Origin of the sequence: Streptomonospora mangrovi (genome assembly GCF_027604915.1) — a bacterium.
In the GTDB taxonomy this organism is placed as follows: Bacteria; Actinomycetota; Actinomycetes; order Streptosporangiales; family Streptosporangiaceae; genus Streptomonospora; species Streptomonospora mangrovi.
Genome location: NZ_JAJAQC010000012.1, coordinates 1 through 57301, shown reverse-complemented (window position 1 = coordinate 57301; position 57301 = coordinate 1). Strand labels below are relative to the sequence as shown.

Here is a 57301-nt window from a genome sequence, read left to right as displayed (position 1 = left end):
CGGCTGGCCACGCTGCCGCTGACGCTGTTCAGCGACCCCCACCTGCCGGGGCTGGAGTGCTCCCCGTTCGTCTCGGCGACGGCGCCGGGGCGCCGCGTCACGGCGTTCGACAACGGGCTGCCGCTGCGGCGCACGGAGTGGATCTCCAGCGGTGAACTGGCGGCGCTGACGCAGACCCGCCGCACCGCCGAGACCACCGGGCTGCCGCTGACGGCGTTCATCGGCAACCTGGTGCTGTGGCAGGCCGACGGCGCGGCCACGGTGGACGAGATGGTGGCCCAGACCGAACGCGGCCTGCTGCTGACGTGCCTGTGGTACATGCGTACCGTGGACCCGCAGTCGCTGCTGCTGACCGGGCTGACCCGCGACGGCGTCTACCTGGTGGAGAACGGCCGGGTCACCGGCGCGGTGAACAACTTCCGCTTCAACGAGTCGCCGGTGAGCCTGCTGGAGCGGGCGGTGCAGGCGGGGGCCACCGTTCCGGCGCTGGGCCGGGAGTTCGGCGACGGGTTCACCCGCACGGCGATGCCGCCGCTGCGCGTGCCCGACTTCAACATGTCCACGGTGAGCCAGGCGTCCTAGGCGCGCCGCCGGCGCGCCGGAGGAGGCCGCCGGGACGCGCGGGAGGGGCCGCCGACCCTGGGGTCGGCGGCCCTCGCGGCGTTTTTGGGGGGCGGGCCGGGGCGGAGGTCGGGGATGGCCCCCAGGGGCGGGTGCGGGGAAGGCCGGGGCCGGGCCAGGGGCGCTCCCTGACCCGGACGGCCCGGTGCCGCTGGGAGGGTGGCACCCGATCGCCGGGCGCGGGCGGCCGGGAGCGGCCCCCGCGCCCTGCCTCCCCCACTCTCCACCCTCAACGACGAAAGCCTCCCCATGCGTGTGCCGGCCGCTGTCCTGTCCCTCCTCCTGGCCGTGTCGGCGGCCCTGGCCCCGGCGGGGCCGGCCGCCGCCGACCCGGGCGGGCCGGGTGGACCGGGCGGGTTGGATACGGCCGAGGTGGACGCCTTCGTGACCGCCTACCTGGACCGCCACGGGCTGCCGGGGGCCGCCGTCGCCGTGGTCCGCGACGGCGAGACCGTCCACGAGGCCGGCTACGGCGCGGACGGCAACGGCGGCCGGCTCACCGAGCACAGCCGGCTGCGCATCGGCTCGGTGTCCAAGTCCTTCACCGCGTTCGCCGTCCTGCGGCTGGTGGACGAGGGCCAGGTCGAACTGGACGCGCCGGTGGACCGCTACCTGCCCGGCTTCCGGCCCGGCGCCGGCATCACGCTGCGCCACCTGCTGGCGCACACCTCGGGGCTGCCCAACCCCACCGTCGTGGCCCCTGCGGAGTCGCTGGAGGAGGGCGTCGCCCGGATCGACGGCTGGGACCTGTCCGCCGAACCCGGCGCGGCCTACGCCTACAGCAACGCCAACTACTGGGTGGCGGCGCGGGTGGTGGAGGTGGTCGCCGGGCAGCCGTTCGACGCCTTCCTGGCCGATCAGGTCTTCGCGCCGCTGGGCATGGCGGACACGGTCGGCACCGCGACCACGCGCGAGCCGGTCGAGGGTCTGGCCCAGGGGCACGTCACCGCCTACGGCGGCGCGCTGCCCCTCACCGGGCCGCAGGAGATGAACAGCGGGGCGGGCGGCGTGGTCAGCACGGCCCACGACATGGCCGCCTGGCTGGCGATGCAGCAGCGCGGCGGGACCGCGCCGGACGGCCGGCGGCTGCTGTCCGCCGAACTGGTCGAGGAGTCCCGCACCCGCCAGCCCGGCGCGGGCCGCGCGGGGCTGGGCTGGCGGCACAGCGGGCCGGGCGTCGCGCCCGCGCGCGTCTCGCACAGCGGGGTGGTGCCGGGGTTCAACGCCCAGCAGGACCTGGTGACCGGCAGCGGCTACGGCGTGGTGGTGCTGCTGAACAGCTACACCCCCTCGCGCGAGCAGGCCTACGAACTCAGTTCGGGGATCATCGAGTTGACCGAGGGGCGCGCCGCCGACCCCGGCGCGCCGACCGCCACCGTGGTCGACCTGGTCCTGGGCGGGCTCACCGCGGCGGGGCTGGGGCTGGGCGTCCTGGGGGTGCGGCGCTCGGGCCGGTGGGCCGCGCGGCGCGCCGCCTGGCCCGGGTGGCGGTTCTGCCTGCGCCTGCTCCCCCAGTCGGCCGCGCCGGCGCTGGCGGTGCTGCTGTTCGGGGTCGCGCCCGCGCTGGAGGGCAACAGCTACACCCCGGCGGACGTGTTCGGGCTGTGGCCGGCGCTGACGGTGCTGGTGGCGGTGCTTGCGGCGGTGGGAGCGGGGGTCGCGGCCGCCCGGGTCGCTGCCCGGGTGCGGCATGCTGCGCCCGGCGCAGGGGAGGCGCGGCGGTAGCCGCGAAGGGCGCGGCCACCGCCCCCGCCGGGCGCAGGGTCGCGGTGCGCCGTCCGCGCGGCGGCCGGTGCCGGCCGCCGGGCGGCGGGCGCCGGCGCGCTATTCGTCCAGCCGGAACCCGACCTTCAGGCCCACCTGGAAATGCCCGACCTGGCCGTTCTCCAGGTGGCCGCGAATCTCGGTGACCTCGAACCAGTCGAGTTCGCGCAGGGTGGCGGCGGCCCGCTCGATGCCGTTGCGGATCGCCTGGTCCACGCTCTCGGTCGAGGTACCCACGATCTCGGTGACGCGGTAGGTGTGGTGCGACATGCGGCTCCCTTCCGTAGGTGCTCGGTTGCACACTGCCCGCCGCGCGTGGCGGCAATCACCGGTTCGGCACGCATGCGGCGTCGGCGCGGGTGGTGCGGCGGATTGCGGACGGACCGTCGGCGGGGGCGCGGGTGACCGCTTCGTCGCCCTGTGACTCCTGTGGGTAATGCACCTTTCCTGCCTGTTCAGGACCATTGATGTACTGACCTGCTGGACTTTCCCGAGACCACGTCGTAACTAAGTCTTGACGTACACAGGGGGTTGTCGGTGTAGATTGGGCCTCAGCGCTTCGGTCCCCCGTCGAAGCGCTGGGCCGGTGTTCCGAGCCCCCGTCGGAACACCGTTGCGACGTCGGGTGGTTTGCCCCCGTAGCCACCCGACGTCGCTTTTTTGTGCGCCAAAGACCGTGCCGTGGCATGCTCGTGACCGGCACCTGACCGACGAGCGGAGGCACCCGCCCCGCTACGACTGGGGAGCGGCGTGGACACCAGCGCACCGGCACCGGGGGACGGCGGCGAACACCGCCCCGAGCACACCGAGCCCGCACCGGGCGGCGGCCCCGCCGGGGCGCCCGAGCCCGAGATCCTGTGCTCGCGGCGCGGCTGCCGCGCACCGGCGGCCTGGGTGCTGGTGTGGAACAACCCCCGCATCCACACCGTGGACCGCCGCAAGACCTGGACGGCCTGCGACGACCACCGCGACTACCTCGCCGACTTCCTGAGTGTGCGCGGGTTCCTGCTGGAGACGGTCCCCTTCGCCGACTTCACCGGCTGACGGCCGCACCCGTCCCTCTTACCCGCCGCCTCCGTCAGGCGTCCACCGCCGCGCGCGCCCGAGGCGCTCCCCCTCACGCCGAGGGGCCGCCGGGCGCCTCGGGCGGATCGGCCGGTACCGCCGTTTGGGCCGCGGCCAGGTCCTCGGGGGTGTCGCAGTCGAACGCGGCGCGGGCGCCGTCGGCCAGGGCGGCGGCCGGGACCGGCGCGGGGCCGAGCGACCCGAGCAGGCCGCGCAGGGAGCCGCCGGTGTAGCCGGCCAGGGCGGCGCGGACGCGCTCGGTGCGCCAGGCGCCCAGCAGCCACTGCTCCCGGCCGTCCGCGTCCAGCAGCACCGCGCCCGTGCCGTGGCGCCGGGCCGCCGCCAGCAGCGCGGCCAGGTCCTCGGGCCGCACGAACGGCAGGTCGCCGGCCAGCAGCGCGAACCACGGCCGCCGCACGCAGGCGAGCCCGGCGCGCAGCGCGGGCACCGGACCGGCGCCGGGCGGGTCCTCGCGGACGTAGCGCGCGGCGGGGCGGTCGCGCGGCGGACCCACGACGACCAGTTCCTCGGCCGCACGCGCCGCGGCGGCCACCCGCTCCACCAGCGGCGTGCCACCGACCCGGAGGCCGGGCTTGTCGCCGCCGCCCATGCGCCGGGCGGCTCCCCCGGCCAGGACCACGGCGTCGAACGGCTCCGCTGCGGGCATCGCACCCTCCTCAACGCTGGGCCACCCGCCCCCAGCATGCCACCGGCGGGGGCGGCCGTGCCGGGGCGCCCGCGCGCGGGCGCCCCGGCCCCTCAGGTCGCGAGTTCGGCCCGCGCGCGCATCAGGGCGAACCCGAGCAGGTTGGGGCCGCGCCACCGCGCGGGGTCGGCGGCGCGGTCGTCGTCGGCGGCCAGGCCGATCCCCCAGACCCGGTCCACGGGGCTGGCCTCGACCAGCACCCGGCCGGAGGTTGCCTGGAGGAACGCCCCGAGGTCGGGGTTCTGGGCGAACTTGTGCACCGAGCCGCGGACGACGATGTCGAAGGCGTGGGCGTCCCAGACGTCCTGGTCGAAGCCGCGGACCTCGCGGCCCACGGCCTTGGCCGCGCCGGGGTGGGGCGCGGCCAGGACCCGCCGCAGGGCGTCGTCGTCGCCGAACAGCCGGGCCTTCTGGGCCATCATCCAGTGCTCGGCGGTGGGGTAGGCCACCCCCTCGACGGTGAACCCGGCCGGCCACCACTGGCTGAGGCAGCCCGGCCCCACCGATCCGTCGCGGGCGGGCCGGTGGCCCCAGAAGAACAGGAACCGGTGCCGCTCGCCGCGCGCCACCCGCGCGCGCAAGTCCTCGGCCGACAGCGGTTCGGCCGCCTCCGGCGGGGTCGTGCCCTCCACCGCTCACTCACTCCTTCCCATCGGCCGGCGCCCGCCCAGCAGCGGGGTCAGCCCTTGACGCACACCACCTGGCGCAGGTGGGCGACGACCTCGACCAGGTCGGTCTGGGCCTCGATCACGGCGCTGATGTCCTTGTAGGCGGCCGGGATCTCGTCGAGGACCCCGACGTCCTTGCGGCACTCCACGCCCCGGGTCTGCTCCACGAGGTCGGCCTCGGTGAAGCGCCGCTTGGCCTTGTTGCGGCTCATGCGGCGGCCGGCCCCGTGGGAGGCGGAGTCGAACGCGGCGGGGTTGCCCAGCCCGCGCACGATGTAGGTGCCGGTCGCCATGGAGCCCGGGATGATCCCGAGGTCGCCCGTGCCCGCGCGGATCGCGCCCTTGCGGGTCACCAGCACCCGGACGCCGTCGTACTCCTCCTCGGCGACGTAGTTGTGGTGGCAGGAGATCCACTGGTCGAACCGCACGCCCGGCACCGTGGCGCGCAGGACGTCGCAGGCCAGGCCCATCATGATGTCGCGGTTGCGGCGGGCGTAGTCCTGCGCCCAGAACAGGTCGCGCCGGTAGTCGTCCATCTCGGGCGTGCCGGCGACGAACACCGCGAGGTCGCGGTCGGGGAGGTCCTGGTTGTGCGGCAGGCGCCGCGCGCGCTCGATGTGGTGCTCGGCCAACTCCTTGCCGATGTTGCGCGAGCCCGAGTGCAGCACCAGCCACACCGCGCCGCCGTCGTCCAGGCAGACCTCCAGGAAGTGGTTGCCCCCGCCCAGGGTGCCCAACTGGCGGGCGGCGCGCTCGCGGCGGTGGTGCACGGGCCGCGCCAGGGAGTCGAACCCCGACCAGAAGTCGTCCCAGCCGGCCGTGCGCAGGCCGTGCACGCGGCGGGGGTCGACCGGGCGGTCGTGGGCGTGGGGGCCGACCGGGATGGCGGCCTCCAGCCGCGAGCGCAGCCGCCCGAGGTCGTCGGGCAGGTCGGCGGCGGTCAGCGTGGAGCGCACGGCGGTCATGCCGCAGCCGATGTCCACGCCCACGGCGGCGGGCGAGACGGCGTCGCGCATGGCGATCACCGAGCCCACGGTCGCGCCCTTGCCGTAGTGGACGTCGGGCATCACGGCCAGGCCGTGCACCCACGGCAGCCGGGTGACGTTGCGGAGCTGGTCCATGGCGGCGGACTCGACGGTGTCAGGGTCGGCCCACATGCGGATGGGAACCCGCGCTCCGGGGACCTCGGTGTAGGGCATGGGGCCACCTCCTCGATGGATGCCGGTGCGGTGCGCGACTACCCCATGATCGCGCCCACCTATGACGCCAGAGGCGGCCCCGGCGGGGCAACCGGTTTTCCGCACCGGACCTGGCCACCGGGTCGGACGCCCGCCGCCACTTCCCCGGCCGGGCCGAGCCCCCTGTGACGAGGGCCGACGCGCACACGCCCCGTCACACGCGGTCGCACCGGGTTACCGTGCTCGCGGCGGCGCCGAGGGCCGGGGCCGCCGGCCCGGGAGGCGGACATGGGAGAACGCGAGGACACCGGCGACCGCGGCGGCCGCGCGACCGGCGCGGCCGCCGGCCCGCCCCCGGCCGGGCCGGGGGCGGCGTAGTGGCCGACGACCTCGTCGCCCGGCTGCGCGCCGCCGGCGCGATCGGACCCGACTGGACCGAGGCGTTCGCGCACGCCCCCCGCGCCCGGTTCATCCCCGACACCGTGTGGGACCTGGGGCGCAACCGCGTCGACCGGGCCGCCGCCCCCGAGCGGTGGCGGGAACTGGTCGAGACCGACGCCGCGATCGTCACCCAGTTCGACGACGGCGACGGCAGCGGTCGCGGCTACGTCACCTCCAGCGCCTCCATGCCCTCCCTCGTCGCGCTGATGCTGCGGGAGCTGGCGGTCGAGGCGGGCATGCGCGTGCTGGAGATCGGCACCGGCACCGGGTGGACCGCCGCCCTGCTGAGCGCCCGCCTCGGCGACGAGCGGGTGACCACCGTCGAGGTCGACCCGGCGCTGGCCGGGCGCGCCCGCGCCGCCCTGGCCGCCGCCGGGTTCCACCCGTGCGCGGTGGTGGGCGACGGCACGGCCGGGTGGCCGGAGCGGGCGCCGTTCGACCGGGTGATCGCCACGGCGGCGGTGCGGTGGGTGCCCCACGCCTGGGTGGCCCAGACCCGGCCCGGCGGCAGGATCCTCACGCCGTGGGGCACGGCCTTCCACAACGGCACGCTGCTGCGCCTGGAGGTGGCCGGCGACGGCACCGCGCACGGGCACTTCGACGGCGACGCGGGCTTCATGTGGGTGCGCGGCCAGCGCACCCCGCACGGCGCCGTGGAGGACCGCGTCCTGCCCGGCCACGACTACGCCGAGACCGCCACGGCGCTGCACCCCTACGAGGCGGTGGGCGACTTCGACGCGTCGTTCGCGGTGGGGCTGCGCGTCCCCGACACCGCGTGCACGGTGGTCTGCGACGGCGACGACCCCGCATCGGAGTGCTTCACGGTGTACCTGGCGGCGCCGGAGGCGGACTCGTGGGCGTCGTGGCGCGTCACCCCCGACACGGTGGGGGCCTACCGGGTGCGCCAGCACGGGCGCCGGCGCCTGTTCGACGAGGTCGCCGCGGCCTATGCCTGGTGGGTGGGTGCCGGGCGCCCCGCGCACTCGCGCTTCGGGGTGACGGTGGGGCCGGCGGGCCAGCGCGTGTGGATGGCGACCGGGCGCGGCGAGCGCGGCCGGCGCGTCCCCGTGGCGGACCGCGGCCGCTGAGCGCGGCGGGCGCCGGGGGCAGGGGCGGTCCGGACCGAGCCTGAGCGCCGGGGGCGGCGGGCGGCGTCCGGCGCCCGAGATGCGGCGGGGCGGGGTGCGGCGGGCGGGCCGTGGTGCGGTGCGCCCCCGGGGCGCGCTTCCCCCTTCGGGGAGACCGGGGACGGACGCGGGGCGGGGTCAGCCGCCGATGGCCGACATCGGGCGGGCGGGTTGCAGGAAGCTGGGGTCGTTGATCCCGTGTCCGGGCAGCTTGGCGGCCACGGCGGCGCGCCAGCGGTCGGCGATCTCCTCGTCGGTGCCGCCGCCGCGCAGCAGGGGCCGCAGGTCGGACTCCTCGCGGGCGAACAGGCAGTTGCGGATCTGGCCGTCGGCCGTCAGCCGCACGCGGTCGCAGGCCCCGCAGAAGGGCCGGGTGACCGAGCCGATGATGCCGACGGTGGCCGGGCCGCCGTCGACGTGGAACAGTTCGGCCGGGGCGCTGCCGCGCGTGTCGGCGTCGGCGGGCTCCAGGTCGAAGTGGACGCCGAGGCGGTCCAGGATCTCGTCGGCGGTGACCATGGTGTCGCGGCGCCAGCCGTGCTGGGCGTCCAGCGGCATCTGCTCGATGAAGCGCAGTTCGTAGCCGTGGTCCAGGCAGTAGCGCAGCAGGTCGGGGGCGTCGTCGTCGTTGACGCCGCGCATCAGCACGCTGTTGACCTTGACCGGGGTGAGCCCGGCCGCGGCGGCGGCCGCCATGCCGTCGAGGACGTCGGTGAGCCGTCGGCGGCGGGCGAGCTTCTCGAAGACGTCGGGGCGCAGGGTGTCGAGGGAGACGTTGACGCGGTCGAGGCCGGCCTCGGCGAGCGCGGGCGCCGTGCGGGCCAGGCCGATGCCGTTGGTGGTCAGGGCGGTGTGGGGGCGGGGCCGCAGGGCGGTGGTGGCGGCGACGATGCCGACCAGGCCGCGGCGCAGCAGGGGTTCGCCGCCGGTGAAGCGGACCTCCTCGATGCCCAGGCGGGTCACGCCGATGCCGATGAGGCGGACGAGTTCGTCGTCGGTCAGGAGGTCGTCCTTGGGCAGCCACTCCAGGCCCTCGGGGGGCATGCAGTAGGTGCAGCGGAGGTTGCAGCGGTCGGTGAGCGAGACGCGTAGGTCGGTGGCGACTCTGCCGTAGGAATCGGCCAGCATGGGGCGTCACCTCTCTGATTCGTTGGCTGCCGGGCGTCGACAGGTGCGGATGCGTCGGTGGTGACGTCACCTGACTCATGCCCGCAGCGCTTCCAGCCTAAAAGATGCCTTCTTCGCCCTGTCTGGGGAATCCTGAGCGATAGCGGACGATTGTCGCGTTCGTCGATTTCGCGAATTCCGTCCGGCCGGTGGGACGGCCCGCTTCCCCTCCGGCGGCCCGCCAACCCGTCCCGCTCTGACCGGAACCGGCCCGCCACCTCAGCGGGGGCGTACGCGTCGGCCGCGCGGCGGCGCCACGCACGGTGCCCGCGCCGTCTCCCCGGGTGCGCGGGCGCGGGTACGCCGCCCCGCCGCCGGGAATAGGTGCGCCATGGAGGTCACCGAGGTCCTGCTGCCCGGCGTGGGCATCCGCTACGAGTTCACCACCGCGCGCGGCGCGCGCATCGGGGTGGTGGCGCGCCGCAACGGCGACACCGAACTGCTCAGCTACAGCGGCGGCGACCCCGACACCCCCCGCCACCTGCTCCACCTGACCCGCGAGGAGGCCGAGACCGTCGCCGAGATCCTGGGCGCGCCGCGCATCGCCGAGCGCTTCGCCGACCTCACCCGCGAGGTCCCCGGCCTGGTCTCGGGCCAGGTCGAGGTCGGCCCCGGCTCGCCCTACCGCGACCGCGCGCTGGGCGAGACCCGCGCGCGCACCCGCACCGGCGCCTCCATCGTGGCCGTCGTGCGCGGCGACCACGTGATCGCCTCCCCCACACCCGCCGAGACCCTGCGCGCGGGCGACGTGCTGGTGGTGGTCGGCACGGCCGAGGGCATCGCCGGCGTCGAGCACATCGTCGGCGCATAGCGCGGCGCCATGGAGATCTCCGTCGCCCTGTTCGTGGAACTGGGGGCCGTGCTGCTGATCGTCAGCGTCGCCTCGGCCGCCGCCCGCCGCGTGGGGCTGTCGCCGGTGCCGCTGTACCTGCTGGCGGGCCTGGCGCTGGGCGAGGGCGGGGTGGCGCCGGTGCCGGCCGCCGGCGACTTCATCGGCACCGGCGCCGCCATCGGCATGGTGCTGCTGCTGTTGCTCCTCGGACTGGAGTTCTCCCCCGAGGAGTTCACCCAGAGCCTGCGGCTGCACCTGCCCTCCTCGGTGCTGGACGCCGTGCTCAACGCCGCCCCGGGCGCGCTGGCCGGGTGGCTGCTGGGCCTGGACTGGCGCGGGTGCCTGGCGCTGGCCGGCATCACCTGGATCTCCTCCTCGGGGATCGTCGCGCGGCTGCTCACCGACCTGGGCCGGCTGGGCAACCGCGAGACCCCCTCGGTGCTGTCGGTGCTGGTCCTGGAGGACATCGCCATGGCGGTGTACCTGCCGCTGCTGGGCGCGGCGCTGGTCGGCAGCTCACCGGGGCGCACCGCGCTGGCGCTGGCCACGGCCCTGGGCGCGGTGGCGGTGGCGCTGTTCGCCTCCCACCGGCTGCGCGACCCGCTCAACCGGCTGCTGGACACCGCCGACTCCGAGCAGTTCCTGCTGCGGATCCTGGGCCTGGCGCTGCTGGTGGCCGGGGCCGCCGAGGCCGCCCACGCCTCGGCGGCGGTGGGCGCGTTCCTGGTGGGCCTGGCGCTGAGCGGCCAGCTCGCCCAGCGCGTCCGGTCGGCCGTCGAACCGCTGCGCGACCTGTTCTCCCTGGTGTTCTTCCTGGCCATCGGCCTGACGATCGATCCGCGCGACCTGCTGCCCGTGCTGCCGGCCGCCGCCGCGCTGGCCGCCGCCACCGCGCTGACCAAGGTCGCGGTGGGCTACTACGCGGCCGGGCGCGACGGGGTCGGCCGGCGCGGCCGGCTGCGCGCCGGGGCGGTGCTGATCCCCCGGGGGGAGTTCTCCGTGGTCATCGCGGGCCTGGCGGCGGGGGTGGCACCGCAACTGGTGCCCTTCGCCGCCGCCTACGTGGTCATCCTGGCCACCGCCGGCCCGGTGGCGGCCTTCCTGGTGGACCGCCCCCGCCCCGAACCGGCCGCCGACGCCGCCCCGGGCTGAGTGCGCGCGGGGCCGCCGGTCCGGCCCGGGCTGGGGGCCGACAAGCGCGACCCCGTAGGCTGCCGGTCACGTGTCGTCGGCGGGTACGGGAGGAGTCGCAGGTGGTCAGCACGCGGGAATGGGAACTGGCGGGAGGGCCCGGGGGCGCCGGGCGGCTGGCCGCGCGGGCGTGGGCGCCCGAGCGCGGGGAGCCGGACTGGCTGGCGGTGCTGGTGCACGGCTACGGCGAGCACATCGGGCGCTACACCCACGTCGCCGAGGCGCTGTGCGCCGGCGGCGCGGCCGTCTACGGCCTGGACCACCGCGGGCACGGCCGGTCCTCCGGCGAGCGCGTGCTGATCGAGGACTTCGCCGGCGTGGTCGAGGACGTGCACCGGCTGGTGACCCAGGCGCGCACCGCCTACCGCACGCTGCCGCTGGTGCTCGTCGGCCACTCCATGGGCGGGCTGATTGCCGCCCGCTACGCCCAGCTACACGGGGCCGACCTCGCCGGCCTGGTGCTGTCGGGGCCGGTGCTGGGCCGCTGGACCTCCGCGCAGCGCCTGCTGGCGGCCGCGGAGATCCCCGACACCCCCATCGACACCGACACGCTCTCGCGCGACCCCGAGGTGGGGCGCGCCTACGCCGCCGACGAGCTGATCTGGCACGGCCCCTTCAAGCGCCCCACGCTCCAGGCCATCGACACCGAGTTGCGGCGCATCACCGAGCACGGCCGCCTGGCGGGCACGCCGCTGCTGTGGGTGCACGGCTCCGACGACCGCCTGGTGCCGCTCTCCGACACCCGCGTGGGCATCGAGGCGTTCGCCGGCGACGACGTGACCGCGCGAATCTTCCCCGGCGCCCGGCACGAGGTGTTCAACGAGACCAACCGCGACGAGGTGCTGGCCGAGGTCGTGCGCTTCGCGCGGCGGTGCGCCGCCGCCCGGGGATGAGCGGGCGGGGATGAGCGGGCGGGGGCGCGGTGCGCCCCCGGCGGCCGCGCCCGGCCCCCTCCGGCCGGGGTCGGCGGGGCCGGGCGCGCGGCCCTCAGTCCGCGTAGAGCGCGGCGATGGCCTCGGCGTACTTGCGCTGGATCACCCGGCGCTTCATCTTCAGCGAGGGGGTCAGCTCCTCGCCCTCCACCGTCCACTCGTCGGCCAGCAGCCGCCACCGCTTGATCTGCTGCACCCGCGCCAGCCGGGCGTTGGCCGCGACCACGGCCGTCTCGACCTCGGCCAGCACCTTGGGGTGCTCGGCCAGCTCGACCAGGCCGGCGGCGTCGATGCCGTGGGCGGCGGCCCACGCGGGGGCGACGTCGGGGTCCAGCGTCAGCAGCGCCACCGGGTAGGGGCGGCGGTCGCCGTAGGCCAGGGCCTGCCCGATGAGCGGGTGCTCCTTGAGCCGGTTCTCGATCACGGCCGGCGCGATGTTCTCGCCCCCGGCCGTGATGATCAACTCCTTCTTGCGGTCCACGACGTAGAGGAACCCGTCCTCGTCCAGCCGCCCGATGTCGCCGGTGTGCAGCCAGCCCTCGGCGTCGATGAGCGCGGCCGTCTCCTCGGGGCGGTTGAGGTAGCCGGCGGTGTTGACCGGCCCGCGCACCAGGATCTCGCCGTCGGCGGCCAGGGCGATCTCCATGCCGTCGGAGGGGCGGCCCACGCTGCCGAAGCGGTAGGCGGTGGGGCGGTTGACGGTGACCGCCCCGCAGTTCTCGGTCATGCCGTAGATGTCGCGCAGCAGGACGCCCAGCCCGGAGAAGAAGCGCAGGGTCTCCTCGGGCATCGGCGCGGCGGCGGTGGTGAAGGCCGTGCAGCGGTCCAGCCCGATCAGCGCGCGGATGGGCCGCAGCATCGCCTCGTCGGCCTCGGCGAAGCGCCGCTCCAGGTCGGGGTCGCGGGTGCGGCCGTACTGGCCGGCCTCCAGGTAGGCCCGCGCGGTCTCCGCGGCCCGGTCCACGGCGGCGCGCCGCTCGGCGGGCGCGGCCGCCAGCGCGGCGGTGAGCCCGGCCTGGAGCTTCTCCCACACGCGCGGCACCCCGAACAGGCCGTGCGGGCGCACCAGGGGCAGGTAGGCGCCCAACTGCTTGGGGTCGGGGCAGAAGTGCAGGTGTCCGGCGATGCGGATGGGCAGGTAGGCGCTGAGGACCCGCTCGGCGATGTGGGCCATGGGCAGGTAGGACACCGACGAGCCGCCGAAGGGCAGGTCGTTGGCGCGCAGGGTGATGGTCACCTGGAACAGCACCTGGTGGTGGGACTCCAGCACGCCCTTGGGCGCGCCGGTGGTGCCGGAGGTGTAGAGCAGGGTGGCGCTGTCCTCGGGGCGCACCGCCGCCATGCGGGCGCGCACGGGGCCGGGGTCGGCGGCGTGGGCGCTCCGCCCGGTCTGGACGAACTCCGCCCAGCTCACGAAGCGCGGGCCGGTGCCGCCGGTGTCGGGGGGCACCGCGTCGGCGTCGAGCAGCACCACGGTGCGCAGGCCGGGCAGCCGCTCCAGGGCGGCAGCCCAGCGCTCCAGTTCGGCTGCGCCCTCCAGCACGGCGACGGAGGCGGCGCAGTCGCCGGCGACGAACTCGATCTGCTCGGGCGCCAGTGTGGGGTAGACGGTGAACGGCACGCCGCCGGCGTGCAGCGCGCCCAGGTCGGCGACGAGGTGCTCGGGGCGGTTGCCCAGCATGAGGGCCACCACCTCGCCGGGCGCCAGGCCGTGGACGACGAACGCGGCGGCGGCCTCCAGGACCGCCAGCCGGTACTCCGCCCAGGTCAGCGTGGTCCACTCCGCGTCGGCGGCGGCGGAGTCGCGCCAGGACAGCGCGGGCCGCCCCCCGTGCCGCTCGGCGGTGTCGCGGAACCAGTCCACGAGGGTGAGTCCGCCGATCTCGTCCTCGACGCCCTGTCGGACGCGCAAAGTCTCGCTGGGGTCCATGGCCGCTCCCGCTGTGTGCTCCACATCACGTCGCCTGGCGTAATCGGACCACGGCGCGCCGACACCCGCAAGCACCGCTCGGGCCCGGTTTTCCGGTCGGCGCCCGCTCCACGGGAAACGTCCGAACTCCTCTTCCGGCTGGTTTTCAAGCCTCTCGCTGTGGCACGCGGTGATGGCATTCCGTGACGGCTCCCACGGCTTCCACGGGCGCCGAGGACCGCATGGGGCAGGGGTGGCCGGGGTGGGCGGGTCGGCACCGGCTGGTCGCGGCCCCTCGCATCCGCGCACGGCCTCAGCCCCGATGCGCGGGGGGCTCACCGGCGGCGCTCCCGCCGCCGGTCGGGGGTCGGGGCGACCCGCCCGCGCGCGCCTACACGTAGAGGTCGTGGCGCGGGGTGCCGGGCCGGGACGCGGTCTCGGCCCAGGCGCGGGCGAGGCGCTCGACGCCGTCGGCGAGCACCTCCGGCGGCTGGGTGTAGGACAGCCGCACGTAGTGCTCCAGCGTGCCGTCGGCGCCGAACAGCGGACCGGGGGCCAGGTGCACGCCGTGGCGGGCGCCGACCTCGCGCAGGGCGGTGGCCGCCGGGCGCGGCAGGCCCGTCCACAGCACCAGGCCGCCCGAGGGGCGGGAGCAGCGCCACTCCGGGATGTGCTCGCGCAGCAGGGCCACCAGGGCGTCGCGGTTGCGGGCCAACTGGCGGCTGCGCTCGGCGCGCACCCGCAGCATGTCGGCGAACAGGTGGGTGACGGTGAGCTGGTCCATCAGCGAGCTGGCGAGGTCCACGCGCTGGCGGGCCGCCGCCAGGCGCTCCACCATCGGCGGGGTGGTGCGCACCCAGCCGATGCGCAGCCCGCCCCAGAAGGTCTTGGCCACCGACCCGACGGTGTAGACCCGGCCGTCGGTGTCGTGGGCGGCGGTGGGCGCGGGCTGGTCGCCGGAGTCGATGGCGAGTTCGGCGACGCTCTCGTCCACGATGAGCGCGGCGTCGGCCCGGCGCGCCTCGGCGACCACGGCGGCGCGCTCCTCGTCGTCCATGAGGGCGCCGGTGGGGTTCTGGAAGTCGGGGATCAGGTAGGCCAGGCGGGGCCGGAACCGGCGGAACGCGTCGAGGACGTGGTCCATGTCCCAGCCCGAGGGGGTGACCCCGACCGCGCGCACCTGGAGCCCGTGGCGCCGGGCGGCGTCCAGGGCGTGGGGGTAGGTGGGCGACTCCGCCAGCAGGCTGTCGCCGGGGTCGGCGAGCAGGCTCAGCAGCATCGCCACCGCGTGCTGGGCGCCGTTGGTCACGACGATCTGCTCGGGTGCCGTGGGCAGGCCGCGCTCGACGTAGCGGCGGGCGATGGCGTGGCGCAGCTCGGGCAGGCCGCGCGGGTTGTAGCCGATGCCGCCGACGTGGGCGGCGAGCTGGTCCACGGCCAGCCGCGCGGCCCGCTGGAGGCCGTCGATGGCCGAGGGCGCGGCGATCCCCAGGTCCACGTGCTCGGTGTGGGGCAGCAGGTGGCCGCCGCCGGGGCCGGAGTCGGGCAGCACGGTCCAGCTCCCGGCGCCCTGGCGGCTGTCGAGGTAGCCGTTCTCGCGCAGCCAGGCGTAGGCGGCGGTGACGGTGTTGCGGCTCACGTTGAGCGCGGCGGCGAGGTCGCGTTCGGCGGGGAGCCGGGTGTAGGTGGGCACGCGGCCGTCGAGCACGAGGCCGCTGATGGCGCGCCCCACCCCGAGGTAGTAGGGCCGCTCGCGCGCGGCGGCCCCGATCAGGCGGGCCAGCAGATGGCCATTGATACGTCGTTCACCGACCACGAAGGTGCCACTTTCCCGAATTGGCGCTGTTCTTCGCCCCAGAAGCGGTCCAACATTACCGGAGTGGCTCACAAGTTCTCTCGTTCTCGCGGTGCGGAGCCCTCCGCACCGGGACCCCGGTCCCCGCTGTCCCGCCCGTCCCTCACCTCCCGCCTGGCCCGCCTGCCGCGCCGCGTGTTCCTCGCACCCGTGCTGCCGCGCCCCCGGCTGCGCCGCCTGGTGCACCTCATGGTCGGGCTGCACCTCTACGGCGCGGGCTGCGCCCTGCTGATGGCCGCCCACCTGGGCTCCATGCCCTGGGACGTGCTGCACCAGGGCCTGGCGCGCATCACCGGGCTGTCGGTGGGCGCCTGCATGATCCTGGTCGGGGCGGCGGTGATGCTGCTGTGGATCCCGCTGCGCCAGCGCCCCGGTGTGGGCACGCTGTCCAACGTGCTGCTGGTGGGGGTCTGGACCGACCTGTGGCTGCGGTGGCTGCCCGAGCCCGAGGCGCTGCCCGTGCGCTGCCTCATGCTGGCCCTGGGCATCCTGGCCATCGCCGGCGCCACCGCACTCTACATCGGCGCCCGGCTCGGACCGGGGCCACGCGACGGCCTGATGGTCGGCCTGACCGAGCGACTGCCCGTCTCCCTGCGGGTGGCGCGCACCGTCATCGAGGTCGCCGTGGTGGCCGCCGGCGTGCTGCTCGGCGGCACCCTGGGCGTGGGCACCGTGCTGTTCGCGGTGGTGATCGGCCCGCTGACCCAGGTCCTCATGCCGCTGGGGGCCGTCCCGGCGCCCGCGCCCGCACCGGAGCGGTCCCCCGCCCCCTGAGCGCCTCCGCGCGGGCCGGGCCGCCCGCCGCTCCGCCCGCCGGTCGAGGCCGTCCGGGCGGCCGGGCCGGGCGACCCGGCCACCGGGCCGGCCGGCCTCGCGGCGTCCGGAAGCGGTCACCGCGCGGCCGGGCACACCGGTCCTCCCCCGGCCACCGATTACGGCGCAATAACGGATTCTCAGACACAAACCAGCGGTGCGCACCGGCAATCCGCCCCCGCCCTCCCGCATACGGGCATTACCGAGCGCGTCCGCCATTTGCCGACCCGTCCCCCACCGTCCTCCGACTATCACCTGACGCACATTTGCTTCGGCTTCCACCTGCGAAGGCCCGCCAGCCGGTAACGTGACCGCAGCGGCACACAAAGGCGTTTGCGGGCCATCACCCCTTCGCGGAACCGGTCGACGGCGCGGACAACCCCGCCCCGGCCGGAAACCACGTCGCCGCCGCGTGTCCACAGGGTGGCCGGGAGTTGGATACGGTACGTCCGCGTAGACGTGATCTTGATTGACGAGGTTTCAAGGGGGTGAGTCGCGTGTCCGGCCTGATCGAGGATTACGCGCTGATCGGCGACATGCAGACCGCTGCTCTCGTTGGGCGCGACGGCTCCATCGACTGGCTCTGCCTTCCCCACTTCGACTCCCCCGCGTGCTTTGCCGCGCTGCTGGGCGACGAACAGAACGGCAACTGGTGGATGCGCCCGGCCAACGGCGAGCCGCGGGCCGCCCGGCGGCGCTACCGCCAGGAGACCCTGATCCTTGAGACGGAATGGGACACCCCCGAGGGCACCGTCCGGGTCATCGACTTCATGCCGCCGCGCGGCGGCGCCCCCCACATCGTGCGCATCGTCGAGGGCGTGGCCGGGACCGTGCGCATGCAGACCGCGCTGCGGCTGCGGTTCGACTACGGCAACGTGGTGCCCTGGATCCACCGCAGCGGCACCGAATTGGTGGCCATCGCCGGCCCCGACGCGGTGTGGATGAGTTCGCCGGTGCCGCTGGAGGGCCACAACTTCGTCCACGACGCCACCTTCACGGTGAGCGCCGGCCAGCGGGTCCCCTTCGTCATGACCTGGCACCCCTCCCAGGTCGAGGAGTCCGACCACCTCGACGCCGAGAAAGCGCTGTCTCGCACCGAGCGCTTCTGGCGCCAGTGGGTCGACCAGTGCACCTACGAGGGCCAGTACCGCGACGCCGTGGTCCGCTCCCTGATCACCCTCAAGGCGCTGACCTACCGCCCCAGCGGCGGCATCGTGGCCGCGCCCACCACCTCGCTGCCCGAGGAGATCGGCGGCGTGCGCAACTGGGACTACCGCTACTGCTGGCTGCGCGACGCCACCATCACTTTGGAGGCGCTGATCCGCAGCGGCTACACCGACGAGGCGCAGGCGTGGCGCGAGTGGCTGGTGCGCGCGGTGGCGGGCGAGCCCCAGCACATGCAGATCATGTACGGCGTGCGCGGCGAGCGCCGCCTGGCCGAGTGGGAGGCCGACTGGCTGCCCGGCTACGAGAACTCCCGGCCGGTGCGCATCGGCAACGCCGCGGTGGGCCAGTACCAGCTCGACGTCTACGGCGAGGTCATGGACGTCCTGCACCTGGCGCGGCGCAGCGGCCTGCACGGCGGCGAGCACGTGTGGGGCCTTCAGCGCTCCCTGGTCAACTACCTGGAGTGGTGCTGGGACGAGCCCGACGAGGGCCTGTGGGAGGTCCGCGGCCCCCGCCAGCACTTCGTGCACTCCAAGGTGATGGCCTGGGTGGCGGCCGACCGCGCGGTGCGGATGATCGAGGACTTCGGCAAGGAGGGCCCGATCGAGCGGTGGCGCGCGCTGCGCGACACCATCCACGCCGAGGTCTGCGAGTACGGCTTCGACTCCAAGCGCAACACCTTCACCCAGTACTACGGCAGCAAGGAATTGGACGCCGCCCTGCTGCTGATCCCCGAGGTCGGGTTCCTGCCCTACGACGACCCCCGCGTCATCGGCACCATCGAAGCGATTCGCGAGGACCTGATGGTCGACGGCTTCGTGATGCGCTACCGCACCGACCGCGAGGGCACCGCCGACCACCTGCCCGGCGACGAGGGCGCGTTCCTGGCGTGCAGCTTCTGGATGGCCAACGCCCTGCTGTCCATCGGGCGTGAGAAGGAGGCCGGCGAGCTGTTCGAGCGGCTGCTGGCGCTGCGCAACGACGTCGGGCTGCTGGCCGAGGAGTGGGACGCCAAGAACAACCGGCAGGTGGGCAACTTCCCCCAGGCGTTCAGCCACGTGCCGCTGGTCACCACGGCGCTGAACCTCTCCCACCACAACGGGCACCGGCGCGGCCCCGACCCCTCCGAAGGCGCCGCGGGCACCGAGGACTAACCCTTCCGCGCCGGGAGACCCGGCCCGGCGGGGGTACCCCTGCCCCATGGCGGAATTCATGGGGAGTCTGGAGGGCCAGGGCTGGCCGCAACTGCTGGCCCTGGCCGTCGCGCTGGTGCTGTGCTCGCTGATCGGCCTGGAGCGCGAACTGCGGCAGAAGACCGCGGGGCTGCGCACCCACACCCTGGTGGGGGTGGGTGCGGCGCTGTTCATGGTCGTGAGCAAGTACGGCTTCTCCGACGTCCTGGGCGACGAGGTCACCCTCGACCCCTCCCGGGTGGCCGGGCAGATCGCCTCGGGTATCGGCTTCATCGGCGCCGGGGTGATCTTCGTGCGCCAGGACATCGTGCGCGGGCTCACCACCGCGGCCACCATCTGGGTGTCGGCGGCCGTGGGCACCGCGGCGGGCGGCGGGCTGTGGCTGGTGGCCACGGCGGTGACGGCGGCGCACTTCCTGGTGGCGGTGGGCTACCCGCCGCTGCTGCGGCTGATCACCCGCGCCCGGCCGGCCACGGCGCCGGTGCGGGTGTCCTACCTCGACGGCATGGGGGCGCTGCGCGCCATCCTCGCCGAGATCACCGGGCGCGGGTTCGACGTCCGCTCGGTGGCCACCGAGCGCGCCGAGGGGGTGCACGCCCGGGGCGCCGTCATCCACCTGATCGTGCAGGTGCGCGGCAGCGGCAAGGTGGAGCGGCTGGCGGAGGCGCTGCCGGAGATCGAGGGGGTGCTGTCGGTGCGCACGGGCGAGCCGGGCGACGAGGAGTGAGGGCCGGCGCGCGGCACGCGCCCGGCGCGCGAAGCCCGGCGCACGCGGGCTTTGGCGTGGTCCGACGCGTCACAGGCGACCGCTAGGGTGCTGCCATGTCAGGCAAACCCTTGAACGAGATCATGGACGGCGGCTGGGCCGAGGCGCTGTCACCGGTGGCCGACCGGATCAGCCAGATGGGCGACTTCCTCCGCGACGAGGTCGCCGCCGGACGCACCTACCTCCCCGCCGGCGAGAACGTGCTGCGCGCCTTCCAGCAGCCCTTCTCCGACGTGCGGGTGCTGATCGTGGGCCAGGACCCCTACCCCACCCCCGGCCACGCGGTGGGCCTCAGCTTCTCGGTGGCCCCCGACTGCAAGCCGCCGGGCAGCCTGCGCAACATCTTCCAGGAGTACAGCGACGACCTCGGGCTGCCCCTGCCCTCCAGCGGCGACCTCACGCCCTGGACCAAGCAGGGCGTCCTGCTGCTCAACCGCGTGCTCACGGTCGCGCCGGGCCGGCCCGCCTCCCACCGGGGCAAGGGCTGGGAGGAGGTCACCGACCAGGCCATCCGCGCGCTGGCCGCCCGCGACGTCCCGATGGTGGGCATCCTGTGGGGCCGCGACGCCCGCAGCCTGCGGCCGCTGATGCCCGATGTGCCGTGCGTGGAGTCCACCCACCCCAGCCCGATGTCGGCGAAGAACGGCTTCTTCGGTTCGCGCCCGTTCAGCCGCGCCAACGCCATGCTCCAGGAGCAGGGCGCCGAGCCGGTCGACTGGCGCCTGCCCTAGCCGGAGGGTCCGCGCGGCGCGGCAGCGGCGCGCGCCGGGGGTTTGAGCGGCGGGGCGGCGCCGTACTTGAATGGGTGCGGCTCCGCCCCGCCGCACCGCCCACCCCCCGATGTGAAAGGCCCTGCCGATGGCCAGCCGCCTCCGCTACGCCGACGCCCTCAAGCTCCTGGGCCGCGACGACTCCGCCGTGCTGGACGCCGGCGAGAAGCTGGCCGACGGCGGCCTGGCGGCGCTGGGCGTGCCCGACCTGTTCGGCCTGCGGACCGAGATGGTGCGCCTGGGCCGCCGCGCCCTCACCGGGCTGCGGGAGAAGGTCACCGGCGTCAGCCGCATGGACCGCACCGAGCGCGTGGCCGCCGCGCTGGACGTGCTGGTGGTGGTGGCGACCTTCGAAGGGCTGGGCCGGGCTCTGGAGGAGGCCGGCGACCTGCTGTCGGCCGACGACATCGGGCTGACCACCGCCGAGCGGTGGGAGACCGCCGCCCTGGCCGCCCGCCCCTCGGCGGCCGACGCCGTGTCGGCGTGGCTGGACCCCGAGGGCCGGGCGGTGGAGTGGATGGCGCTGGAGGGCGACCTGCTGGGCTCCCTGGAGGGCCGGGTGCGCGCGACGGGCGCCGACGCCGACGCCGACGCCTGGCAGCAGGTCGGCTCCGCGTTCTCCCACCACGCCGAACGCCAGTTCACCGAACTCTTCCGGCAACTGGCCGCCGACGTCCCGGAGTTCGGCGTGTGGGCGGCCATGGCCGAGCACCGCGCCACCCGCGACCGGGTGGCCGAGGTCCAGACCGGGCTGGGCGGCCTGCGCGACACGCTCGCCGCGATGGAGCCGCGCGCGGCGGCCGACCGCCGCCGCACCGAACTCGCCGCCGTGTACCAGGCCGTGCTGAACCAGCCGCTGCTGCGCACCGCCGACCTGCCCGACGGCCTGCGGCTGCCCACCCTGGAGTCCTCCTACCTGGCGCCGGCCGGGCGGCTGGACGTGGTCACCACCGGGTCGGTCCCGTCGTCGGAGTCGGCCTGGAAGCACCTGCCGGTGCGTGAGGACCTGCCCACGGTCCTTGCCGGCCTGCTCACCCAGCCGGGTGCGGTGCTGCGGCCCATCGTGATCCTGGGCCACCCCGGCGCGGGCAAGTCCGTGCTCACCCAGATGCTGGCCGCGCGGCTGTCGGCGGCCGACTTCCTGCCGCTGCGGGTGGAACTGCGCGGTGTGCGGCCCAACGCGCCCATCCACGCCCAGATCGAGGAGGGCATGGCGGCGACCCTGAACACGTCGGTGCGGTGGCGCGACCTCGCCGACGCGGCCGAGGGCGCGCTGCCGGTGGTGATCCTCGACGGGTTCGACGAACTGCTCCAGGCCACCGGTGTCAACCGCTCGGACTACCTGGAGCAGGTGCAGGAGTTCCAGGACCGGCAGCGCGCCATCGGGCAGCCGGTGGCGGTGATCGTGACCAGCCGCACCGTGGTCGCCGACCGCGCCCGGTTCCCCGCCCTGACCCCGGCGGTGCGGCTGGAGCCGTTCGACGCCCGGCGCGTGGCGCGCATGGTGGAGATCTGGAACGACGCCAACGCCGCCGCGCTGCGGGCGCGCGGGCTGGTGCCCCTCTCCCCCGAGGCGGTCCTGCGGTTCCGCGAGTTGGCCGAGCAGCCGCTGCTGCTGCTCATGCTGCTGGTCTACGACTCCGCCGACAACGCGCTGGCGCGGTCGGCGGCGGGGCTGTCGCGCAGCGGCCTCTACGAGCAACTGCTGACCATGTTCGCCGAGCGCGAGGTGCGCAAGCACCACGCGCACCTGGGCCCGGCCGAGCTGGCGCGCGCGGTCGAGGACGAACTGCACCGCCTGGAGGTCGTGGCGCTGGCCATGTTCGCGCGGCTGCGCCAGTACGTGACGGCGGCCGAACTCGACCAGGACCTCGCGGTGCTGATGCCGGACGCCGGGGTGCGCCCGGCCGACCCCGGGCTGCACGGCGCGCTCAGCGACGCCCACCAGGTACTGGGCCGGTTCTTCTTCGTGCACGAGTCGCAGGCCCGCACCGACACCCGCGACGCGAGCGTGTTCGAGTTCCTGCACGCCACGTTCGGCGAGTACCTGGTGGCGCGGGCGGTCACCGCCGAGCTGGCCGAGCTGCTGGAGGCGCGGCGGTTCGCCGCGCGCCGCCACCGGGGCGCGCCGCCGCTGGACGACGGCCTGCTTTACGCGCTCACGTCGTTCGCGCTGCTGGCGGGGACCCGGCCCATGGTGGAGTTCACCCAGGACCTGCTCGACCGGCGGATCGCGGGCGACGAGGAGGAGCGGGCGGCCTACCGGGAGCTGCTGGTCGAGCTGTTCCGCGAGGCGCCCTATCCTGCGGCCGGCCGGTCCTACACCGCCTACCAGCCGCGCCGCATGCCGGTCACCGGGCGCCAGGCGGCCTACACCGCCAACCTCGCCCTGCTGGTCACCCGGGTGTGCCCCGAGGGGGTCGAGCTGAGCGAGCTGCTGGGGACCGAGCGAGGCGTCCTCCATGAGTGGGGCGGGCTCGCCTCGCAATGGCGCCGGCTGCCGAACTCCCAGTGGCACGGCCAGGTCGACGCGATCCGGCTGCGGCACCTGGGCTTCGACGGCCCCGAGCCGCGCAGCGTGCTGGTGCCCGACGAGGGCGAGCCGGTCAACGTGGGCGAGTGCGTCGGCTTCGAACTGGTCTCGGAGACGCGCGGCCAGGTCGCGGTCCGCAGCCCCTACGACATCGTCATTCCCGGCCGGGGGCTCACCGGGACCCTGCTGCGGTCCAGCGCGATGCGCGTGCAGGGGACCGTGGGCCGGCTGGTGCTCATGCTGCTGCCCTATCTGACGCATGTGGGCGACGAACTGGTGGCCTGGCTGGCGGACCCGGAGGGCGGGGAGCCGTGGTCGGAGGCGCACGACATCCTGGAGCTGCGGCTGGGCCCGCCCCGGCCGGCCACCGAGGCCGAGGCCGAACGCCGGGTGCGGTGCTATGAGCGGCTGCTGTCCGGCGAGCGGCTGGACAGCTCCCATGTGCTGGTGCTGCGGCAGGCCGCGGAGGACCTGTCGCTGCTCAGGGTCGGCGAGGGGCAACTGCGCGGTTCCTACGGCGATGTCCTGTGGCGGACCGTGTACTCCGGCCTCTACCGGTTCGAGGGGCTGTCCCCCGATGTGGCGGCCGCACCCGAGGTGGTGGAGCGGGTGCTCCACCAGCTCACCCGCGGGCCCTCCGGCATCGTGGCGGGGCTGGGGTGGCCGCAGGAGTCGCTGGACCGGCTACTGGACCGGCTGCTCAACCCCGGCGCCGAGCCCACCCCGCAGGGATGGTCGGGGCGCGTCCGCCCCCGCGCCGACTCCGACCAGACCGTCTCCTCCCCCGCCGACGCGGGCACCGCCACCGCGGGCGGCGGGGCCGTGATGTCCTCGGCGGGCGAACCGGGACCGTCGGCGGGCGGACCGCCGCGGCGCAGCCCGCGGCCCCGCCACCGCCCCTACGATCCGTTCTACGGCAACAACGGCTCGGGGTCGGGCGGCGCGGGCTGACCCGCCCGCGCGGCCGGGCCGCCCGGCGGCGCTAGCGCGCGGCGCCCAGGGCGTAGGCGGCCAGCGCGGGCACGGCCTCGCCGATGGGGTCGCGCAGCACCGCCTCGGCCCGGTCGTCGTAGGGGGTCTCCTCGGCGTTGACGATGACCAGCGGGATACCGCTGTCCAGGGCGATGTCGCACAGGCCCGCCACCGGGTGCACCGACAGCGAGGTGCCCACGGCGACGAACACGTCGCAGGTGGCGGCGGCGTCCACGGCGCGCTCCAGCACCTCGGTCTTGAGGCGCTGGCCGAAGGAGACGGTGTCGGCCTTCTGGATGCCCCCGCAGATGGCGCAGCGGGGGTCGGACTCCTCCTCCAGGCGCGCCAGCACCTCAGGCGTGGGGGTGAGGGCGCCGCAGCCCATGCACACCACCCAGTGGATGGTGCCGTGGACCTCGATGACGTGGTGGTCGTCGGTGCCGGCGGCCTGGTGGAGGCCGTCGATGTTCTGGGTGATCAGGGCGCGCAGCCGCCCGGCGCGGTCGAGGTCGGCCAGCGCCCGGTGCGCGGCGTTGGGCCGCGCGGTCCAGGCGGGGTGGTCGCGGCGCATGCGCCACACCCGGCGGCGGACGTCGGCGTCGGACATGTAGATGTCGAAGTCGAACAGGGCGGCGGCACCGGGGTCGCGGGTCCACACGCCCTGCGGGCCGCGGAAGTCGGGAATGCCGGAGTCGGTGGAGATCCCCGCGCCGGTCAGCACGGTCAGCCGGTCGGCTCCGGCCAGGAGCGGGGCGACGTCGGCGGGGCGGGCGGCTGCGGTCATTGCGGTCGGTCCTCGGGTCGGGAACGGTCGGGCGCGGCGGGTGCTCGGCTGCGGGGACTGAGGATGCCGATCATTGTCGCAGCGCCGCCGGGCGGCGCGGAAACGCCGGGCCGAAGGGCGCGGCCAGCGGGTGTGGTGGTGAGCCGGCTCACGGCGGGATCACACATCGACCACGTATCCAGCACTTCTCATCGCACACCGCACCGGACATACCTGGGCGAGTGGTGCTTCGCGGTAATCTCACCTGCCAGTGGGGAGCGAGAAGGACTCGCCGGCACACGGCCGAGGGACGTTCGGCGCCGCGCCGACACCCGGGGAAGACGAGGGCGCTCAGGGGCGATGGGGTTCGCTGCGACGCAACGGCGGCCGAGGCCGCGCCCGGCCGCACCGGGACCGCAATCACCCGGAATCCGGCGAAGAGTGCAAAGATCTCCTCAGTCATGAAACAGCCGCCCTACATCCTCATCGTGAACGGGACGAAGGTCCACCGGCCGGTGTTCGTCCTGGGAGCCCCGCATTCCGGTGTGGACCTGATCGCGCACGCGCTGGACCGCGCCCCCGGCTTCCACATCGGCTCGGGCCACCCCTCGGTGCTGGACTCGGTCTACGCGCTCGCCCGGCGGCCCTCGATCGCCGAGGACCGGGCCTCGGGCACGGCGAGCCTGCTGCGGGCGGCGTTCGCGGAGTCCTGGCAGCTCACCCCCCTGACGTGTCCGATGTGCCCAGGCGGGCCGGTGCCGGCCCGCGAGGCGGCCGCGCCGTGCCGGCACGCCGCCGAGACCACCCACTACGGCGACGCCAGCCCCGACCTGCTCTACTGCGCGACCGCGCTCAGCTCGGCGTTCGAGGACGCGGCGTTCGTGCAGATCATCCGCGACGGCCGCGACGTGGTGGCCGACATGCTCGCCGACGAGCACGCCCTGGCGTGGTTCCGGCCCGCCCTGGCCAACCTGGAGCACGAGCTGCCCAACCCGTTCTTCGGGATCGAGACCGAGGAGGAGCGCGCGGACTACCCGAGGCTGTCCACGGCCGCCAAGTGCGCGCTGCGCTGGCGCGGGGCGGTGCGGCTGTCGGCGCGGCTGCGCGGGGCGCTGGGGCCCGACCGGCTGATGACGCTGCGCTATGAGGACGTGTTCGGCGGCGAGGTGGAGGCGGCGGAGCAGTTGCGGGAGTTCACCGGCGCGCGGGTGTCGGCGGTGGAGCTGGTGCGCGAGGACACGGGTGTGGGCACGTGGCGCAAGCGCCTGGGCGCCGAGGAGCGCGAGGCGGTGCGGACCATGGCGGGCGCCGAGCTGTCGCGGCTGGGCTACGCCAAGGGGCACTAGCGGCGGAGCGGTGCGCGGTGGGCGCGGGCCGACGCGGGCTCGTGCGGACGCGGCCTAGAACTCCCGGTAGGGCAGGTACTTGCCGTCGAGCGTGATGACCACGCGCGTGCCCTCGGGAGTGTCGGATCTGCGGAGGTCCATGGTGAAGTCGACGGCGCTCATGATGCCGTCGCCGAACTCCTCGCGGATCAGCTCGCTGACGGCGCCGCCGTAGACCTGCACGATCTCCTCCAGGCGGGCCACAACGGGCTCGGTGGGGTCCACGGAGTCCTCGCCGCGCACCGGCGGAAGCCGCAGGGCCTCGGCGGTGACGTCGTCCAGCCCCAGGAGCCGCGCCACCGCGCGGGCCTGCTCCTGGCTCACCGGGTGCTGCCCCAGCAGCGCGGCGGTGGTCCACACCTTGGACCGGCCGATCTCGTCGGCGATGCGCTGCCAGGAGACGTTCTTGCGGCGCTTGGCGTCGAGGACCGCCTCGGCGGCCTCGGGACGGCCCACAGGGCCGATGCCGGCGACGGACATGGGACTGCACCTCCACAGGATGGACGGCCCGGACGCCTGCGGTGGACGGCACCGCCGCACACGTCCGGCTGCGCACCCCAATCTAGGGACCACCGCCCGACCGGATCCAGCGCTCGTGCGCGCCTGTGGAAAACCGCCCCCGCCGGACAACCGCCGCCGCGCGCCGGTGCGGCGGCCGACCGGACCGGGCGGACCGTCCGGCCCGAGGGGCTCAGGGCCGGGTGCGGTCGAGCCAGGTGCGGACCGCCTTCCACGCCGGGTGGGCGGGGTCGATCACGGCGAAGTGGTCGGCGTCGGGCGGTTCGACGTAGTCCACGGCGTCGCCGGCCGCCCGCGCCGCCTCCACGTAGGCGCGGCTCTGCTCGACGGGCACGCGCGTGTCGGCGGCGCCGTGGACGATGAGCTGGGGTGTCCCCAGGGGCAGCCGGTGCAGCGGCGACGCGGCATCGAGGTCGGCGGGTGCCGCGGCCGCAGCACCCTCCACGGCCGCCGCCTCCTGCTCGGCGCCGCCGGTGCCCCCGGCAGCGGGGCGGGCGCCGCCGGCTCCGGCCGCCTGGGTCCCGCTGTCCGCCGCACCGCTCCGGCGGTCCGCGGCGAGGAAGTCGGCGACCGCGTCCTCACCCAGGCGCAGGCGCGCGGCGGCGCGCAGGTCGGTGACGGGCGCCAGGCCCACCACCCCGGTCAGCGGCGACCCGGGCGCGGCCATCAGCGCGAGGTGGCCGCCCGCGGAGTGGCCGACGGCCACCACGGTGGCGGGGTCGCCGGGCTCGGCGCCGTCGGCCAGCCGGGCGCCCAGCAGCGCGAGCGCGGCGCGCACGTCCTCCAGGGTCTGGGGCCAGCCGCCGCCGTCCCCGCCGGTGCGGCGGTACTCCACGTTCCACACCAGCCATCCCCGGTCGGCGAGGTGGGCGGCGACGGGATCCATCAGGCGGGCGTCGTGGGCGGCGCGCCACCAGCCGCCGTGCAGCAGCACGGCCACGGGGAAGGGCGCGTCGTCGTCGGCCACCGGCTGGTGGATGTGCACGACCTGGCCGGCGTGCCCGCCGTAGTCGAAGACGTGCCTGCTGTGCCGCCGGGTCGTGCTCGCACCGCCCATGGGCTCCTCCCCCTGGCTCCGCCGCCGCGTGGTGGGCCCATCCTGGCGGACGCGGTCGGCGACGGTGCGGTCACCCCCCGCCAACGGCGGGCACGGCCGCACCGGGGGGCGGGGCGCGCCGGGTCAGGTGTCGGCGGCCCACGCCTCGATGTCGGGCACCACGGCCACGCCCATCAACTCCACCTTGGCCTGGGGCACGATGAGGGCGGAGACGCCCAGCAGGGCGATGGCGGGATAGTGGCGTCCGAAATGGCGACGGTAGACGGTGCCCAGCGCGTTGGTGTTGGCGCGGTAGGCGCCGATGTCGGTGGTGAACACCTGCATGCTGACCAGGTGCCGAGGCCGGCCGCCCACCGCGGCGAGGGCCTTGACCACGTTCTCCAGGGCCAGGTCGAACTGCTCGACCAGGCCGGCTTCGGGGATCACGCCGTCGAGGCGCTGCGCGGTCTGGCCGCCGAGGTAGACCGTGCGGCCGGGCGCGGCGACGACGGCATGGGCGAAGCCGACTGGCTGGGCCAAGGTCAGCGGGTTGACGATCCGGTGCGCGTCCGCACCCATCTGGCGCCCCTTTCCACTCCGGCCGGCCACTCCTGGCGAACGCAGAGTCGCTGTGCGCGCCGTGCGGCGGCGCGCGACCGCGGGCCGGTGGGTCGGCGCGGCCGGGTGGCCGCTGGAGCGGCCCGCCCGCGCGGGACGGGTGGTCGGGCCGCTCGGCCGATGGCGGGTCCCGGCCCCGGCGAACCCGTCGGCGGCGCCGCACCAGCCCGTCGCCACTCCCCCGGCAGCCGGGCTGAGCTGCGCATACCGGGACACTAGCCGGTTTGTCGGCGCGAATCCGCCTCCCGCGCCGGGCCGCGGGGCAACCGCCGCCCATCGGGGCACGACGCGCTTGCCGCCGGTCCGGTTGGCACGCCGGCCCGAGGTGGGCGGGTGACACATCCCGCCTCGCCGCGCCACGGGGTGTTGCCTACGATGGGGGCATGGGAGAACTCGGCATCATCAGCCTGCTCGCGCTCGTCGTCATCGTGGGGGTTCCGGTCGCCATCCTGGCGGGCGCCATCGTCTACGTCGTCCGGCTGGCCCGGCGGGGCACGCAGGCCACCCTCGCCGACGCCGCCAAGCGCCGCGAACTCGCCTGAGGGCGGCGCACGCCCCGCGCAGCGCGGCGGCCGGCCGCCCCGTCGGGGAGCGACCGGCCGCGATCACCGCTGCGGGCCGGTGCCGCGCGTTCAGGAGTTGAGCGTGTCGGGGTCGGGCCCGAACCGCTCCCCGGTGTTGAGCCCCGAGATCGTGTCGACGTCGCCGCTGGAGAGCTGGAAGTCGAACACGTCGAAGTTGGAGCGGATGCGCTCGGGCGTCACCGACTTGGGGATCACGATGTTGCCAATCTGGAGGTGCCAGCGCAGGATCACCTGCGCGGGGGTCTTGCCGTAGGCTTCGGCGATCTTGCCGACGGTGGGGTCGCTCAGCACGTTGCCCTGGCCCAGCGGGCTCCACGCCTCGGTGGCGATGCCGTGCCGGCGGTCGAACTCCCGCAGCCGCTCCTGGGTCAGGCGCGGGTGCAGCTCGATCTGGTTGACGGTCGGCACGATCCCGCCCTCCTCCAGCACCCGCGTGAGGTGGTCGGCGTGGAAGTTGGACACCCCGATCGCGCGGACGCGGCCCTCGGCGTAGAGGCGCTCCATGGCCTTCCAGCTCTCGACGTAGGTGCCGCGCGCGGGCATCGGCCAGTGGATCAGGTAGAGGTCGAGGACCTCCACGCCCAGGCGCCGCACGGTGGCGTCGAACGCGCGCAGGGTGCTGTCGAAGCCCTGGTCGGTGTTCCACAGCTTGGAGGTCACGAAGATCTCCTCGCGGGGCACGCCCGAGCGGCGGATGGCCTCGCCGACGCCCTCCTCGTTGCCGTAGGCGGCCGCGGTGTCGATGCTGCGGTAGCCGGTCTCGATGGCGGTGCGCACCACGTCCACGACGTCGCCGCTGTCGACCTGCCAGACGCCGAAGCCCAACTGCGGGATCCGCACGCCGTTGTTGAGGGTGACCTCGGGAACCGTCGACATGAATCCTCCACGTTGCTCAAGTGCACGATCTTCCAGTGGGCACCAACCAAGCGCTCCCGGCCGCGCATTCCGCGGCGGGCGGCGGTGTGGACCTCGCCACGCCGCGCGGGCGGCGCCCGCGAGGTGCCCGGGCCTCAGCGCCGGTAGACCACCCCGACCACGACGAACTCCTCCAGCGGGCATTCGGGGACCACGTCGCAGAAGTCGTGCACGCGCCCTTGGCGCACCACGTAGGGCTCTCCGGGGCGGCGCCGCTCGATCTCCTCGGCCACGGCGGTCCGGGCGGCGGCCACCGCGATCTCCCGCTGGGCGCCGGTGTCGTCGGCCATGGTGCCGCAGGAGCGCACGACCAGGTCGACCGGCCGCGCCTGCGCGGGGACCAGTTCCGGGTGGTGGCGGGCCGCCTCCAGCCGGGGGCTCAGCCACCTCGCGCGCGTGTCGTCGCCCATGGCGCACCACTTCCCCGTCCGCTCGTCCGACGGTCTTTGCCCAGGCCCAGTAACCGCGCGGGCGGGGGCTCAAACGGGCGGGCGCCCCGGGCGGGGCGCGGCGCTAGAGTCGGTCGCAGGAGTCGACAGCCGCCGCGCCCGCGCTGAAGGAGGGACGATGCGCCGCCACGCCTTCGCCGCGCCCGGCGGGCCGCCGGAGCCCGCCGCGGCGGCCCGCGTGCTGGTCAGCGCGTGCCTGCTGGGCAGCCGGGTGCGCTTCGACGGGCGCGCCAAGACCGTGGCCGACGCGGTCGTGGACCGCTGGCGGGCCGAGCGGCGCGTCGTCGCCCACTGCCCCGAGGTCGCGGGCGGGCTGCCGGTGCCCCGGCCGCCGGCGGAGATCGAGCCGGGCGCCAGCGCCGCCGACGTCCTGGCGGGGGCGGCGCGCATCCTCACCCCCGAGGGGGCCGACGTCACCGCCCACTTCGTGGCCGGCGCCCGCGCGGCGCTGGAGACCGCGCGCCGGCAGGGCGTGCGCACGGCCGTGCTCAAGGAGTCCAGCCCGTCGTGCGGGCTGCTGCGGGTCTACGACGGCACGTTCAGCGGGCACACCGCGCCCGGGCCCGGGGTGACCACCCGGCTCCTGCTGGACCACGGGATCGCGGTGTTCCCCGAGACGGCGCTGGCCGAGGCCGACGCCCACCTGCGCGCCCAGGACGGCTGAGCGGCGCGGGGGCGGCGGGGCGCGCCCCGGGGAGCGGGGAGCGGTCAATCCGGTCAGGCCGGGGCGGCGGAGTCGGGCGGTGCGGCCGCCCGCGCGCGCAGGGCGTGCACGACCGCCGCCATGTCGCTGCGCCCGAACCCCAGCTCGCGGGTCTCGGCGTAGAGGGCGTGGGCGGCCTCCAGCAGCGGCGCGGAGACCCCGCGCTCGCGGGCGGCCTCGGCGGCGAGGCGGCTGTTCTTCAGCACGTCGGCGATGGCGGCTTGGGGCGCGAAGTCGCCAGTGGTGAGCTTGCGGGCCTTGGCACGGGAGACCGCCGAGGCCATGGGGCCGGCGTCGAGGATGCGCTCCAGCAGGGCCGGGTCGATGCCGTGGCGCTCGGCGAAGTGGAAGGACTCCGCCAAGCCGGTGGCCATCGTGATGAGGAAGACGTTCACGGCCAGCTTGGTCTCCAGCGCGGAGGGCACCTGCCCGCACTCGAAGACGGCGGAGCACATGGGGTCGAGGACGGGCCGCACGCGCCGCACCTCCTCCTCCGGGCCGGCGAGCATGGCCACGAGCCGCCCGTCCTCGGCGGGGCCGCGCGAGCCGGAGACGGGCGCCTCGACGTAGGCGCCGCCGGCGGCGTGCACGTCGGCGGCCAGGCGGGCGGAGTAGGCGGGCCGGAAGGTGCCCATCTGCACCAGGGTGCGCCCGCGCACGTCGCCGAACCGCTCGGTGTCCCGCCCCAGCACCTCGTCGACGGCGGATTCGTCGGCGAGCATCAGGATCACGGTCCGGCAGGAGGCGAGGACGTCCCGCGGCCCGTCCGCGACGCGCGCCCCGGCGGCGGCCACGGGCGCGCACCGCTGGGGGGTGCGGTTCCACACCACGAGCGGGACGCGCGCCCGGGCGAGGTTGAGGGCCATGGGCTGTCCCATGATGCCGAGCCCGAGAAACCCCACCGCGGCCGCACCGCCGCCCGGCGCCTCACCGATCCCCGCCATGCCCACCGCCTCCGCGTCGTCCGCCCACTGAAGCCATCCCACCGGCTCGGGACCGTCCGCACAACAGCCAATCCAAGGAAGTGGCCCCGTCCCCGCTCGGGGAAGATACGGCGCCCCGCCGCCGCCAGGGCCGGAGAGGACGCCGGAAGACGGGGATGCGGGGCCGGAGAGGACGCCGAAGGGCGGGGGCGGGGCCGAAAAACGGGGGGCGGGGCCGGAGGGGAGCCGAAGGGGCGTGGCCGGAGGAGAGGGGGGACGGGGACGGGAACGCCCCGCGTCCCCGCCGTGTCACCCGGCGGCGCGCCGGAACCGGTACCACTTCGGCGAGGTCCGGTTCATCGGCCACCCCAGCCCGGCGGTGTCGGCGTCCTCGACCTCGCGGAGGTCCCACCCCGGGAAGGCGGCCTCGACCTCGGCCTGCGAAACGCCCTCGACAAGCCCCCGGTACCGCGACGGCCCGAAGGCGAGCATCAGCAGTCCGGCGCCCGGGGCGGCGAGCGCCGTGATCCCGCGCCCCTCGGCGGCCCGCTGGCCGGCGTCCAGGCCCTGGAAGCAGCCGATGTCAACGAAGAGGTCGAAAGTCCCGAGGCCGGCCGACTCAAGGTCGGTCACGTCGCCCACGACGTAGTTGACCTCGGCCGGGCCCTTGCGCCGAGCCGCCTCGACCGCCTCGGGCACGATGTCGACGCCCACCGCCGCCCACCCGCGCGCGGCAAGCACGGGCGTGAACTGCCCGCGCCCGCACCCCACGTCCAACGCCCGCCCCGGCCCGGCCGGCCGCTCCGCCGCCTCGCGGTCCAGCAGCGCCCCCAACTGCGCCCCGCCCGCGGCCCCGTACCGCTCCCAGGGGGTGAAGCCGAGCCGGTACATCAACGCGTATTTCGTCATGGCCAACAACGTAAGGCGCCCCGCGCGAGGTGCCCGTTCACCCCCCGTTTAGCCCGGCCCCAACCGCATCGCGGCACGTCATGCCACCGCACAAACGCGCGCGGGGTCCCCCGGCGAGCAGCACGGCCGACCTCGGCGCCGCCGGCTCGGCGGCGCCACGCAGCAGCCAAGCGCGCCCGCAGCGACACCCACCCCTCACCACCGCCACCGGCGGCCCTCGCCCGGCCCGGAAATCCCGTCCCAACCAGCCCTCAGGATGCGATAGAGTCTTACTCGTCCGAAGGGGAAACCCGCAGGACACCGGGACGTAGCGCAGTTTGGCAGCGCACTTGACTGGGGGTCAAGGGGTCGTGGGTTCAAATCCCGCCGTCCCGACATAGGAACGGGCGTTCACACAGGTGAGCGCCCGTTCGTCGTTTCCGGGGTCCGGTGGCTGAGGGCCGCCGGTGCACATTCGGTGCACATGGCTCCCGTCGCTGAGCTGGGATTGCGCGGCCCGCGCCGCCGCCTTCATCCGCCCTCTGTCCATCGCGTCGGCGGTGGGATCCCCCGTGAGGGGAGCCTCTTCACCCGCACGGGGGATCACCAGGTCCAGGGCCGGTGGCGAGACTGTCGGCCATGACGAATACCCGGCTCCTGCGCGCGATTTCGCACACCCCTCCCGACAGCGCCGACACCGAGCGGCCCGTTCCACGCTGGGTGCTGCGGCTGGCCTACACGATGCCGCTCCTGCTCCTGCCCTCGTGCCTGTGGCGGCTGCCGTTCGCCTTCCACTTCGACATGGGGCAGCAGCACGAGGCCACCCTGCCGGCCCTGTGGGTAAGCATCCCCTATGTGCTGGGCCTGAGTCTGGTGACCGAACTGGTCGCGTTCCTGTGCCTGGGCCTGGTGCGCCGCTGGGGCGAGGTCGTACCCGTCTGGCTGCCCGTCATCGGCGGGAGGCGCGTCCCTCCCCTCGCGGCAGCCGTGCCCGCCGTGCTCGGCGGGCTGGCCCTCACCGTGCTGTTCTGCTCCGTGCCGATCGGCGGCGGACAGTCCTTGTCCCTGCTCGGCGTGAGCCAGGACATCACCTACGACAACGGTTGGTGGCGGGCGCTCGCACGGGTGTGCACCGCGCCGCTCCGCGTGTGGGGACCGGTCGTCCTCGTGCTCGCCGGCGCCTACTACCTGCGCCGCCGGTCCGGGCCCATGCCCCACTAGCGGCCCACGGTGCGCTCGACGACGGCTAGGGCCTTCTCGACGCGGGCGCCCAAACGAGCGGCCGCGGGTCGAGAGGGGCGGGCCGTGGGAGCACCCTTCGCTTCCTCCACGGGTGGCGTGCGCCGTAGGCTCACAGTGTGACCGAGCACGCGTGCCCCCGAGCAGGCTTGACAAGCGAGCGCCTGACGCTGCGCCCGTTCCGACCGGAGGACGCCGCCGATGTGCACGCGGTGTGGAACGACGAAACCTACCTGCGCTTCGCGCCCGTCGGGCTGTCCACGGCAGGGGCCGATCTGCCACGGGCCGTCGAGTGGTGTTCGAGCGGGCCGGTCTTCGCCGTCGAGCGCCGTGAGGACGGGCGACTGGTGGGGCACGTCGCGCTGATCCGCACGGACTGGACCGCGATGGTCACCGAGATCCACTACTGGACGGCGCCCTGGGGGCGGGGCAGCGGCTACGCCGCCGAGTCGGTGCGCACCGTGGCCCGATGGGCGCTGAACACCCGGAACATGACCCGCGTAGCCCTGCTGGCCATGGTGGACAACGCCGCGTCGATCCGCGTGGCCGAAGCCGCCGGGTTCCGCTTCGAGGGCGTTCTGCGCAACGCCGCGCTGACCCGCTCAGGACGCGGGGACCTCGCCGCCTACAGCCTGATCCCGGCCGACTTCGCCGGTTAGGCCGCGACGCGGCGGCGCTCGTCCGCGTCAGCGGGGAGCGGCGGCCAGCCAGCGGCGGAGGTCGGCGAGCGCCGCGCCGTCGGAGTCGGTGTCGATGGCGGAGGCGAGGTCGGCGATGGTGATGCGGGAGAGGACGCCGGCCCAGGCGTCCTCGGCGGCGGCCATGGCGCGGGCGATCGCGCACGGGCGTGTGCACTGCTCGGCGGGAACGGCGAGCGGTCCACGCTGCCGGATCTCGGCGCAGCGGTAGGCGGGTTCGGTTCCGTCGATGGCCCGGACCACGTCCAAGGCGCTGATCGCCTCCGCCGACCTGGTGAGGCGGTAGCCACCGACCTGGCCCGCGGTCGAATGCACGATCCCGGCCCGGGACAGGGTTTGGAGGTGCTTGGCCAGGTAGGCCGGCGGAATGCCGTGCAGTTCGGCCAGCCGCGCCGCCGGCACCGGCGTCCGGCTCTGACTGAGCGAGACGCAGCAGTGAAGGGCCCATTCCACCCCGTTGGACAGCTTCATGGGGCGAGTCTATCTCGGACGTTTAGTGTCCGGGTTGTGGTAGAACTCCAAGCATTCCGGATAAAAACCGTCCGAGATCGTTCTTGGAGCCCTCTGTGACCCACGCCTCCTCCCGAGTCGACGCGGCACCCGCGGTGCTGGGAGCCGCCGCGTTGTTCGTCGCCGCCGCGAACCTGCGCCCCGCGATCGCGGCCGTGTCCCCGCTGATGGACCGCATCCGCGCCGACCTGGACCTCCCCGCCACGGCCGCGGCGCTGCTGACGACCGTCCCCACACTCGCCATGGGCGTGTGCGCCCCCCTCGCCGCGGTCGCCGGCCGCCGCTTCGGCCTGCACCGCGGCGTCCTGCTCGGCCTGGCCGTCATCACAGTCGCCACCGCGGCCCGCGCCGCGGGCCCCTCCACCTGGGTGCAGTTGAGCTGCGCGGCGGTCGTGGGAGCGGGCATCGCGATCGCGCAGACGCTCCTGCCCGCCGTCGTGAAGTCGCGGTTCGCAGGACGCGTGGGCCTGGTGACCGGCGTCTACACCGCCGGCCTCGGCCTGGGTGGCGCGGTGGCGGCGGGGGTCAGCGCGCCCTTGGCCGATGCGCTCGGCTCCTGGCCCGGTGCGTTGGCGTCTTGGGCGGTGCTGGCGGTGGCCGGGATGGTGCTGTGGTCCGCCGCCCGGGGGCCACTGGACCTCGACGGAGCCGCGGCCGGCTCCGCCCCTGCGCCTCGCGGCCTTCCCTGGCGCAGCGGCACCGCCTGGCGCGTCACCGCCCTGGCAGCCGCCAACTCCGCGCTGTACTACTGCGAGTTGGCCTGGGTCGCGCCGCTGCTGCACGACGACGCCGACCACACTCCGGCGGCAGCCGGCGCGCTGCTGACCGTGATGATCTCGATCCAGGTCGCGGCGATGGTGGCCGTCCCGGCCCTCCTCGGGGAAAAGCGCGACCCGCGGATCGGATTGGCGCTCACGGCCGCCCTGACCGCCGTCGGCCTGGCGGGGCTGGGGCTGGCCCCCACCGCGGTGACCTGGCTGTGGATCGCCCTCGTCGGTGTGGGCCATGGCGGCCTGTTCACCCTGGTACTGGCGCTGCCCGCGGTGGTCGGCCGCGACTCCGCCGAAGCCGGGCGATTCAGCGCGATGGCGTTCATCGTCGGCTACGGGTGCGCGGCGCTGGCCCCTGTGCTGGTGGGGATCCTGCGCGACGCCGCCGGCGACTTCCGGATGGCCTTCGCCCTGCTCGGCGGTCTGGCCGCGACCCTGCTGCTGCCCATCTCGCTGCTGCACGGGCGGCGCGGCGCAACAGGACGCGATGGCGCTCCGGAGCGGCAGGCGAGTTGACGTCGAAAGGCCGGCGCCTTCGGCGTGCGCCCTTCATCGCATGGTCGCCAACCTGGAACCGGACCGGACCCCATCAGCCCCGCGTTCCTCGCGGGCGGTGGCCGCTTCCTCATTCGCTCTTTCGGGGTGTGTCGGCCACCCTCCGTCTCGTCACCCCTCCGGCGCAAGGAAACGAGTGAGGGGCCGGCGGTGGCCGACCCCTCGAAGTGTGAAGGTGAGGAGAGTGGCGGAGCTAGACCATAAGAAAGGATGAGAAGGAAGCGCCGCCATGGCCTCACCGCCCCCGAGTTTAAGGCACCCGAGGGCTCAGCCGCCAATGAGTTCCGGGAAGCGGGCGGGGGTGAAGACCTCTCCGTCGTCTCCCAGGTCTTCGGGGTGCTCCAGGCCGAGGTAGACGTCGCCGGGGCTCAGCCGGCCGGGAGATTCCTTGCGGATTTCCACCCGCGCGCCGCGGTGGCGCATCGATTCCACCAGGTGGCCGATGGTCAGGTACCGGTACTCCACGATGGCGCGCGCGAGCGCGCCGGTGTCGGCGTGGTTGTCCTCGACCCGGTTGAACGCCGCCTGGCCCGACAGGCTCAGGTGCATCCACCGCGCCCGCCACCCGCCCGTGTCGGGGTCGCGGGCGAACACCAGCGGCAGCACGACGCGGCCCGTGCCCACCAGGTCGGACTTGACGCGGACCGTGCGGGCCTCGAAGGGCATGCCGGCCTGATCGGCGTCGCGGGTCATGTAGCCGAAGAACCCCTCGGCGAGCTCGGCGAAGCCCTCCCCCTGGAAGACGTTGACCTGCGGCACCACGTAGGCGGCGGAGACCCGGGCCAGGTCGAGGTCGATCATCTCGGTGGCGCCCTCGGACGCCTCGACGATGTCGCCCGAGTGGGTGCCGCCGTAGCCCGACAGGGACGTCCACGACACCTGCCCCTGGAAGCCGAAGCCGGCGTCGAGGAACAGCACCGACAGGTCGAGGTCGGTGATTTCCCGGGCCTGGCGCCAGTACACGAAGAAGCGCAGGTGGTCGCCGTCCACCCGGGTGGTGGAGCCGCGGGGCAGCATGCCCAGCCCGCCCTCGGGCGCGCGGGCGCTGGGCACGGCGACCTCCAGGACGTCGGGGTCGACCAGGACCCGCTCGGCGGCCGGCAGGCGCGCGGCGATCTCCGCGTCCAGGACCGCCGTGACGCGCGCGACGGCCTCGGTGCCGAGCGGTACCCGGTCGTCGGGCGCCACCCACGCGCGGGCGGAGCGGTTGGCGAACAGCCGCGCCCCGCCGAGCCCGGTGCGGCCGCTCAGGTGCTCGCGGGCGCCCACCAGCACCCGCCCGGCGACGTGCGGGGCGGCCTCGGCCAGGGCACCGGCGATCAGGCCGACCGCGTCCGGGGCGGTCCCTCCCGGAGCGGTCTTTCCCGAGGCGGTCGCGTCCGGGGCGGGGGTGCCGGGTGTGCGCAGGAGTCGGTCCAGGTTGCGCACGAGCTGCCCGGGCGACGCGGCGAGCAGCCGCACCGCCTCGGCGGTGTCGCCGGCGGCGAACGCGGCCTCGATGCGTCCGGCCAGGGAGACGGCGCGCCGGTCGCCGCGCGCGACCGCGAACACCTCCTGGGCGTGCGGGTGCTCGGGGTGCTCGTGGGGGTGCAGCCGCTCGCCGAGCCGCTTCCAGCGGCCCGCGTGGCGGTTGACGTCGCCGAGCTTGGCGGGCTGGCCGGCGACCACCCGGTCCAGAGCGGCCATGAGCGCGCGGCGGTCGGCGCGCGGCAGCGAGGTGAAGCGGGTGGGCGTGGCGAGGGTGACGTCGCCTCCCGACAGGGCGCACGCCAGGCGCAGGACGTCGGTGGCGGTGTCCACGAGCAGCGGGCGGCCGTGCGCCAGGCGCACCCGGTTGACCAGCGCCCGGTTCTCGCGGATGCCGATCTCCTCGGGCTGGGGGTCGTCGACGCAGTAGGCGGCCAGCAGCCCCAGCAGGTCGCGGTCGGCCTCGCCCAGCGGGACGGGCGAGGCGGCCAGCCGCAGGTAGTGGCGGTGCGCCTCCTCGGGCAGGGGACCGCCCAGGTGCAGCACGGTGACGCGGTCCTTGGCCGAGGCCACGAGGTCGTCGTGGCGCAGGAGGAGGTCGGCGTAGGTGTGCTGGTAGCGCCCGTAGGCGGGCAGGCCCAGCAGGTTCACCCCGTCGGGGCGCGGCGCGGGGTCGGCGCCGGGGTGCCCGTCCTCGGCCGCGTCGTCCGCGCCTTCGGCGGCGGCGTCCGCCTTGGTGGGGTCCGCGACGACGGCGTCCGTCCCGGCGGCGGCGTCCTCGTCGTCGCCTTCGGCGGCGCCGACGAGCGCGCGGGCCAGGCAGTCCGCCCAGAAGTCCAGGGTGTCGGGCACGTTGGCCGGGAAGTCGGCGAAGTAGACGTTGTGGTCGACGTGGCCGCCCGCCAGGCCTCGCACGGCGGCGAGGACGGCGACGGCGGTGTCGATCGCGGCGCCGGGTTCCAGCCCGGCGATGTGCTCCAGCAGTTCCCGGGAGCAGGCGAACCCCGCCGTCAGCAGCGCGGCGTCCGCCTGTCGGGCCACGTTCTCCGCCCGGCCGGAGGGCGCACCGGCGCGCGCGGGGACGCGCAGGGTGGCCTGGATGAGGCGGGCCTCCAGCCCGCCGTGGTCGGTCGCGTCATGCATGTGTGCCTCCTGGTCCGCCCCCACCCTTGCGGACAGACCCGTCCGGGGTCATCCCGTTTTCACCGGATCCGCCGGCCGCCGCGCCGCTGCGGGCTGTCGGCGCGGGGGCGAGGAGTCGACGGGTCGGCCATGGTCCGGCGGGGCCGTTCGGCCCCGGGGCCTGCGGGGCCTGCCGGGTCGGCGTGCTGCCGGACCGGCGCGGCGGGCGGGGGGTGTCCGCCGCTGTCGCCTACGACGCGCGGCACGGCCCCCGGGATCCGGGGGTTCGGGGATTGAAGCGGATTCGGGGAGGCGGAGTCGGGGATCGGGGGTGTTGGGCGGCCGCCGTCCGCTAACGCGGCGCGGTCTGGCGGCTCCAGGCCTCCCAGAGGGCGGCGTAGGTGCCGCCGAGGGCGCGGAGGTCGGTGTGGCTGCCCTCCTCGATGATGCGGCCGGACTCGATGACGAGGATGCGGTCGCAGGCTTTGGCCTGGTCCAGGCGGTGGGCGACCACGAGGCCGGCTCGGCCCGACAGGGCCGCCGCCGTGGCGCTGTCGAGGGTGCCGGCGTGGGCGGACCCCGCCTCGGCGGTGGCCTCGTCGAGGATGGCCACGGCCGGGTCGGCGAGGACCATCCTGGCCAGGGCCAGCAGTTGGGCCTCGGCCGGTGTCAGGCTGTGCCCCTCGGTGCCGACCACGGTGTCGAGTCCTTCGGGAAGGCGGGCCAGGAGGCCGTCGGCGCCGACCGTGGCGAGCGCCGCCCTGACCTGCTCGTCGTCGGCCGAAGGGGCCGCCAGGGTGAGGTTCTCGCGCAGGGTCGCGGCGAAGACGTGCACCTCCTGGGTGATGAGGACCAGGTCGCGGTCGCGCCCCTCCGCCGCCGGAGGGCGGCGGACCGAGCCCGCCGTCGGCTCGTGCACGCCGGCCGCCAGTGCGGCGACGGTGCTCTTGCCCGCGCCGGAGGGCCCGACGAGCGCGACCGTCTCGGTGCGGCCGATCTCCAGGCTCACCCCGTTGAGGACCGGGCGGTCGGGGTCGTAGTGGAACGCGACGTCCCGCAGGGCCAGGACGGGCGGAGCGCCGGCGTCCGCCAGCGCGCTGACGGCGTCGTCCTCCCCGTTGTCCGCGGCGTCCTCCCGGTCGTCCGCGTCGCCGGGCGCGCTGACCGCGTCGTGCCCCGGCTCCTGGGGTTCGGGCGTGGCGTCGATGACCCCGACGATCCGCGCCAGGGATGCCAGCGCCGACTGCATGTCGTCGATGACGATGAGCAGGCTGTTGATCGGGTTGAACAGCCGGATGAAGAACATGATCGCCGTCGTCGCGCCGCCCAGGGTGCCCAGGTCGTTGGTCACCAGCAGGTAGCCCACGACCAGCAGCCCCGTCATGCCGAGGAACTCCGCCACGTTGAGCCGCCCGAAGAACCGGTTCTGCACGACGCGGGCCCGCAGTTCCCACCCCACCACCTGCCACGACGCCCGCGCGATGCGGGCGTTGTGGCGGTCCTGCAACCGGTAGGCGTGCACGGTGTCGATCCCGTGGAGGGAGGTCAGCAGGTGGTGGGCGCGCTCGGCCATGGCGGCGCGCTGCGCCGTGTACACCTGCGGGGCGTTGCGCAGGTACCAGCGCACGGCGAACACGTGGATGGGCACGATCACCGCGACCGCCAGCGCGTAGCGGTAGTCCACGACCGCGATGCCGACCAGCGTCACGGCGATGGTGAAGAGCGAACTGGTCAGCGCGGGCACGATGCGCGGCGCGGCCTGGGAGATCTCGGCGACGTCGTCGGTGGCGCGCGAGACCAGGTCGCCGCTGCCCGCCTCCTCGACCATGCCCTGCGGCAGCTCGAACGCGCGGGCGACCATGCGCTCGCGCAATTGGGCGATGACCGTCTCGTACAGGCGGGAGGCCGTCACCACGCCGACGGCCGTCAGGACGGCGCCGACCAGGGCGCCGCCGACCATGGCCGCGCCCAGGGTCCACAGCCAGGCGGTGCCCGTCTCGCCGGACTCCACGGCGTCGACCAGCCCGCCGAGCGCGGCCGGAGCGATGAGGTCGGCGGCCGCTCCCGCCGTGAGAATGGCGACCACACCGGCCAGCGACCACCACCGCCCGCCCAGCGCCGCGCGCACCGCGCGGGCGACCTGGCGGGCGTCGGCGACGGGCAGCCGCCGCCCCGCGCGGGACGCTCCCGCTTCGGCGGCCGTGTCGCTGTCGCGCGCGGTCATCGCGTGCCTCCCTGGGCGGTGGTGGCGGTCGAGGCGGTGGTGGGGGTGGTGGCGGTGGTGGGGGTGCCGGTGCCGGGGGCGTCGGTGTACTCGTGGCCTTGTGCCGCCTGCGGCTCTTGGGTCTCTTGGGTCTCTTGGGTCTCTTGGGCGCTGCCGAGCCGCAGCACCCGGTCGGCGGCCGCCAGCAGCGCGGGCGAGCGGGTGAGCAGAACCGTGGTGCGGCCCTGCCGGCACGTGCGCAGCCGCGCGGCCACCGCCTGCTCGGTCACCGAGTCGACCGCCGTGGTGGGGTCGTGCAGCACGAGGACGGGGGTGTCCTGGGCGAGCGCCCGGGCCAGCGCCACCCGCTGGCGCTGCCCGCCGGAGAGGCGGCGCCCGCCCTCGCCGACGGCGGTGTGCACGTCCTCGGGCATGGCGCGGAGGAACTCCGCGCAACCGGCGTCCTCCAGCGCCGCCAGGGCGCGGTCGGTGTCCGCGCCGCCGACCGCGACGTTGTCCAGGACGGTGCCGTCGAAGAGGTCGGCGGCGTGGGGCGCCACGAGGAGGGTTCCGGGTGGCGCGTCGGCGAGGGCGCGGCCCGCGAGCCGCACGCCTTCCCCTCCCCCGGGCTCGGCGCGGCCGGACAGCACCGCCACGAGTTCGGCCGCCTGCGTGCCGTCAACGGGCACCGCCACGCACTCGCCGGGGGCGACGCGGTCGCGCAGGGCCGCCGCGCCGAGGGTGAGATCGAGGTCGAGGTGGAGGTGGTCGGGATCGAGGTCGAGGGGTTCGGGGTCGGTGGGGTGGCGGCCGTCGGTGTCCGCGTCGCCGTCGGCGGCGGTGTCCCCGCCGGTCGGCTGCCCGGCCCCGGGTGCGGTGCCGATCGCGCCGTGGCCGGGGGCGGGGGCGGCTTCGGTGGTGCCGTTGGCGAAGGCTGCGGACGCGGCGGGCCGCTCGTAGGGCTTCGGGGAGCGCAGGACGTCGAGAACGCGCTCGGCCGAGGCGGTCGCCGACGCCCAGATGGTGCCGAAGTTGGTCGCGACCATGGTCATCGGCCCGACGAGGAACTGTGCGAGGCCCACGACGGTGATGAGCGCGCCCACGCTCAGGGAGCCGGACAGCGCCTGCCACCCGGCGGTGAGGGTGATCGCGGCGAGGAACACGCCGGTGGCGGCGTTCATCGAGCCGAGCAGGACCCCCTGGGCGGACTTCGCGTGCAGGGTGGCCTGGAGTGCGTCGCGCGAGGACCGCCGGTAGCGCGCCGCCGCCTCCGGTCCGGCGCGCAGTCCCGTGACGATCCGGTAGCCCGCCATGAGGTCGGCGGCCTTGCCCGCCGCCGACGCGGCGAGCGCCTGCTCGCGGCCCGACCGCCGCCGCAGGGTCCCGCCCGCGCGGTCGATGAGCAGGATCATCGCCGGGGCGCCGACGAACACGGCCAGCCCCAGCGGCCAGGAGAGCGTGAAGAGGACGACCCCGCCGAAGATGATCGCCGCGAACTCCCCGAGGGGGTAGACCGCGATCGCGACGGCCATGGCCAGGCGCGAGACGTCGGAGGAGGCCACGGACAGCCCGACGCCGGGCAGCCGCGCGGCGCCTTCGAGGCCGCCGGGGTCCAGCAGGCGCTCGGACACGGCCGTGCGCAGCCGGTGCTGGACCGCCTGCATCCCGAAGAGCCCGATGCGGGAGCCGAACTGGAAGGACAGCATGAACATGAGGTAGTTGAGGACCAGCACCCCGATCCACAGGACCAACTCGACGGGGTCGGCCCCGCCGATGGCCCGGTCGATCGCCACGCCCATGAGGACGGGCACCAGCGCCTCGCCCAACTGCCAGAGCACGATGAGCCCGGCGGCGGGGAGGGTGTAGCGCTTGGCCGCGAGGATGACCCCGATGGTGAAGCGCCGGGGTGTCTGCTCCGGCCCTGTCGGCGGCAGCTCCACCGGCACCGGCTCCTCCGGCACCCGCGCCCAGGGCCGCCTCGTCCGACCTGCCATCGCGTCCCTCTCCCTACTCCCCTACTCGCCGCCGCCTCCCCCACCGCGCCCGGGCACCGCAAGCCACCCGCCGCCCGTGGAGGGGGTGGGGCGGGTTCCGCTCGCCCGAACCGAAAGTGAAGGTTAGTGCAGGCTAATCTAACCAGCTCCAAACGCCACAAGCGGGGCCGGAGGGGGCAGTCAGGGGTCGGCGGGACGCCACGGGCGGTGGATGGTCCCGGAGTGCGGTCGCCGCAGATCGGGGCGGATGACCGAGGAGATGACCGAGGTGCGGCGAGGGCGGCATGGGTGGCCGCACGCCCGCCACCCCAGCCGCCCTCGCTGCCCTGTTACGGCCTGCACCACGCGCCCCGAGATCCGTTGGTCTCGTGCTCTGGAGGGCGAGGACTCTCGCCCCCGCCCCGCCTACAGGTCCTTCAAGGCCGGGATCTGGTCGGGGTCGCTGAGGGCCGAGCCCACGGCGACCAGGGCGGCTCCGGCCTGGAGGAAGGCCGGGGCGTTGCGGGCGTCGACGCCTCCGGTGGCCACCACGCGGACGTCGGGGAACGGGCCGTGAAGAGCCTGGATCCAGGCCGGGCCGAGGACCGACGCGGGGAACGCCTTCACCCAGTGCCCGCCCGCGCGCAGGACGGCCTGGACCTCCGAGGGGGTGGCCACGCCGGGCAGGTGGGGCATGCCCGCCTCCTCCGAGGCCACCATGACCTCGGGGTCGAAGCCGGGGGCCACGGTGAACGCCGCGCCCGCCCGCGCGACCGCGCGGACCTGGTCGACGTCCACGACGGTGCCCGCGCCCACCCGCAGCCCCCGCTCCGCGCCCGCCCGCACCGCCGCGCGCATCGCCTCCAGGCCGCCGGGGTCGCGCGCGGGCACCTCCACCACGGTGATGCCCAGGTCCCACGCCCGGGTGGCCACCGCGACAGTGTCCTCGGGGGACAGGCCGCGCAGGATGGCCATCACCCGGTGGCCCTCGAACAGCCGGTCCAGGCCGCTGCCGCTGTCGTTGCCGCTGCTCATCCGGTGCTCCCTCTCTCGCTCACGCACTTTCCGCCCCCGCTCCCCCGCGCACTCCCTGACTCGCTCACTCACTGACCCGCCCGCTCACTGACCGGGCCGACGCCAGCTCCACCCAGCGCTCCTCCGGCGCGTGCAGCGCCGCGTCCCACTCCCCCGCCTGCGGCGGCGGGGCCAGGTCGCCCAGTTCGCGCAGCACCCGGGCGGCGCACAGGTGCCCCAGGCGCAGCCGGCCCGCCGCGTCCAGGCCGCGCAGCCCGCCCGCGAGGTACCCGGCGGCGAAGGCGTCGCCCGCGCCGACCGGTTCCACCACCTCCACCACCGGCGAGGGCACGTGCGTGCGGCCCTCGGCGAACTCGGTCGCGCCGTGCTCGGCGTCCTTGACCACCAGGCGCGGCACGTCGGGCAGCAGGGCGCGGACCTCCTCGGCGGTCGCCGTGCCCCACAGCGCCTCGGCCTCGTCGCGGCCGACCAGGACCACGTCGGCCAGCCGCGCCAGCTCCAGCAGCCGCGCCGCCGCCCGCCCCGGCGGCCACAGCCGGGGCCGGTGGTTGACGTCGAAGCTCACCACAAGCGCGGGGTCGGTGAGCAGCCGCTCGGCGAGCGCGTCGCACTCCGGCGACAGCGCCGGCGTGATCCCCGACAGGTGCACGCCCGCCGCCCCGCGCACCAGCGGGTCGTCGGCGGCCTCGGGGCCCAGCGCCGAGGCGGCCGAGCCGGCCCGGTAGTAGTGCACGGTGCTCCCCTGCGGCGCGGGGTCCTTGGCGAAGAGGCCGGTGGGGCGGTCGGGGTCGGTGCGCACCGCCGACACGTCCACGCCGCGCCCGGCGACCGCGCGCAGCACCACCCGGCCGAAGGGGTCGTCGCCCACCGCGCTCAGCCAGGCCGCGCCGTGCCCCAGCCCGGCCAGCGTGCAGGCGACGTTGGACTCCGCCCCGGCCGCCGTGAGGGCCAGGCGCGGCGCCGACTCCAGCGGCACCGGGTCGGCGGGCACCAGCAGCGCCATCGTCTCGCCCACGCACACCACCGGCCCGCTCACGCCGCGCCCCCGAACTCCGCGGCGGGGCGGGCGGGCGCGTCGGCGGCCGCGCGGAACACCGCGCCGTCAGCCCGTCCGGGCGCCTCCAGCCCGATCGCCGCGGTGGCGACGAACAGGTGCGGCCGGTCCTCCCCCACCACGCACACGCTCGCCGGCTGGGCGGCGGGCAGGCGCACCACGCGGTCCAGGGCGCCCTCGGGGGTGTAGCGGTGCACGCGCCCGGTGCCCCACACGGCCGTCCACAGGTGCCCGGCGTCGTCGACCTGCATGCCGTCGGGGCTGCCCTCGGCCAGGCGGGCGAACACGCGGCGGCCGCCCGGCCGGCCCTCGGCGTCGACAGCGAACACGTCGATCCGGCCCTCGGCGCTGTCGGCCAGGTACATCAGCCGACCGTCGGGGGAGAACGCCGGGCCGTTGGGGATGGTGTAGCCCTCCAGCACGCGGTGCACGGCGCCGTCGGGGTCGGCCCGGTACAGCGCGCCCGCGCCGGGGGTGCCGTCGTAGGCCATGGACCCCGCCCAGAAGCGCCCGGCGGGGTCGCAGCAGCCGTCGTTCATGCGCATGGCGGTGGGGGCGCCCTCCTCGGGGCGCGCCAGCCACTCCACGCCGGGGGCGCGGCCCTCGCGCACGGTCAGCAGGGCCACCCCGGTGCCGGCGGCGGCGACGTAGGTGTCCTCGGCCCCGCGCACGGGGGCGACCGCGCCCAGGGGGACGTCGATTTGCGCCAGCGTGCGGACCGGTCCGGGCCGGGCGGGGTCCAGGGCGAACAGCCGGCCCGCGAGGATGTCGACCCCCAGCAGGCCGGCGCGGGTCCACCGCAGCCCCTCGCCCAGGTCGAACCGGTCCGGTGTCCAGGTCTCGGGGGGTGTCTCCACCGCGTGTGCTCCTGTCCCTACCATTTGCCTACCATTCGGCGAACGATCCGTCGTCGTGGCTCCACACCGGAGGGCGCCAGCGGTGCCCCGCCCGGTCGGCCGCGCGCACCGCGGCCTCGTCCACCTCGATGCCCAGGCCCGGCGCCTCGCCGCGCCGCATGTGGCCGTCGGGGAAGGCGAACACCCCGGTGTCCACGACGTAGTCGAGCAGTTCGGCGTCCTGGTTGTAGTGGATGCCGATGCTCTGCTCCTGGATGAGGAAGTTGGGGGTGGCGAACGCGACCTGGAGGCTGGCGGCCAGCGCCACCGGGCCCAGCGGGCAGTGCGGGGCCAGCAGGGTGTCGTAGGTCTCGGCCAGCGCCGCGATCCGGCGCACCTCGGAGATGCCGCCGGCGTGGGAGAGGTCGGGCTGGGCCACCGCGATCCCGGCCTGGAGGGCGGGCAGGAAGTCGCCGCGCGAGTACAGGCGCTCGCCGGTGGCGATGGGCACCGGGCTGGAGCGCACCACGTCGGCGAGGAGGTGGCCGTACTCCGGCAGCACCGGCTCCTCCACGAACATGGGCCGCAGCGGCTCCAGCAGCGGCAGCACGCGGCGCGCGGCGGCGGCGTTGAACCGGCCGTGGAAGTCCACGGCCACGTCGCGGTCCTCGCCCAGCACCGCCCGGACCTGGGCCAGCCGGTCCACCACGGCGTCGATCTCGCGGGCGGTGGGCGAGCGGCTCACCACCCCGGCGGCGTTCATCTTCACCGCCGTCAACCCCGCCTCCACCCGCGCGGCCACGGCCTCGCCCAACTGCGCGGGGTCGTCGCCGCCGACCCAGCCGTAGACGCGCACCCGGTCGCGGACCGGCCCGCCCAGCAGGCGGTACACCGGCACCCCCAGCCGCTTGCCGGCGATGTCCCACAACGCCTGGTCCAGCCCCGCCACGGCGCTGGAGAGCACCGGGCCGCCCCGGTAGAAGGCGGCCTTGGTCAGGCGCTGCCAGTGGTGCTCGATCGCCGTGGGGTCCTCGCCCAGGAGCAGGTCGGACAGCTCCTCGACGGCGGCGCGCACCGTCGCGGCGCGGCCCTCCACCACCGGTTCGCCCCACCCGACGACGCCCTCGTCGGTCTCCACGCGGCACAGCAGCCACCGCGGGGGGACCAGGAACGTCTCGATGCGGGTGATCCTCATGCGGGTCTCTCCAGTTCGTCGTCGGCGCCGTCGCCGGTGGCGCGGAACAGGTCCTCCTCGGCCTGCTCCAGCAGCGAGCGCATCGCGGTCTCGGCGGCGGCCGCGTCGCCCGCCGCGACGGCCTCGGTGACCGAGGTGTGGCTGGGCACGGGGTCCTTGTGGGCGCCCGCGTGCACCAGGCGGTCGCGCTCCACCAGCCCGGCGGCCAGGAAGATGTCGGTGCGGGTGTACAGCTCGTTGTGGGTGGCCGCGAGCAGGGCGCGGTGCCAGCGCAGGTCGCTGGCGGCGGCGTCCTCGGGTGAGGCGTGGGTGTCGGCCATCGCCCGCACCGCCGCGCGCAGCTCGGCCACGTCGGCGTCGGTGCGGCGCAGCGCCGCCAGCCGGGCGGCGGTGGGCTCCAGGGCGCCGCGCAGCTCTGCGAGGTCGCGGAAGAACAGGTCGCCGGCTCCGGTGGCGACCTGCCACTTGACGACGTCGGGGTCCAGCAGGTTCCAGTCGGCCCGGGGCCGTACGAAGGTGCCCTTGCGCTGCCGGGACCCGACCAGCCCCTTGGCGGCCAGGACCCGGATGGCCTCCCGGATCGCGGTGAGGCTCAGGCCCAGGTCGGTGCTGAGCGCGGCCAGGTCGATGGTCTCCCCCTCGGCGATCTCGCCGGAGAGCACGCGTTCGCCCAGGAGCTGCACGATCTGCCCGTGGACCCCGCGTTCGGAGTAGGCCGCCATCATGTCCTTCCTCTCCAGCGCCTCAGGACGACGCCTTGTAGATACTCCATCCTCCGTCGACCGGAAGGCTCACCCCGGTGACGTAGGAGGCGTCGGCGGAGGCGAGGAACGCCACCGCGGCGGCGACCTCGTCGGGGTCGCCCAGGCGCCCGGCGGCGGTCTGGGCGGCGCTGTCGCGGCGGTCGTCCTCGCCGATCCCGTCCCAGGCGGCGGTGAGGACGGGGCCGGGCAGCACGCAGTTGACCCGCACGTCGGGCCCGTACTCCACGGCCAACTGCCGGGCCAGGGCGGTGAGGCCGCCCTTGGTGGCGGCGTAGGCGGGCCGGCCCGGCAGCCCGAACCAGGCGTGCACCGACGACACCAGCACCACCGAGCCGCGGGTGGCGGTGAGGTCGTCCAGACAGGCCCGCACGCCCAGGAACGCGCCGGTGAGGTTGACCGTGAGCTGGCGCTCCCAGGAGGCGGGCGAGGTCTCGTGGGCGGGGGCGACCTCCACGGTGTAGGCGTTGGAGACCAGCGTCCCGACGGGCCCGAACGCCGAGCGGGCGGTGTCGACGACGCGCGCCCAGTCGGCCTCGTCGGCGGCGTCGGCGCGCACCGCGACCGCGCGCCCGCCCTTCGCGCGCACGCGCTCGGCCGCCTCCTCCACCGCCGGGGACAGGTCGGTCATGACCACCGCGGCGCCCTCGGCGGCCAGGCGGCGGGCGGCGGCCGCGCCGATCCCCTGGGCCGCGCCGGTGACGACGGCGGCGGCCCCCTCGTGTCGCTTGTGTGCCATGTCTCTCCCGGTCGGTGCTAGTCCCCCGCGGGCGCGAGGTCGAACGCGATACTCAGTGTGGTCTGGGCGCCGGGTGCCAGGTCGGTGAGCGGCCCCAGCACCTCGCACTCCACCACCCGGTCGCGGGGCCGCAGCCCGCCCAGGTGCTCCAGGGGGCGCTCCAGCGGGTACTCCAGCCACACCTCCACGCGCGAGCCCTGGTCGGGGTAGGTGCCGGGGGCCACGGTGAAGGTCTGGGTGAGGGTGCCGGCGCGGCCGACGTGGCGCAGCCAGCCCTCGGCGGTGGGGAACCCGACCTTGCCGACCACGTCCTGGGCGGGCACCCGCAGCACGCCGGGCGCGTGCTCGACCACGCGCGGGTTGGCGTCGCCGGCCACCAGCGGCACGGTGTGGGGCCCCTCGCCGCGCACGCCGACGTAGACGCCGCCGGTGCCGTCGGCCGGGGCGGCGGCGCCGTCGAGCTGGGTGACGTTCCACAGCGCCCAGGTGCGGGGTGCGGCGGAGGTGTTGCGCGCGGTCAGCTCCAGCCGGTAGCCCCGCGCGCCGGGCTCCAGGGTGATCCGGCGGGTCAGCCGCAGGCCGGTGCGGGGGTCGTCGCCGCTGGTCATGGTGAGCACGGCGGCGCCGGCGGCGCCGTGGCCGGCCTCGGCGGCATAGGCGCCGGAGTCCAGCACGGGGTCGGGCGGCCCGGCCCACTCGCCGGGGTGCGACCAGCCCTGGGGCGCCGGCCAGGTCTTGTCGCCGCCGACGTTGTTCCAGGCGCTCATCGGCCCCTCGGTGGGCTCCAGCACAACGCCCTCGCGGCGCCGCAGGTCGGCGTCGAGCAGGCGCGGGTTGCGGTAGAGGAACTCCCGCCCGGCCAGGCGCAGGGACAGCACGCGCCCGCCCAGGCCGGGCGCGGCGGTCAGGCGCAGCGCGCCGTTGTCCAGCACCACGCGCTCGTCGGGCCCGGCGCCCTCGCGCGTGACGCGCACCCGGCCGGTCACCGCTCCTCCGCGGCGGTCAGTACGACCTTGCCGCGGCTCTCGCCGGCGGCCAGGCGGTAGGCGGCGTCGGCGTCGGCGAGGTCGAAGCGGTCGGAGACGACCCGCTCGGGCGAGAGCCCCCAGCGCACCAGGTTGCGCGCCAGGTCGGCCATCGCCGGCAGGGAGGTGACCCAGGAGGCGTAGAGGGTCAACTGCTTGTGCAGGAGGGTGTCGGAGACCTCGGTCTCCAGCGTGCCGCCCTCGCCCACCAGCGACACCCGCCCCCACTCGGCGGCCTGCTCCAGCGCCAGGGAGCGCCCGGGGCGCGAGCCCGAGCAGTCGATCACGGTGGCGGCGCCGCGCCCGGCGGTGGCGGCGGCGACCGTCTCGGCCGCATCCTCGGGGGCGGCCACGGCGTCGAAGACGTCGAGGCCGGCGGCCCACTCGCGGCGCCGGGCGGAGGGCTCCACGCCGATGACGCGGGCGGCGCCCATGCCCCGGCCCACCATCCCGGCGGCCAGCCCCACCGGCCCCAGGCCGACGACGAGCAGGTCGCCCTCGCCGCTGACGCCGATGCGCCGCAGCCCCTCATAGGCGGTGCCGAACCCGCAGGCGATGAGGGCGCCGTCGACGAAGGACAGCTCGTCGGGCAGCGGGACGCAGGTGGCCTCCTCGGCCAGCAGGTACTGGGCGTGGCCGCCGTCGCGCTGCCAGCCGTAGGCGGCCCGGGAGGGGCCGGTGCAGCTGATCATGTAGCCGCGGCGGCAGTTGTCGCACAGCCCGCACCCGGCGATGTGGTAGACGATCACCCGGTCGCCGGGGCCGAACCGGCGGCAGCCCGGCCCGGCCTGCACGACGGTGCCCGAGGGCTCGTGGCCGGCGACGACGCCCCGGTAGGCGGGGCCGTCGATCCCGCGGTGGGTCTTGTGCTCGTGGTAGATGAACCCGATGTCGCTGCCGCAGATGCCCGAGGCGCCCACCCGCAGCAGCACCTGGCCGGGGCCGGGCTCGGGCACGGGCAGGGTGTCGACCACGGCGGTGGAGTCGCCCGGCAGCCGGACCCCGCGCATGGTCGCGGGCGTCGGCGCGGTGGTGGTCGCGTTCACGCGGTTCCTCCCTCTCTGGAATGCCTCTTGCTGATGCGCGTCGCTCAGGTGAGGCGGTTGGCGGCCGAGCGGCTGTTGACCAGGACGTTCACCAGGACGGCGGCGACGATGATGAGGCCGCGCACCACGTCCTGGAAGAAGGGGTTGACCCCCAGCAGCACCAGCCCGTTGGCGATGACGCTGATGAACACCACCCCCAGGAACGTGCCCAGCAGCGACCCGCGCCCGCCGGCCAGCGCGGTGCCGCCGATCACCACGGCCGCGATGACGTCGAACTCCAGGCCGGCGGCGGCGCCGCCGTTGCCCGAGCCCAGGCGGGCGGCCAGCAGGATCCCGGTGACGGCGGCGAGCAGGCCGGTGGTGGCGAACAGCACCACCCGCACCCGGGTGACGTTGAGCCCGGCCAGGCGGGCGGCGGCGGCGTTGCCGCCGATGGCGTAGACCGAGCGCCCGTAGGCGGTGTAGCGGGCGACGTAGGCGAACACCGCGAACAGCACCAGCATGACCAGGGCGGAGGTGGGCACGCCCAGGACCGATCCGCCGAGGACGTCGAACACCGCGCTCTCGGGCAGCGGCACGGGCAGCGCGTCGGTCATGTACAGGGCGAGCCCGCCCAGGACGCTCCACAGGCCCAGCGTGGTGATGAAGGAGGGCACGTTGAACCGGGCGCGCAGCCACCCGGCCAGGGCGCCCCATGCCACACCCAGCAGGAGGGTGAGGGTGATCGCGCCGGCCACGCCGAGGTTCCACTCGGCGGCGCCCTTGGCGACCAGCACCGAGGCGAAGGCCACGGCCGGGCCGATGCTGATGTCGATCTCGCCGGCGACGATGACCAGGGTCACGCCCCAGGCGGCGATGCCGATGGTCGCGGCGTTGCGCAGCAGCCCGAGCTGGTTGTCCAGGCTCAGAAAGCCGCTGGCGGAGGCGCCGAGCACGACGTAGAGGAGGAGGATGGCGGCCAGCAGGCCGATCTCGTTGAGCCGGCGGCCGTAGCGGCCGAGGCCGCGCCGCGCGGGGGCGGCGGCGCCGGGGACTGCGGTGGTGGTGGTCATTGCTACCTCGCCTCAGGCCGCCATCGCGGCGGTCATGATGTTGTCCAGGGTGATGTCGTCGCCGGTCAGCTCCTGCTCCAGCCGGCCCGCGCGCAGGGTGAGCACCCGGTCGCACACCAGGGGCAGCTCCTCCAGCTCGCTGGAGACGAACACGACGGCCGCCCCCTGGTCGGCCAGCTCCCGCACGATCCGGTAGATCTGGGCCTTGGCCTCGACGTCGACGCCGCGGGTGGGCTCGTCCAGCAGCAGGATCCGGCTGCGGGCGTGCAGCCAGCGGCCGATGACGGCCTTCTGCTGGTTGCCGCCGCTGAGGTTGACGATGGGGGTGTCGGGCCGCGCGGTCTTGATGGAGAGGCGCTCGACCAGGCCGCGGCCGATGGCCGCCACCCGCGAGGGCCGCACGGTCGCGGCGGTGGAGGCGCCGCCGAACCAGGTCAGCACCATGTTCTCCGAGACGCCCAGGAGCGGCACCACGCCCTCTCCCTTGCGGTCCTCGGGGGTGATGCCCACGCCCAGGCGCTTCATGGCGCGGGGCGTGCGGCGGGCCACGGGGGCGCCCTCCACGGCGACGGTGCCCGTGGAGGGGGCGAACCCGGCCAGGGCGCGCAGGACCTCGGTGCGGCCCGAACCCATGAGCCCGGCCAGCCCCAGCACCTCGCCGGGGTAGAGGTCGAAGGAGACCGCGTCGACCTTGGGCGGCACCGCCAGATCGCGCACCGACAGCAGCGGGGTGCCCGAGCGGTCGACCGCGCCGGCGGGGCGGCGCGCCTCCTCGGCCTCGTCGCGGCCGAGCATGAGCGAGACGATGCGCGCGGTGGTGGCGCCGCGCACCGGCGCGGTCTCCACGACGGCGCCGTCGCGCATGACGGTGACGGTGTCGGCGACCCGGCGGATCTCGTCCAGGCGGTGGCTGACGTAGACGACGCCGACGCCGCGCCCGGCCACGCGGGTGACCGCCGACAGCACGATCTCGGCCTCGCCGGCGGCCAGGGCGCTGGTGGGCTCGTCCAGGATGAGCAGCCGGGGGCGCGAGCGCAGCGCCCGCGCGATCTCCACGAGCTGCTGCTGGGCCAGCGGCAGTTCACCGACGGGGGTGTCGGGGTCGATGTCCACGCCCAGCTCGGCGAACGCCTCGCGGGCGCCGGCCCGGACGGCGGCGTGGTCGATGCGGCCGCCGGCGGTGGGCCAGGCGCCCAGGCACAGGTTCTCGGCCGCCGAGAGCTGGGGCACCAGGCTCAGCTCCTGGTGGACGGTGCCGACGCCGAGTTCGGCGGCGCGGCGGACCCCGCCGCCGGCCAGCGGCGTGCCGCCGATCTCGACGGTGCCCTCATCGGGGGTCTCCACCCCGCAGAGCATGCGGATGAGAGTGGATTTACCGGCGCCGTTGCGGCCCAGCAGCGCGCGGACCTCGCCGGCGCGGACCTCGAAGTCGACGCCGTCCAGGGCGCGCACGCCCGGGTAGGTCTTGGTCGCGCCGCGGGTGGCGGCCACGACGGCGGAGGTGGGGGCGGGGATGGTGCCCGGGTTCGCGGCGGCGCCGGCGTCGGGCGCGGTACCGGCGTCGGGCGCGGTACCGGGGTCGGGTGCGGTACCGGGGTCGGGTGCGGGCGAGGACGGGGTGTCGCTGCTCATGGGTGTCTCCACTCGTGGGCGAGGTGCGGGCGGGAGGGCGGTCGCGCGCGACCGGTTAGGGGATCCCGTCCGGGTGCTCCTCCAGCCACCGGGCGCCGTCCTCGGGCGTGGTGTAGAGGTCGATGGGCGCGTCGGTGACGAACTCCTCGGGGGCGTCGCCGGCGATGATGGCCTCGACCGTCTCCCCGGCCATACGGCCCACGACCAGGCCGGAGATGTCGACGTTGGCCTTGAGCACGGTGTGGTCGGCCAGGGCGCGGGCGGCGTCGGTGGACATGTCGCTGCCGAAGACGACGACCTCGCCGGCGCGCCCGCTGGCGTTGACCGCGCGCACCGCGCCCATGGTGGCCCCGCCCGCCTCGCCGTAGAAGGCGTCCACGTCGGGGTTGGCGGTCAGCACCCGCTCGCCCACCTCGACGGCCTCGTCGATGGTGGCGCCCTGCTGGTTGGCGACGATCTCGGCGTCGGGCAGGCGCGCGAACAGCGCCTCCTCGAAGCCCTCGCGGCGCTGGACGCAGACCTCCACGAACTCGCAGTTGAGGACGGCGATGTCGGGGTCGGTGACACCCTCGCGCTCGAAGTGGTCGGCGGCGGCCTCGCCGAGCAGGCGGCCGAACTCGTGTGGGTCGCCCAGGATGTAGGAGGTGACGTACTTGCGGGCCGCCTCGTCGTTGATGCAGGTGTTGTAGCAGACGACGGGGATGCCGCTCTCGTGGGCCAGCCGCACCGCCGGGACGGAGGCGGTGGCCGAGACCGGCGACAGCACGAGGGCGTCGACACCGGCCGAGGAGGTGACGTCCACGAAGGTGCTCTCCTCGGAGGCGTCGCCCTGGGCGTTCAGCTCCAGGAGCTGGAACCCGCGCCCCTGCTCCTCGGCGTGGTCGCGCAGCCCCTCGCGGACCCCGGCGTAGTAGCCCTGCGCGTCCATGTAGACGATGCCGACGCGCCCGTTCTCACCGAGCCTGCCCCCGGCGCACCCCGCGAGGCTCACCAGGCACAGCACCGCCGCCACGGCGGCGACCGCCCGGACACCCAGGCGGCCCCGGCTCCGGCCGTGGTCCCGGCCGTGATCCCGGCCCTGATTCCGGTCCTGGCCCTGACTCCGGCCCTCGCCTCGCTCCCGGGCGCGGGCGTCCGTGTGTGCGCGAGCGCGGACCGGGCCGCCTCCGGGCGGGCGCTGCGGCCATCGAGACATGGGGGACCTCCCTGGGGTACAGGCACCCGCCTCACCTGGGAGGATGCCGTCCTGACTGGCTGAGAGCATGCCACTGTGGGCCAGGTCTCGTCAATGATAAATACTAATTAATTATTTTTTTCCGGCAGGTTGCACGCGGGAGGACCGCAAGGACGGGGGGAGAGGGCGGGACCGGGGGCGGCGGCCAGCGGCCTGCCGGGCGCGGGGTGGAGGTGGCGACGGGGCACCGAGGGCGGCGGGTGGTCAGGGCCGCGGGCACCACACCCGGCGGCATGACAAAGGAGGCAACGGGGGCGGCGAGGACAGCAGGGGCACGGGGCGCGCGGCAAACGGATCTGCGGGCGCGTGGCACAGGCAGCGACGGGGCACCGAAGGCGGCGCGGGGCGGAGGCGTGCGGCCATCGGTTCTGCGCGCGCGTGACAGAGGAGGCAACGCGGGCGCAACGGCGCGCACCAACCTGGGGCCGCACGACTCTGACTGAGGATGGGAGGCCCGGTGACCCGGGCCACTGGTAAACCGGTCAACCGGTCAACCGGGATCAGACTTGGCGGTCGACGCCACGCCAGCCGTCTTCTGCCCCTCACCCCGGGGTGGACAAAAGACGCAGGCCGGGCACACACCTCTGCCCATCTCACATGATGAGACAAGAAAGGGCTCTTTCACCACGAGGTGCGGCTACGGCCGCCGCAATCGAACGGTAGACGGGCCTCGCCGCCCCCAGAAACCGTCATAGCGGGCAAACCGGCACCCAGAAGCCCCAAGGCGTCTCACCATGTGGTCAAATCGCCCCGCCGGATGACCCCCAGTCCTTCACCTGACAGCCGAGTGAAAGTACAAAACAGGCATTGGCCCCAAAAAGACCGCCTGCATACCGTCGACACTCGGCTTCCGTTCACCCACCCCCACCGAACCGGCGCCTCGTGCCGCCGCGACGCCGTCACCACGCGCGCCCGCCCCTCGTCGCAACCTCAGGCACCCGCCCCGAGAACCGGCGCCCGCGCACCCCGACCATCCGCCGCCCTCGGCGCCCCGTCGCACCCCCGACCACCCGCCGAGCAGCCCGATAAGGCGCGCCCCCGGCCACCACCCGCCCTCGCCGCCTCGTCGCGACCTCGGCCATCCGCCCAAATCAGCGATGAACGCGAACCCGGCCCACCCGCCGCCTTCGCCGCCCCCGTCGAAACCTCAGCCAACCGCCCCGAGAACCGACAACCGCGCACCCTGGCCGCCGCCGCCTTCGCCGCGCCCCGTCGCAACCCCGACCATCGCCGAGCGGCCCGACGACCACCCACCCGGGCCACCCGCCGCGCTCCCTACGAACCTTTCGATTCCTCCGAGCCATCCGGATCGTCCGGTCCTTCCAACCCCTTGAGCCCTTCAAGCCCTTCAAGCCCTTCAAGCCCTTCGAGCCCTTCGATGCGCTCCAGCAGTACGGCCCGCTGGCGCTCGTTGCCCGCGAGGTCGGCCGCGCGGCGCAGTTCCTCTCGGGCCTCCTGGTGGCGGCCGAGGCGGGCGAGGAGTTCGCCGCGTGCGCTGGGCAGCAGGTAGGAGCCCGCCAGCCGCTTGGCGTCCAACTCCTCGTCCAGGATGCGCAGCGCCGTGGCCGGGTCGGCGGCCATCGACACCGCGACGGCGCGGTTCAGCGTCACCACCGGGTTCTTGGTGAGCTGCTCCAGCGCCGTATACAGGGTGACGATCTCCTCCCAGTCGGTGTCCGCCACGTCGGCCGCCCGCGCGTGGCAGGCCGCGATCGCCGCCTGCAACCCGTAGGGGCCGCGCCCGCGCCCGAACGCGTCAGCCCGCGCGAGGGCCGCGAGCCCGCGCGTGATCTGCCCTCGGTCCCACCGGCTGCGGTCCTGGTCGGCGAGCAGCACCGGCGCGCCGTCAGGCCCCACCCGGGCCGCGAAGCGCGACGCCTGGATCTCCATCAGCGCGACCAGGGCGTGCGCCTCCGGTTCGCGCGGCGCCAGCGCCGCGACCATGCGCCCGAGCCGCAGCGCCTCCCCGGCGAGGTCCGTGCGCAGGACACGGTCGCCCGACGTCGCGGCGTAGCCCTCGGTGAAGACGAGGTAGACCACGGCCAGCACCGCCGCCAGCCGCCGCCCCCACTCGTGCGGCTCGGGCACCGCGAAGGGCACCCGGGCCGCCGAGAGCGTCTTCTTGGCGCGCACGATGCGCTGCTGCATCGTGGGCACCGGCACGAGGAACATCCGCGCGATCTCCTCGGTGGTGAGACCGCTGACGACGCGCAGGGTGAGCGCCACCTGCGCCTCGCGGCTCAGCACCGGGTGGCAGGCCGCGAAGACGAGCTTGAGCACGTCGTCCTCGATCGGCTCCCACTCCTGCTCGGCCGCCGTGCTCATGTCGTGGGCCAGGGTGCGGTACCGATCGTCGAGGCGCTCGCTGCGGCGCCAGGTGTCGATGGCCCGGCGCTTGGCCACGGCGGTGAGCCAGGCGCCCGCGTTGCGCGGGACGCCCGACTCCGGCCACTGCGCGAGGGCGTCGGCGAGCGCGTCCTGGGCGAGGTCTTCGGCGAGGCCGACGTCGCCGACCATGCGCGCCACCGTGGACACGACACGCGCGCCCTCGATGCGCCACACCGCCTCGACGGTGCGGCGCACGTCGTCGCTCACCGCGCCCACATCCGCTCCCCCGGTCCCGGGGGGGGGGGGGGGGGGGGGCGGGCCGCCCCGCGGCCGCCCGCCCCCCCCCCCCCCCCCCCCCCCCCCCCCCCCCCCCC

At 75.3% G+C, this 57301-nt stretch carries 49 protein-coding genes and 1 tRNA gene (1 of these 50 cut by a window edge); 19 read left to right on the top strand and 31 right to left on the bottom strand.

What is annotated here, in order from left to right; all coding sequences use genetic code 11:
* On the top strand, positions 1-582 hold the 3' end of the coding sequence (locus LG943_RS09180) for a metallopeptidase TldD-related protein (RefSeq protein WP_270071794.1). It extends 846 nt beyond the left edge of the window; only the last 582 of its 1428 coding nucleotides appear in the window; the start codon falls outside the window, past its left edge; it ends in the stop codon at positions 580-582.
* A 288-nt stretch (positions 583-870) separates the two neighbouring features.
* Entirely contained in the window at positions 871-2346 is a 1476-nt protein-coding gene (locus tag LG943_RS09175; RefSeq protein ID WP_270071793.1) for a serine hydrolase domain-containing protein, read from the top strand.
* A 99-nt stretch (positions 2347-2445) separates the two neighbouring features.
* Here LG943_RS09175 and LG943_RS09170 read toward each other — a convergent pair whose 3' ends face one another.
* The gene (locus LG943_RS09170; RefSeq protein ID WP_270071792.1) at positions 2446-2655 is read right to left on the bottom strand and encodes a dodecin; all 210 of its coding nucleotides are present in this window, start codon (positions 2653-2655) and stop codon (positions 2446-2448) included.
* Between the two features lie 480 nt (positions 2656-3135).
* On the opposite strand from LG943_RS09170, the gene LG943_RS09165 reads away from it, so the two are divergent.
* Complete coding sequence (locus LG943_RS09165) at positions 3136-3429, top strand: hypothetical protein (protein WP_333486345.1); 294 nt, start codon at positions 3136-3138, stop codon at positions 3427-3429.
* A 73-nt stretch (positions 3430-3502) separates the two neighbouring features.
* Here LG943_RS09165 and mobA read toward each other — a convergent pair whose 3' ends face one another.
* The 3 genes from mobA to LG943_RS09150 all read right to left on the bottom strand — a co-directional run bounded on the left by mobA (position 3503) and on the right by LG943_RS09150 (position 6023).
* The gene (gene mobA, locus LG943_RS09160; RefSeq protein ID WP_270071791.1) at positions 3503-4117 is read right to left on the bottom strand and encodes a molybdenum cofactor guanylyltransferase; all 615 of its coding nucleotides are present in this window, start codon (positions 4115-4117) and stop codon (positions 3503-3505) included.
* Positions 4118-4209: 92 nt separating this feature from the next.
* The gene (locus tag LG943_RS09155; protein ID WP_270071872.1) at positions 4210-4752 is read right to left on the bottom strand and encodes an NADAR family protein; all 543 of its coding nucleotides are present in this window, start codon (positions 4750-4752) and stop codon (positions 4210-4212) included.
* Positions 4753-4835: 83 nt separating this feature from the next.
* Positions 4836-6023, bottom strand: coding sequence for an RtcB family protein (locus LG943_RS09150; protein WP_270071790.1), 1188 nt, complete (start codon positions 6021-6023; stop codon positions 4836-4838).
* A 356-nt stretch (positions 6024-6379) separates the two neighbouring features.
* Here LG943_RS09150 and LG943_RS09145 point away from each other — a divergent pair, with 356 nt between their 5' ends.
* Positions 6380-7531, top strand: a complete 1152-nt coding sequence (locus tag LG943_RS09145) for a methyltransferase domain-containing protein (RefSeq protein ID WP_270071789.1) — start codon at positions 6380-6382, stop codon at positions 7529-7531.
* 177 nt (positions 7532-7708) lie between these two features.
* Here the strand turns inward: LG943_RS09145 and moaA are convergent, their stop codons facing one another.
* The gene (gene moaA / locus LG943_RS09140; RefSeq protein WP_270071788.1) at positions 7709-8698 is read right to left on the bottom strand and encodes a GTP 3',8-cyclase MoaA; all 990 of its coding nucleotides are present in this window, start codon (positions 8696-8698) and stop codon (positions 7709-7711) included.
* A gap of 370 nt (positions 8699-9068) precedes the next feature.
* Here moaA and LG943_RS09135 point away from each other — a divergent pair, with 370 nt between their 5' ends.
* From LG943_RS09135 to LG943_RS09125, 3 genes are all read left to right on the top strand, one after another.
* Positions 9069-9548: a cation:proton antiporter regulatory subunit gene (locus LG943_RS09135; RefSeq protein ID WP_270071787.1), complete on the top strand. Its 480-nt coding sequence runs from the start codon at positions 9069-9071 to the stop codon at positions 9546-9548.
* Positions 9549-9557: 9 nt separating this feature from the next.
* Positions 9558-10721: a cation:proton antiporter gene (locus tag LG943_RS09130; protein ID WP_270071786.1), complete on the top strand. Its 1164-nt coding sequence runs from the start codon at positions 9558-9560 to the stop codon at positions 10719-10721.
* A 101-nt stretch (positions 10722-10822) separates the two neighbouring features.
* Complete coding sequence (locus LG943_RS09125; protein WP_270071785.1) at positions 10823-11653, top strand: alpha/beta hydrolase; 831 nt, start codon at positions 10823-10825, stop codon at positions 11651-11653.
* A 94-nt stretch (positions 11654-11747) separates the two neighbouring features.
* On the opposite strand, the gene LG943_RS09120 is transcribed toward LG943_RS09125, so the two are convergent.
* The gene (locus tag LG943_RS09120) at positions 11748-13622 is read right to left on the bottom strand and encodes an AMP-dependent synthetase/ligase (protein ID WP_270071784.1); all 1875 of its coding nucleotides are present in this window, start codon (positions 13620-13622) and stop codon (positions 11748-11750) included.
* 370 nt (positions 13623-13992) lie between these two features.
* On the bottom strand, positions 13993-15417 hold the full coding sequence (yczR, locus tag LG943_RS09115; RefSeq protein WP_270071783.1) for a MocR-like transcription factor YczR: 1425 nt from the start codon (positions 15415-15417) through the stop codon (positions 13993-13995).
* 126 nt (positions 15418-15543) lie between these two features.
* Here yczR and yczE point away from each other — a divergent pair, with 126 nt between their 5' ends.
* The 5 genes from yczE to LG943_RS09090 all read left to right on the top strand — a co-directional run bounded on the left by yczE (position 15544) and on the right by LG943_RS09090 (position 23649).
* Complete coding sequence (gene yczE / locus LG943_RS09110; protein ID WP_456340056.1) at positions 15544-16230, top strand: membrane protein YczE; 687 nt, start codon at positions 15544-15546, stop codon at positions 16228-16230.
* A 536-nt stretch (positions 16231-16766) separates the two neighbouring features.
* Entirely contained in the window at positions 16767-18590 is a 1824-nt protein-coding gene (locus LG943_RS09105; RefSeq protein ID WP_270071782.1) for a glycoside hydrolase family 15 protein, read from the top strand.
* Between the two features lie 46 nt (positions 18591-18636).
* The gene (locus tag LG943_RS09100; RefSeq protein WP_270071781.1) at positions 18637-19356 is read left to right on the top strand and encodes an MgtC/SapB family protein; all 720 of its coding nucleotides are present in this window, start codon (positions 18637-18639) and stop codon (positions 19354-19356) included.
* Positions 19357-19451: 95 nt separating this feature from the next.
* On the top strand, positions 19452-20126 hold the full coding sequence (locus LG943_RS09095) for a uracil-DNA glycosylase (RefSeq protein WP_270071780.1): 675 nt from the start codon (positions 19452-19454) through the stop codon (positions 20124-20126).
* Positions 20127-20253: 127 nt separating this feature from the next.
* Positions 20254-23649, top strand: coding sequence for an NACHT domain-containing protein (locus LG943_RS09090; RefSeq protein WP_270071779.1), 3396 nt, complete (start codon positions 20254-20256; stop codon positions 23647-23649).
* Between the two features lie 31 nt (positions 23650-23680).
* On the opposite strand, the gene LG943_RS09085 is transcribed toward LG943_RS09090, so the two are convergent.
* Positions 23681-24454: an SIR2 family NAD-dependent protein deacylase gene (locus tag LG943_RS09085; protein ID WP_270071778.1), complete on the bottom strand. Its 774-nt coding sequence runs from the start codon at positions 24452-24454 to the stop codon at positions 23681-23683.
* Positions 24455-24894: 440 nt separating this feature from the next.
* Here LG943_RS09085 and LG943_RS09080 point away from each other — a divergent pair, with 440 nt between their 5' ends.
* A complete protein-coding gene (locus tag LG943_RS09080) occupies positions 24895-25779 on the top strand; it encodes a sulfotransferase (RefSeq protein WP_270071777.1) in 885 nt (294 codons plus the stop codon).
* Between the two features lie 54 nt (positions 25780-25833).
* Here LG943_RS09080 and cynS read toward each other — a convergent pair whose 3' ends face one another.
* From cynS to LG943_RS09065, 3 genes are all read right to left on the bottom strand, one after another.
* Positions 25834-26298 (bottom strand): cyanase, encoded by a 465-nt coding sequence (gene cynS, locus LG943_RS09075; RefSeq protein WP_270071776.1) that lies wholly within the window; start codon positions 26296-26298, stop codon positions 25834-25836.
* Positions 26299-26509: 211 nt separating this feature from the next.
* Positions 26510-27394: an alpha/beta hydrolase family protein gene (locus LG943_RS09070; protein WP_270071775.1), complete on the bottom strand. Its 885-nt coding sequence runs from the start codon at positions 27392-27394 to the stop codon at positions 26510-26512.
* A gap of 123 nt (positions 27395-27517) precedes the next feature.
* Positions 27518-27952, bottom strand: a complete 435-nt coding sequence (locus LG943_RS09065) for a RidA family protein (protein ID WP_270071774.1) — start codon at positions 27950-27952, stop codon at positions 27518-27520.
* Between the two features lie 422 nt (positions 27953-28374).
* Between LG943_RS09065 and LG943_RS09060 the strand changes: the two genes are divergently transcribed.
* Positions 28375-28533 carry a hypothetical protein gene (locus tag LG943_RS09060; RefSeq protein WP_270071773.1) on the top strand — a complete coding sequence of 53 codons (159 nt, stop codon included), beginning with the start codon at positions 28375-28377 and terminating at the stop codon, positions 28531-28533.
* A gap of 90 nt (positions 28534-28623) precedes the next feature.
* Here LG943_RS09060 and LG943_RS09055 read toward each other — a convergent pair whose 3' ends face one another.
* Both LG943_RS09055 and LG943_RS09050 read right to left on the bottom strand, forming a co-directional pair.
* Positions 28624-29451: an aldo/keto reductase gene (locus LG943_RS09055; RefSeq protein ID WP_270071772.1), complete on the bottom strand. Its 828-nt coding sequence runs from the start codon at positions 29449-29451 to the stop codon at positions 28624-28626.
* Between the two features lie 134 nt (positions 29452-29585).
* A complete protein-coding gene (locus tag LG943_RS09050; RefSeq protein ID WP_270071771.1) occupies positions 29586-29900 on the bottom strand; it encodes a hypothetical protein in 315 nt (104 codons plus the stop codon).
* 157 nt (positions 29901-30057) lie between these two features.
* Here LG943_RS09050 and LG943_RS09045 point away from each other — a divergent pair, with 157 nt between their 5' ends.
* Positions 30058-30603 (top strand): DUF523 domain-containing protein, encoded by a 546-nt coding sequence (locus LG943_RS09045; RefSeq protein WP_270071770.1) that lies wholly within the window; start codon positions 30058-30060, stop codon positions 30601-30603.
* A gap of 53 nt (positions 30604-30656) precedes the next feature.
* Here the strand turns inward: LG943_RS09045 and LG943_RS09040 are convergent, their stop codons facing one another.
* Positions 30657-31628 (bottom strand): NAD(P)-dependent oxidoreductase, encoded by a 972-nt coding sequence (locus LG943_RS09040; RefSeq protein WP_270071769.1) that lies wholly within the window; start codon positions 31626-31628, stop codon positions 30657-30659.
* 246 nt (positions 31629-31874) lie between these two features.
* A complete protein-coding gene (locus LG943_RS09035; RefSeq protein ID WP_270071768.1) occupies positions 31875-32474 on the bottom strand; it encodes a class I SAM-dependent methyltransferase in 600 nt (199 codons plus the stop codon).
* Positions 32475-32775: 301 nt separating this feature from the next.
* On the opposite strand from LG943_RS09035, the gene LG943_RS09030 reads away from it, so the two are divergent.
* The 3 genes from LG943_RS09030 (at position 32776) to LG943_RS09020 (ending at position 34351) form a co-directional block, all read left to right on the top strand.
* A tRNA-Pro gene (locus tag LG943_RS09030) sits at positions 32776-32849 on the top strand.
* Positions 32850-33092: 243 nt separating this feature from the next.
* Positions 33093-33674, top strand: a complete 582-nt coding sequence (locus LG943_RS09025) for a hypothetical protein (RefSeq protein WP_270071767.1) — start codon at positions 33093-33095, stop codon at positions 33672-33674.
* 167 nt (positions 33675-33841) lie between these two features.
* Positions 33842-34351 carry a GNAT family N-acetyltransferase gene (locus LG943_RS09020; protein WP_270071766.1) on the top strand — a complete coding sequence of 170 codons (510 nt, stop codon included), beginning with the start codon at positions 33842-33844 and terminating at the stop codon, positions 34349-34351.
* Positions 34352-34378: 27 nt separating this feature from the next.
* Here the strand turns inward: LG943_RS09020 and LG943_RS09015 are convergent, their stop codons facing one another.
* Positions 34379-34861, bottom strand: coding sequence for an RrF2 family transcriptional regulator (locus LG943_RS09015; protein ID WP_270071765.1), 483 nt, complete (start codon positions 34859-34861; stop codon positions 34379-34381).
* A 95-nt stretch (positions 34862-34956) separates the two neighbouring features.
* On the opposite strand from LG943_RS09015, the gene LG943_RS09010 reads away from it, so the two are divergent.
* Positions 34957-36186, top strand: coding sequence for an MFS transporter (locus tag LG943_RS09010; RefSeq protein ID WP_270071764.1), 1230 nt, complete (start codon positions 34957-34959; stop codon positions 36184-36186).
* Between the two features lie 306 nt (positions 36187-36492).
* Here the strand turns inward: LG943_RS09010 and LG943_RS09005 are convergent, their stop codons facing one another.
* From LG943_RS09005 to LG943_RS08935, 15 genes are all read right to left on the bottom strand, one after another.
* Complete coding sequence (locus LG943_RS09005) at positions 36493-38835, bottom strand: TerD family protein (protein ID WP_270071763.1); 2343 nt, start codon at positions 38833-38835, stop codon at positions 36493-36495.
* Between the two features lie 331 nt (positions 38836-39166).
* Entirely contained in the window at positions 39167-41038 is a 1872-nt protein-coding gene (locus LG943_RS09000) for an ABC transporter ATP-binding protein (protein ID WP_270071762.1), read from the bottom strand.
* On the bottom strand, positions 41035-43011 hold the full coding sequence (locus LG943_RS08995) for an ABC transporter transmembrane domain-containing protein (protein WP_270071761.1): 1977 nt from the start codon (positions 43009-43011) through the stop codon (positions 41035-41037). The genes LG943_RS09000 and LG943_RS08995 overlap by 4 nt, the downstream gene beginning before the upstream one ends.
* 405 nt (positions 43012-43416) lie before the next feature.
* Positions 43417-44025, bottom strand: coding sequence for a bifunctional 4-hydroxy-2-oxoglutarate aldolase/2-dehydro-3-deoxy-phosphogluconate aldolase (locus LG943_RS08990; protein WP_270071760.1), 609 nt, complete (start codon positions 44023-44025; stop codon positions 43417-43419).
* Positions 44026-44089: 64 nt separating this feature from the next.
* Positions 44090-45061, bottom strand: a complete 972-nt coding sequence (locus LG943_RS08985) for a sugar kinase (RefSeq protein ID WP_270071759.1) — start codon at positions 45059-45061, stop codon at positions 44090-44092.
* On the bottom strand, positions 45058-45936 hold the full coding sequence (locus LG943_RS08980; RefSeq protein WP_270071758.1) for an SMP-30/gluconolactonase/LRE family protein: 879 nt from the start codon (positions 45934-45936) through the stop codon (positions 45058-45060). The genes LG943_RS08985 and LG943_RS08980 overlap by 4 nt, the downstream gene beginning before the upstream one ends.
* 28 nt (positions 45937-45964) lie before the next feature.
* Positions 45965-47110: a galactonate dehydratase gene (gene dgoD / locus LG943_RS08975; protein WP_270071757.1), complete on the bottom strand. Its 1146-nt coding sequence runs from the start codon at positions 47108-47110 to the stop codon at positions 45965-45967.
* A complete protein-coding gene (locus LG943_RS08970) occupies positions 47107-47832 on the bottom strand; it encodes a FadR/GntR family transcriptional regulator (protein WP_270071756.1) in 726 nt (241 codons plus the stop codon). Before LG943_RS08970 ends, dgoD begins: the two co-directional genes overlap by 4 nt.
* A 22-nt stretch (positions 47833-47854) precedes the next feature.
* Positions 47855-48610: an SDR family NAD(P)-dependent oxidoreductase gene (locus tag LG943_RS08965; protein WP_270071755.1), complete on the bottom strand. Its 756-nt coding sequence runs from the start codon at positions 48608-48610 to the stop codon at positions 47855-47857.
* Positions 48611-48627: 17 nt separating this feature from the next.
* A complete protein-coding gene (locus LG943_RS08960) occupies positions 48628-49596 on the bottom strand; it encodes a DUF4380 domain-containing protein (RefSeq protein ID WP_270071754.1) in 969 nt (322 codons plus the stop codon).
* A complete protein-coding gene (locus tag LG943_RS08955; RefSeq protein WP_270071753.1) occupies positions 49593-50681 on the bottom strand; it encodes a zinc-dependent alcohol dehydrogenase family protein in 1089 nt (362 codons plus the stop codon). Before LG943_RS08955 ends, LG943_RS08960 begins: the two co-directional genes overlap by 4 nt.
* 44 nt (positions 50682-50725) lie before the next feature.
* Entirely contained in the window at positions 50726-51733 is a 1008-nt protein-coding gene (locus tag LG943_RS08950; protein WP_270071752.1) for an ABC transporter permease, read from the bottom strand.
* Positions 51734-51745: 12 nt separating this feature from the next.
* A complete protein-coding gene (locus LG943_RS08945; protein ID WP_270071751.1) occupies positions 51746-53365 on the bottom strand; it encodes a sugar ABC transporter ATP-binding protein in 1620 nt (539 codons plus the stop codon).
* Positions 53366-53420: 55 nt separating this feature from the next.
* Entirely contained in the window at positions 53421-54377 is a 957-nt protein-coding gene (locus LG943_RS08940) for a substrate-binding domain-containing protein (RefSeq protein ID WP_270071750.1), read from the bottom strand.
* Between the two features lie 1497 nt (positions 54378-55874).
* A complete protein-coding gene (locus LG943_RS08935) occupies positions 55875-57194 on the bottom strand; it encodes an RNA polymerase sigma factor (protein ID WP_270071749.1) in 1320 nt (439 codons plus the stop codon).
* Between the last annotated feature and the right edge of the window lie 107 nt (positions 57195-57301).

What these genes read in the sequence shown, in the direction of transcription:
- LG943_RS09175 (WP_270071793.1), top strand. Translation starts at nt 871, where the DNA reads ATGCGTGTGCCGGCCGCTGTCCTGTCCCTCCTCCTGGCCGTGTCGGCG.
- LG943_RS09170 (WP_270071792.1), bottom strand. Translation starts at nt 2,655, where the DNA reads ATGTCGCACCACACCTACCGCGTCACCGAGATCGTGGGTACCTCGACC.
- mobA (WP_270071791.1), bottom strand. Translation starts at nt 4,117, where the DNA reads ATGCCCGCAGCGGAGCCGTTCGACGCCGTGGTCCTGGCCGGGGGAGCC.
- LG943_RS09150 (WP_270071790.1), bottom strand. Translation starts at nt 6,023, where the DNA reads ATGCCCTACACCGAGGTCCCCGGAGCGCGGGTTCCCATCCGCATGTGG.
- moaA (WP_270071788.1), bottom strand. Translation starts at nt 8,698, where the DNA reads ATGCTGGCCGATTCCTACGGCAGAGTCGCCACCGACCTACGCGTCTCG.
- LG943_RS09135 (WP_270071787.1), top strand. Translation starts at nt 9,069, where the DNA reads ATGGAGGTCACCGAGGTCCTGCTGCCCGGCGTGGGCATCCGCTACGAG.
- LG943_RS09130 (WP_270071786.1), top strand. Translation starts at nt 9,558, where the DNA reads ATGGAGATCTCCGTCGCCCTGTTCGTGGAACTGGGGGCCGTGCTGCTG.
- LG943_RS09120 (WP_270071784.1), bottom strand. Translation starts at nt 13,622, where the DNA reads ATGGACCCCAGCGAGACTTTGCGCGTCCGACAGGGCGTCGAGGACGAG.
- LG943_RS09100 (WP_270071781.1), top strand. Translation starts at nt 18,637, where the DNA reads ATGGCGGAATTCATGGGGAGTCTGGAGGGCCAGGGCTGGCCGCAACTG.
- LG943_RS09095 (WP_270071780.1), top strand. Translation starts at nt 19,452, where the DNA reads ATGTCAGGCAAACCCTTGAACGAGATCATGGACGGCGGCTGGGCCGAG.
- LG943_RS09090 (WP_270071779.1), top strand. Translation starts at nt 20,254, where the DNA reads ATGGCCAGCCGCCTCCGCTACGCCGACGCCCTCAAGCTCCTGGGCCGC.
- LG943_RS09085 (WP_270071778.1), bottom strand. Translation starts at nt 24,454, where the DNA reads ATGACCGCAGCCGCCCGCCCCGCCGACGTCGCCCCGCTCCTGGCCGGA.
- LG943_RS09080 (WP_270071777.1), top strand. Translation starts at nt 24,895, where the DNA reads ATGAAACAGCCGCCCTACATCCTCATCGTGAACGGGACGAAGGTCCAC.
- cynS (WP_270071776.1), bottom strand. Translation starts at nt 26,298, where the DNA reads ATGTCCGTCGCCGGCATCGGCCCTGTGGGCCGTCCCGAGGCCGCCGAG.
- LG943_RS09070 (WP_270071775.1), bottom strand. Translation starts at nt 27,394, where the DNA reads ATGGGCGGTGCGAGCACGACCCGGCGGCACAGCAGGCACGTCTTCGAC.
- LG943_RS09065 (WP_270071774.1), bottom strand. Translation starts at nt 27,952, where the DNA reads ATGGGTGCGGACGCGCACCGGATCGTCAACCCGCTGACCTTGGCCCAG.
- LG943_RS09060 (WP_270071773.1), top strand. Translation starts at nt 28,375, where the DNA reads ATGGGAGAACTCGGCATCATCAGCCTGCTCGCGCTCGTCGTCATCGTG.
- LG943_RS09055 (WP_270071772.1), bottom strand. Translation starts at nt 29,451, where the DNA reads ATGTCGACGGTTCCCGAGGTCACCCTCAACAACGGCGTGCGGATCCCG.
- LG943_RS09050 (WP_270071771.1), bottom strand. Translation starts at nt 29,900, where the DNA reads ATGGGCGACGACACGCGCGCGAGGTGGCTGAGCCCCCGGCTGGAGGCG.
- LG943_RS09045 (WP_270071770.1), top strand. Translation starts at nt 30,058, where the DNA reads ATGCGCCGCCACGCCTTCGCCGCGCCCGGCGGGCCGCCGGAGCCCGCC.
- LG943_RS09035 (WP_270071768.1), bottom strand. Translation starts at nt 32,474, where the DNA reads ATGACGAAATACGCGTTGATGTACCGGCTCGGCTTCACCCCCTGGGAG.
- LG943_RS09025 (WP_270071767.1), top strand. Translation starts at nt 33,093, where the DNA reads ATGACGAATACCCGGCTCCTGCGCGCGATTTCGCACACCCCTCCCGAC.
- LG943_RS09015 (WP_270071765.1), bottom strand. Translation starts at nt 34,861, where the DNA reads ATGAAGCTGTCCAACGGGGTGGAATGGGCCCTTCACTGCTGCGTCTCG.
- LG943_RS09005 (WP_270071763.1), bottom strand. Translation starts at nt 38,835, where the DNA reads ATGCATGACGCGACCGACCACGGCGGGCTGGAGGCCCGCCTCATCCAG.
- LG943_RS09000 (WP_270071762.1), bottom strand. Translation starts at nt 41,038, where the DNA reads ATGACCGCGCGCGACAGCGACACGGCCGCCGAAGCGGGAGCGTCCCGC.
- LG943_RS08995 (WP_270071761.1), bottom strand. Translation starts at nt 43,011, where the DNA reads ATGGCAGGTCGGACGAGGCGGCCCTGGGCGCGGGTGCCGGAGGAGCCG.
- LG943_RS08990 (WP_270071760.1), bottom strand. Translation starts at nt 44,025, where the DNA reads ATGAGCAGCGGCAACGACAGCGGCAGCGGCCTGGACCGGCTGTTCGAG.
- dgoD (WP_270071757.1), bottom strand. Translation starts at nt 47,110, where the DNA reads ATGAGGATCACCCGCATCGAGACGTTCCTGGTCCCCCCGCGGTGGCTG.
- LG943_RS08970 (WP_270071756.1), bottom strand. Translation starts at nt 47,832, where the DNA reads ATGGCGGCCTACTCCGAACGCGGGGTCCACGGGCAGATCGTGCAGCTC.
- LG943_RS08965 (WP_270071755.1), bottom strand. Translation starts at nt 48,610, where the DNA reads ATGGCACACAAGCGACACGAGGGGGCCGCCGCCGTCGTCACCGGCGCG.
- LG943_RS08950 (WP_270071752.1), bottom strand. Translation starts at nt 51,733, where the DNA reads ATGACCACCACCACCGCAGTCCCCGGCGCCGCCGCCCCCGCGCGGCGC.
- LG943_RS08945 (WP_270071751.1), bottom strand. Translation starts at nt 53,365, where the DNA reads ATGAGCAGCGACACCCCGTCCTCGCCCGCACCCGACCCCGGTACCGCA.